Source organism: Mucilaginibacter sp. (assembly GCF_039207105.1).
Lineage (GTDB): Bacteria > Bacteroidota > Bacteroidia > Sphingobacteriales > Sphingobacteriaceae > Mucilaginibacter.
The window spans coordinates 1-57,671 of the sequence record NZ_JBCECK010000018.1 but is presented as its reverse complement, the minus strand read 5'-3'; the positions used below and the strand labels follow the sequence as shown (position 1 = coordinate 57,671).

Genomic DNA, 57,671 nt, shown 5'->3' with positions numbered 1-57,671 from the left:
GCATTTTTTGGCTTACGGGCATATCAACATGTACACGCCAACATCGCTGCGTTACCTGTTAAGTACCGAAGGTTTTGAATTGGAGAACGATCTGGTATCGCTCATTGATCCGGAAGTAACTAAATTTAACAGTTACGTAAATCAGAAGAAAAAGAAGAGTTTACTTACAAATTTACGTATCACTGCCGAGTTTAAAGTGAAGCAAAATTTGAGTAAAATCTTCGGAAAAAAAGTAAGTGAACAATTTGCGAACGCTTATACCGTTTTGTGTAAAAAAGCCAGTCAGCAACCCGAATTATTCTGAATTTTTTGATTACCCATGCAGCAACTTGCCCCTATTGCGTTATTTGTTTATAATCGGCCCGACCATACGCGCCGTACGCTGATCCATTTGCAAAAAAATGTACTTGCAGACGAGTCAAGATTATATATTTTTTGCGATGCCGCCAAAACCGATGCCGACCGCGAAAAGGTGGAGCAGGTAAGGCAGGTAGTTAGAGAATCATGGGCTTTTAAATCGGTAAAAATTATTGAGCGCAGCCAAAATCTGGGCCTGGCCGACTCAATCATCAGCGGGGTTACCCAACTGGTATATGAGTACGGCAAGGTGATCGTTTTTGAGGACGACCTGCTGTCATCGCCCTATACACTGGAGTATTTTAACGAGGCTTTAACCTATTATGCCAGCCAGGAAAAGGTGATGCACATAGGAGCGTACATGTATAACCTGAAGGATAAGGGCCTGCCCGAATCTTTCTTTTACCGTGCGGCCAGCAGTTGGGGCTGGGCAACCTGGGCACGTGCCTGGAACCATTTTGAACCCGATATTGATAAGTTGATAGCCAAGTTTGATACGATGGATATCATCCGCTTTTCTATCGAGGGGAAAATGAACTTCTGGCGACAGGTGCAGGAGTTTAAAGCCGGTAAAAACAATTCCTGGGCCATACGCTGGTATGCCTCTATATTTTTAAAAGGCGGCCTTACGCTAAACCCGTCACGTTCGCTCATCAACAATATCGGACATGATGGCACGGGTGTACACTCCAACCGCGAAAATATGTATGATGTACATATCTCCCAGCAACCCGTAAAAAAATTCCCCGATGTAATAGAAGAGGACGAAAGAGCCTACCTGGCCATCAAAAACTTCCTGGCCCACCGCAAAGGCAACCTGCTGAGGCGCATGGTACGCTATGTGAAGCAAAGGATGGGGTAAGGTAAAAATATTGCGCTCGTGATCTTGTGCTCGTTTATAACGAGTGCTTAAAATGGATTTACGTTTAAACGTAAACCTTTTTTATAAATTTTCTTTGCTACCGCAAGCGTCCCGCTTGTGGTTATCAGACTGGAATTCTACAGAGAGCCACAAGCGGGACGCTTGCGGTAGCAAGGGGGAGTGTAGAGGCTGCTTGCTATAGTTGGTGTGTTTTATAAACTCCCTGAATTTTTTTAAAAGTTGCTTATTAGCATATAGTTGATACCAATACATTGCCGGACCAAGCAATAAGAAAATATAACCGGCTTTTAATGTATCTGCTTTTACTGTAAGTCCGGAGTAATAGCAAATTAGTGCCAATAATCCTGCGCACAAGTAACCTATACTTAACATTCTTAAGTTGTTGTTAGCCTTAATGCTTAAATCTATAATAGAATATTGTTTATCCTGCTTAATAGTTCCATTTAGAATACTGAGCCAACTATTTCCCGGTAGTATAGTGATTTGCGAAACAGGATAAATTTTAAAAGATATTATTGAATGATTTGTAGTGTTAAACTCAGCTTGTTCATTAAAATATAATTTTATTTGTTCAATAAGATGTTCTGGTGTTTTAGAACTGTGATAACTCATCTCATTCCCGGATTGTATTTTTAATTTCTTTCTGCTTATGTTTTCGTAATAATTCTTCATTTACTTTTTCTAAGATAAACTAATATTTTATGTTTAAAACACTTGCTTGTCTGGTCCAATTATGAAGTTGGTTCTAAAGCGGAACGACTGCTTGTACCTTAAGGATTAATTCCGTATCTTTATACAAACAATAGCCCGGTACGCTGATAAAGGATGTACCGGGCTATTGTTTTAAAAAGCCGGAAACATCCGGAAGTAGCAGATATTTGTTCAGTGTGTTGATTATGAGTATTTTATAACTTTTTAAACCTCAAAAAACCATCTCAAAACAAGTGAAAATTGGTTAAAAAGCGCTAAAAACACTCAATTTTCATCAAAAAGTGACCGATTTTGTGAAATTTTAACGAGATAATGTGTTAAAATAAAATTTTAAAAAGTTTTAGTCGGGTAATATATCATCAAAAATCAGGACAAGTTTTTGCCCCGCAAATGTTCTTATGGTTATTGCGAATAAATGTATTTTTGGGCTATGTTAAAAGTAGTGCATCTGAACACTTATGATGGCAATGGCGGCGCGGGCCGGGCCTGTATGCGCCTGAACCGGGCACTGCTCAGCCAGGGTATCGACTCAAAAGTTATTGTTCATTATAAGTTCGGGAAAAATCCGCAGGTACTCACTTTTAATTCCAACCCGGTACAAAAAGCTTATACGGCAGCTACCATCATCCTGGAGCGACTAAGGGCCAAAAAATACCTGAAACCCTTATCGCGTACGCCGTTTTCCTTTACCTGGTTTGGCCGTTCGGTTATTCACAACCAGGAAGTTAAAAATGCCGATATTATACACCTGCACTGGGTTAATCACGGGTTTTTAGATCCCCGGCATATTGCTGAGATCGCCAAGCTAAACAAACCTGTAGTATGGACTTTCCATGACAGCAATGCCTTTACCGGCGGCTGCCACGTACGCTATACCTGCGATCATTACATGCGCCAGTGCGGCAATTGTCCGTTGTTGATCGAGGCTTTGGAAAATGATCTGTCGCACCGGATCTGGCAGCAAAAACATGAGGCTTATAAAGTGCTTGATTTTGCCATCGCGGCCCCCAGTTCGTGGATGAAACAATCGGTACTGACCAGCAGCCTGATGCGGGGTAAACTGGTAAAACAATTGCCCAACACACTTGAAACAGCTATTTTTAAACCAATAGATAAAGAACAAGCAAAACAACAGGCTGGCTTGCCTACAGACAAATTTATTTTTCTGAGTGGTTTTATGCCCTCACGTAAGGATCTGCATAAAGGCACCCAATACCTGCTGGAAAGCATGGAACTGCTGAAACAGCGTTTAGGTGCTGAAGCCGATCAGATAGAACTGGTTGTATTTGGTAACCGGGGTACAGAGGGGGTACCTGATTTTCCATTCAAGACCAGCTTTTTGGGTACTATTAATAACGATGAACAACTGGCGCTGCACTATGCCGCTGCTGATGCTTTCCTGATTCCGTCGCTGGAAGATAATCTGCCTTACACCGTGATGGAGAGCCTGGCCTGCGGAACGCCTGTAATAGCGTTTACAACGGGCGGTATACCCGATATGGTGAAGCATGAACACAATGGCTATCTTGCTACCTATCGTTCATCTGAGAGCTTTACAGATGGCATGGAGTGGGTTATCCGGCATCCGGACAGTGATAAACTGCAACAGCAAGCCCGGCAAACTGTAATGGATACTTTTTCGGAAGAAGTTATTGCCAAAAAACATATCGAGCTATACCAGGAGCTGTTGAAGCATAAGGGAGGCAGCCATGTTTAATCCAAAGCTTACGGTAATTACCATTGTGTACAATAATGTGCGCGATATTGAACGTACCATGCTTTCGGTTCTGGGGCAAACGTATGCCAATATTGAATATATCATTATAGATGGTCTTTCAAATGATGGCACTTTGGAGGTTATCAATAAATACGGGGATAGGATCAGTAAAATCATCAGCGAGAAGGATAAAGGCATTTACGATGCCATGAACAAAGGTCTGGCCATAGCCACCGGCGATTATATCATATTCATGAACTCGGGCGATGAATTTTATGATGCCGGTACCGTGGCTGCGGTCTTTGCCGCTGCAAATGATGCCGATATATATTATGGCGAAACAGAAATGATTGATGACGCCGGCCAAAGCCTGGGCCAGCGCAGGCATAAGGCCCCGGCTAAATTTACCTGGCGAGGTTTTAAATATGGCATGAGTATCAGTCATCAGGCTATATATATTAAACGGGCACTGACCGAACCTTATGACAGCAAATATCAGTTAAGTGCCGATATTGAATGGATAATCCGCGCGGCTAAAAAGGCTAAAACCATTGTGAATGTAAACCGGTACGTGGCCAAATACCTGGTAGGGGGTATGTCAAAAAAGAAACACCGCCAAAGCCTGGAAGAGCGTTTTGATATTATGAAACGCTATTACGGCTTGATCCCGACCGTATTTAACCATTTTGTGATCGCTTTTAACCTGGGCTGGTACTGGCTCAAAAACAGGCGCACCAACGATTAAATAGCCCACAAAAAAAGCGATGAGTTAACCCATCGCTTTTCTATATCTCTGCTTAAAAGCTTTATACCTTTTTAGCTGCCGGCTTTACTTCCGGTTTCTTTTTGTTTTCGGTATAAAGGGCGCCTCCAAGAGCTAATACCAATAATATAGATCCGGCTAATGAAATGTTTTCTCCGGCATAGTATGATGTTGGATGGAAGATAAATTCAATCTTGTGGTTACCAACAGGTATCTGCGCGGCACGCAAAAGGTAGTTGGCGCGGAAGTATGGTTTCTCTACACCGTCAATCAGCATTTTCCAGCCTTTGTCATAATAAATTTCTGAGAAAACAGCTATCTGTGAAGCGGTAGAGCCGCTTTCATACTCTAAATGATCAGGTGAATAATGAGTAAGGGTGATTTTTCCGGAAGGATCGTTCCCTAATTGTTTTTCATCAATAGCACTTTTGTACTGCTTGTCAACAATGGCTTCATCTTTAGGCGAAAAGCTGCTGATAGCCTGCATTTCCTGGTCAGCATTGTCGGCAAATTTAATACTCTTCACAAACCAGGCATGGCCACAAGCTGTTAGGTTAGCCTGCATCTTTAAATTTTGACTTTTAGGGTCGGCTGAAATAATATATTTAGTGTTCAGCATATCCAATACATCCTGGTTAACGCTTTTGGTAAACTGTTCATCAACAACTTCCTGGAAGCGTTTTAATCTGGCAGCCGAATACCCGCCGATTGATTTGTAGAAAAATGGAGTAATGCCATCGCCAGTTATAGACTGTGTAAGATCGATCACCCGGAAATCAGGGTCTTTATCTTTCAAAATGAACTGATCAACTTCACGGGGTTGTGGTGCATTGTTATCCTGCTTGGCAGCAAAGCTGTCTGAGTTCAGATAGCGTTTGTCAACCGTCCACATATCTACCAGGATCAGTGCTAAAAAGGCAACTGATAAAGTGGTGACATTGATTTTCTTTTTGATAAATGCCCATGCAATTCCAAAGGTTAAGGCTACAAAAATAAGTGACCGTACAGCATCGGCTTGTGCAATTGAAGCCCTGTCCTGAACCAAAGCCTGTGCTAATGAACCTGCAGTAGCGTTATCAATTTTTAGCATCTGCGATAGCTGGTCAATATAACCCTGCTGATTGCTTGTTTTAAATGATAATAATAAATCGGGTATTACAGCGATGATCAAAGTGATACCACCCGTAATGTAGAATGTGATTTTTAATTTCTTGAATAATTCAGCCTTGTTATCATTAACAATGGCCTCATTTACGGCCAGTAAAGCCAATATCGGGAAACATAAACCAGCTACAGCCAAAATTGATTCAACGGCCCTGAATTTATTATAAAGCGGGAAATAGTTAAAGAAAAGGTCAGAAACATAAGGCCAGTTTTTACCGAATGATAATAGCATGGTAAAAATCACAGCCCCCAGTAGCCACCATTTGATGCGGTTTTTTACAATGAACAAACCCCATACAAACAAGAAACAAATAACGGCGCCAAAGTAAAACGGACCTTCGGTAAATGGTTTTTCGCCCCAGTAAAGCGGCATGGCATTTTGTGATATGTATTGCGCCTGATCAGCAGGGGCTCCTTTTTCAACCAGAGCTTTTACAACATGCGAATCTTCATTAGCCGGACCTCTGTTGCTGCCACCGTAGGCATTGGGTATTAAAAACGTAATACACTCGCCAACGCCCTGGCTCCATTGATAAGCATAATCTTTAGGTAAGCCGTTACTTGGTTCGGTAGTATGCTGTGTTAAATTTGATTTTCCGCGAATAGTATCTTTACCATATTCATAAGTGCTCCATAGCATGGAGGCATTTACAGCAATTGCCAATAACACGGCAGCGCCTACATATCCCGCCGATTTAATAAATGCAGCTGTGGTTTTATTTTTAATGGCATGATATAATTCAATACCTAACAATATCAGTAATACGAGCAAAAGATAATAAGTCATTTGAACGTGGTTAGCCCTGATCTCTAAGGCTAAGGCCAATGCGGTTAAAGCAGCTCCGGTTAAATGTTTTCCCCTTAAAATAAGTAGTATACCCGCCAAAATAGGAGCAAAAAACGCTATGGCAAATGCCTGGTTAGCGTGCCCTGCAACAAGTAATATAATATTATACGATGAAAAGGTAAAAGCGACAGCACCAGCCGCAGCCAGCCAGGGATTTAGCTTTAATACACAAAACAGTAAATAAGTGCCCAGTAAAAATATTAGGATGGTACCTACCGGATTTGGGAACGAATAATTGATAGCGTTAATTACCCATGAAGTAATATTAGCTTTATATGGAGCCCAGATTTGGAAGGCTGGCATACCGCCATGAATCTGGTTGGTCCAGAGTATTGTAGTATCTTTAGCTTTGTAATCGTTAATTTCTTTTTGGGTTGATTGTGCTCTTGTAACATCATTTTGCCCAATTGTTTTTCCCTGAAACGCGGGGGTAAAGTAGATAAAGCATATCACTAAAAAAATTGCAGCTATTACAAAGTGAATGCTATTGCGCTTGAACCAGTTATTCATTTAAGTTTTTTGAAATGGATAATATATATTCCTCAAAAATAGAAATTTGAATGAGAATAGGAATTATTAGTTTGTAAAGGAATTGCTTAGCAGTTGAGGTCACGACTGCGCATCAGGAAGTATAGTAAAAGTAAACCGCCTATGCTTATAATGTATGCTATAGTCTGCGCTTTGCCGTAATCTTCACGGTATTTGCGGATGCTGAAAAAGTTGTAAATGGCCAGAGCGCCTAAAATCACCCAGAAGAAGGTATTGATCTTGGCGCAGGTAGCAAATAGCTGTATAGCAACTACAAATACAATGTAGTTGGTAACAATCAGGGTAATAGATTCAGGAGTGTTATTGTGATTGGGGCGTCGTTTATATAATTCTTCCGGTAGCATACGAATTATTTTATCTCTTCGTAATCAACAAATTCACCTTCAGAATCAGGAACGGTACTTTTTTTGCCCTGTGGGATATAATCAACCTTAATAGCGCCTTCCGGTCTTTTGGACTGGCGTTGCTGCTGCTGCTGATTTTGATTGTGTTGCTGTTGCGCCTTATTTACCACACTCTCAAAAAGTACAGGTAATAAGTACCTTGCCAGGCTGCGTATTATATATAATACACAAATGGATATGAGTAAAAAACGAATTAGAAGCATCTGATTAATTTTTTTAGCTTACAAATATAAGTTATATAACGTTAAAATTGTTTTATTAATATGCGGAAGGTGTTCAATGTGCAGATATGCAAATTTGCGGATGAAAAACGGATTTGCAGATATGCAAGTGTGCGGATGTGTAAATGAAATCCATGAATTAAATAATGTAGTTTTTCATTTGCACATCCGCATATTTATACATTCGCACATCTCCTTTTCATTCGCACATCTAAAACTTCTCCTCCATCATTTTTTCAAGCGCGAACATTTCATCGCGTAGTTTGGCGGCCAGTAAAAAGTCCATGTTTTTGGCGGCTGCCAGCATTTCTTTCTTGGTGTTGTCTATTGATTTTTTCAGATCAGCCTTAGTCATGTACTGCACTATTGGGTCGGCCGCCAGTGATACGGTGTCGGCCTCCACATAAGCTTGCTGTACGCCACCTTTAAAATCAACAACCGATGTTTGCTCCATGATCTCCTCACGGCTTTTACCCACTGTTGTTGGTACTATGCCATGTTGGGTATTATAATTAATCTGAATTTCACGGCGGCGATTGGTCTCGTCAATCGTGATCTGCATGGAATCGGTTATTTTATCAGCGTACATGATTACCCGGCCACGGTCATTACGGGCGGCGCGGCCGATGGTTTGTATCAATGATCTTTCCGAACGCAGGAAACCTTCCTTATCAGCATCCAGAATGGCTACCAATGATACTTCCGGTAGGTCAAGCCCTTCGCGCAGCAAGTTGATACCTATCAGTACATCAAACTCGCCCAGGCGCAAACCTCTTAAAATCTCCACCCTTTGCAGGGTTTTTACTTCTGAGTGTATATAACGACATTTGATGCCCAGCCTGTCCATGTACTTGGCCAGTTCTTCGGCCATGCGCTTGGTAAGAGTAGTAACTAAAACGCGGTCGCCCATTTTAATGGTTCTGTCTACCTCGTCAAGCAAGTCATCAACCTGGTTTATTACCGGGCGTATCTCAATAACCGGGTCAAGCAGACCGGTAGGGCGTATCACCTGCTCCACTACAACACCGCCCGATTTTTCCAGTTCAAAATCGCCGGGGGTCGCGCTTACATAAATGGTTTGGGGCGCTAGCTTTTCAAACTCCTGGAAGTTGAGCGGCCGGTTATCCAAAGCGGCAGGCAGGCGGAAACCATAATCAACCAAGGATATCTTGCGCGACCTGTCACCACCATACATCGCCCTGATCTGCGGAACGGTTACGTGGCTTTCATCAATAACCATCAGGTAATCATTCGGAAAATAATCCAGCAGGCAAAAGGGGCGCGCGCCGGGTTGGCGCCCGTCAAAAAAGCGCGAATAATTTTCAATGCCCGAGCAATAGCCCAGCTCGCGTATCATTTCCAGATCGTAGTTAACCCTTTCTTCCAGACGTTTGGCTTCCAGGAAGCGCCCATCATCAATAAATTGCTTTTTGCGGGTCTCCAATTCTTCCTGTATGGCCCAGATAGATTGCAGAAAGCGTTCACGCGGGGCTACGTACAGGTTGGCGGGATAAACCACCATATGCGTCATTTTTTCGAGGGTTTTGCCGGTGCTTATATCAAAGCTGCTGAGCTCTTCAATATCATCGCCAAAGAACGAAATCCGATAGGCGTAATCCAGGTAAGCCGGGAAAATATCAACCGTGTCGCCTTTTACCCGAAAGGTACCTCGTTTAAAATCGGCCGTGGTGCGTGCATATAAAATCTCTACCAACCGGTGTAAAAATGCATTGCGGCTTACGCGGGTACCTACAGCGAATTTAAAAACCGACTCGGCAAAATCATCAGGATTACCCATACCGTATATGCATGATATGGACGATACTACGATAACATCCCTGCGACCTGACATCAAAGCAGAGGTAGTGCGCAAACGAAGTTTTTCTATCTCTTCGTTTATCTGCAGATCTTTTTCAATATAAGTATTGGTTGTGGGGATAAATGCTTCGGGCTGGTAATAGTCATAGTATGACACAAAATAGTTCACCGCGTTTTCAGGGAAAAACTGTTTGAACTCGCCGTAAAGCTGTGCCGCCAGCGTTTTATTATGACTTAATATTAATGTTGGCTTTTGCGTGCGCTGTATGACGTTGGCAACCGAAAAAGTTTTACCCGATCCGGTAACGCCCAGCAGGGTTTGAAAAGGATCGCCATTATTTACACCTTCAACCAGTTGCCTGATGGCTTCGGGCTGATCGCCGGTGGGTGAGTATTGTGAAGTTAAATTAAAATCCATGTTACTATGTAAAAATACGAATAATCTGTCAATAGGTTTTTGACAGATCAAAATAAGTACATGATAATGACAACCGTATGGCAACAGTGCTTTGCCAAAATAAACCGATTATTTTCAAACACAGCATGCCTTATTGTGGTTTAAAAGAATTAAATTTAAGCATGATTTTTATCCTGAATAAAACAAACTCTGTGGCCAATCAATTTTTGGCCCAACTGCGGGATGCCGATATTCAGCAGGATAAAACACGGTTCAGGTATAACCAGGAAAAGCTTGGGCAAATATTGGCCTATGAGCTTAGTAAAACCCTGAAGTACGAGGCCAGAGAAGTACAAACATCACTGGGTACAGCTACCGTAAATACGCTTACTGACGAACCTGTGCTGGGAGTGATTATGCGGGCAGGCTTACCCTTTCAGGAGGGTTTTCTGAATTATTTTGACCAATCGCCCACTGCATTTATTACCGCTTACCGCAAGGTAAAACGCAACGGAAGTTTTATCATTCAGGTAGATCATATATCAACGCCAAACCTTGACGATAAGATATTTATTTTGTGCGATACCATGCTGGCCACCGGGCAAAGCATTGTAATGGTTTGTAAAGAACTGATGGCTCAGTATAAAATTAAAGAACTTCATATAGCCGCAGTTATTGCCAGTACCGAAGGTGTGGCCCATGTGCGTGCCAATTTACCTAAGGCTAAAATATGGGTTTGCGCCATTGATGAGGAAATGACCAGCAAGGCCTACATTGTACCCGGCCTGGGTGATGCCGGCGACCTTGCCTTTGGCGAAAAAGCCTGATAAATGTCAAATTTGGGATTTCGGATGTTCGATTTCTGATTTGGCTGAGGAATACTTTAGCTTTGGTTCAAAAATAACATTATCTATCTTCCTCTAATGAAAAAAATAATCCTTCTGCTGCTGCTTTTATCATCAAAAGCAGCTTTTTCGCAAGTCGATCAATCAATCGTAAAATTCAAGAATCCATCATCGGTAAATGCACCGAATGGATATTCGCATGTTGTTCAGGTTGATCTGGGCAATAGTACCATGCTCATTATATCCGGGCAAATAGCCTTAGATAATAAAGGTAACCTGGTTGGTAAAAATGATATGGCCAAACAAACCGAGCAGGCTTTTTTGAACATCAAAAGCATTGTTGAAGATGCCGGTGGCAATATGAACAATGTAGTTAAGCTGGGCTATTTTGTTACCGATATTTCGCAGATCAAGGCAGTGCGTCAGGTGCGGGATAAGTTTGTAAATGTTCAAACTCCGCCTGCAAGTACTACCGTACAGGTAAGTAAATTGGTTCGGGACGATCTGATGATTGAGCTGGAAGCAACCGCGATTATTCCCAATAAAAAATAAACAAGGGGTTTAATAGGTTATCTGTATTTTTGACGTTGAATAAGCAAGCCTCACCCAACCCTCTCCAAAGGAGAGGGCTTCAAAAGCTTTTACACTCTCCCCTTTTGGGGGAGATGCAGAGGGGCTTCGCGTAATAATAATGTACAGGTAAATATTTATGAATTCCGGAATAAAATCATACAAACACATCTTTTTTGACCTTGACCACACCATCTGGGATTTTGATAAAAATTCCGAGGAAACACTGCATGAGCTTTATCATGTTCATCAGTTGCATGCCATAGGTTTATCATCGGCCGATGTATTTATTGAAACGTATACCCGCCATAATCACCAGCTTTGGGCACAATATCATATTGGGAAGATCACCAAGGATGAATTACGCGAGGCAAGGTTTAAAAAAACATTTATAGAGCTGGGGCTTGATCCGGATGTTATTCCTGTTGATTTTGAGGATGCCTACGTGAAACTATGCCCAACCAAAACCAACTTGTTTCCGAATGTTCATGAAACTTTGCAATACCTGCAAGGCAAGTATACACTGCATTTAATATCAAATGGGTTTAAAGAATGTCAGCAGGTAAAAATCGCGGGCTCAAATTTGGCTGGTTATTTTCAACATATCATCGTATCTGAAGATGCCGGTGTAAACAAGCCCGATAAAGCCATATTTGAATATGCACTGAACCTGGCAGGTGCCAATAAGCACGAAAGCGTAATGATTGGCGATAGTTTAGAAGCCGATGTGTACGGCGCCCTTAATTTTGGTATGGATGCCATTTATTTTAATCCTTTTAATGCACCGCAACCCCAGGATGTGCCCGTGCAAATTACTCACTTAAAAGAGCTAACTTTAATGCTATGAACATAGCCCGGGAATACAGAGCCATTGAAGCGGCATTAAATATTTATCGCGAACAACTGGATGTTATCCCTGACGAAATATTTTCCGAAACTCCGGCCGATGGGAGCTGGTCGTTCTCCGAAGTTTACAGCCACATCATGAAAGCCTCTTTAGGTTCATTGATAGCGATGGAGCGTTGCTCAAACAGCAACTGCCCGCCAACCAACAAAGGGCTATCCTTACAGGGGCATTTTGTTTTAACGTTCGGCTGTTTCCCGCCTGTAGGTATCAAAGCTCCGGCTGGAACTGAGGGCAACAAGATCACGGAAGAAGAGGCCCGCAACCTGCTGATCAAATTCAGGCAGCGGATAGAAAAAGTGATGCCGATGGTAGCTAATTCACCGGCTAAGGTACGTTATGCTCATCCAAACCTGGGTATGCTTAATGCTAGGGAATGGTTTAAGTTTACCCGCATACATCTTGAACACCATTTGAAACAATTGGAGCGGATAAAAAAGAAATTTCACCTCCGGAAGTAACCTTTTACATTTAATAAAGTCTTAACAATTAGATAATTTAGTTTACCGACATTTGTTAAAATCATTATGTGATGAATTTTGAATACGCATATCTGGTTGTCATAGGATTGCTGCTATTGGTTGGCGCATTCTATATGAGCCCTTATGAACTAAATGTTAATGAAGACGAAGACGACGAGTAATCGTTTGTTAAGCATTTCAAATGATAAAGTTAAGCGGCAATATCTGCCGGATGAGCAATTAACCCCCCAATTTTAATGTCGAAACGTGAAGTTGATATCGTAGTAATATCTGACGTGCACCTTGGTACATATGGTTGCCATGCCAAAGAATTGCTTAAATATTTAAAGAGCATCAAGCCTAAAATGCTCATCCTGAACGGCGATATTATTGACATTTGGCAGTTCAGTAAATCGTACTGGCCAGAATCGCACATGAAGGTAGTACGCCGCATACTCAAATTTGTAACGGATGGTATCCCGGTACATTACCTGACTGGTAACCATGACGAGATGCTGCGCAAATTCACCGATTTTAACCTGGGCTCATTTCAGCTGCTTAATAAAATTGTATTAAATATTGATGGCAAAAAGGCCTGGATATTTCATGGCGATGTGTTTGACGTTACCATGCAACACTCCAAATGGCTGGCCAAGCTGGGTGCGGTAGGGTACGATTCGCTTATCCTGATCAATAGCTTGACCAATTGGTTTTTGACAGCCTTGGGTCGTCAAAAAATGAGCTTTTCACAAAAGGTGAAAGCTCGGTTTAAAGAAGCTGTAAAGTTTATTAACCAGTTTGAACAAACCGCCGCGGATCTTGCCGTTGATAAAAATTACCAGTATGTAGTTTGTGGCCATATTCACCACGCCGAGATTAGGACAATTGAAAATACTGACAAAACAGGTTCTGTATTGTACCTAAACTCAGGCGATTGGGTGGAGAGCCTCACTTCGCTTGAGTATATGAATGGTGAATGGAAAATTTTTAAATATAGCCCTGACGACTTTAATACCGATACCGACGAAGATGATAAAACAGATGCCGAAGATCTGGATGCCAAGCTTGATGTTAAATCCCTCCTTGAACGCTTTAAACAGGAACCTCATTAATGGTATCAAGTAGTTAGTATCAAGTATCACGACTTTAAAAGGCTATTAGCTGGTTACAAGAAATCCTGATACTTGATAATAACTACTTGATACTAATTTGTAACTTGACCACCGCAACTAAAACTATGAATCATCACGTTTAAAACTTTTGTGAAGAAAGCTTATTTGGCTGCATTACAATAGTTTAAAACACTGTTACTATCATGAAAATACTTTTTGCCATACAGGGAACCGGTAACGGACATATAAGCCGGGCTCGCGAAATTGTACCTTTACTACAGCAATATGGCGAGGTTGACCTGTTAATAAGCGGCACCGAGGCTGAGGTTTCGTTAACGCAGCCACTTAAATACAAATTTCATGGTTTTAGCTTTGTGTTTGGTAAAAAAGGAGGGGTTGATAACTGGGCCACGTTCAAGATCATGAACCTGCCCCAGCTTTGGCGCGATATGCACAGCCTGCCACTAAGCCATTACGATTTAATTATTAATGATTTTGAACCGGTAAGCGCCTGGGCCTGCCGACTGCAAAAAGTGCCATCGGTATCTTTAAGTCACCAGTGTTCCTTTGTATCGCCAAAAACACCACGCCCGGCCAAATGGAATTATGCAGAGTGGCTGTTTAAATATTATTCGCCAACTACTTACCATGTGGGTTTTCATTTTGACCGGTACGATGATTTTATAAATACCCCGGTGATCAGGAGTGGTATCCGTGAAATGGAAACGGCAAATCTGGGGCATTATACGGTTTATTTGCCAGCTTATGATGATAAAACGCTGCTTAAGCACCTAAGTCTGACTGATGCTAAATGGCAAATTTTTTCAAAACGACAAAAAACACCCTACAGGCAGGGCAACATTGAGATATTCCCGGTAAATAACGAGGCTTTTAATAAAAGTCTGGCCAATTGCGAGGGTCTGCTTACCGGTGGCGGTTTTGAGGGCCCGGCAGAAGCATTGTTTCTGAAAAAGAAAGTACTTATGATACCCATGAAAGGGCAGTATGAGCAACAGTGCAACGCGCTTGCGGCATCAAAAATGGGTGTGCCCGTTGTTAATGAGATCAATGACAAATTCGCCGGCCGCCTGAATAACTGGATACAGGACGATAAAAAAGTGATCGTCAATTTCCCCAATGATACGGCCCGTATAGTTGATGATTTGATAAAGCGTTATGCAAAGCCACAAAGCATTGTAGCTTAAAAGGTTTTTGTGCTAATTTTACCACCCGAAAAACAGCACGCCCTATATGATCAATATTTTCAGAAGCTTTAACCCGCTAAATGCTTTATGGCTAATCGTAGTATTGTTCTTATCGCGCGTGGGTTATTTATTTCATGTACCCGGCAAGCTGGAGTTTATTTTTGTTGAGCCTTTTGCCCGGCTACTGGTACCTATATCATACGAGTATGCGCTTTCGCCGGTTGTCAATATCCTGCTGGCTTCTGTATTTGTTTTTGCACAGGCGCTACTGCTCAATTACCTGATCAATTTTTATAACCTGTTAGGCAAGCCTACATTTTTACCGGCACTGATGTATGTTACGCTTTCGGGCTTGTTTGCACCTTTTTTGGTGCTAAGTGCTCCGCTAATCTGTAATTTCCTGTTGATATGGATGTTGTTTAAGCTATTTAGCCTGTATAAAGGAGATGATGCAAAATCTACCGTTTACGATTTGGGCATGATCGTGGCACTGGGCACACTGTTGTATTTTCCGTTCATTTATTTGTTTTTGGTGATCTGGATTGCACTGGTACTTTTTAAGCCCTTTAACTGGCGCGAGTGGGTTGCTGGCCTCATGGGCTATGGTACGGTGTTTTTCTTTTTGGCTGTATTATATTATCTGAACGACAGGCTTTCGGGCTTTTCAAACATCTGGCGACCTCTGGCCACCAAGTTTCCTGATCATATCCAAATTAACTCATACAACTATTTGTTGCTGGTGCCTGTAATTATGATCCTGGTGCTCTGTTTTTTCAAATTGCAGCAAAATTTCTTTAAAAGCTACGTGCAAATACGAAAATCTTTTCAGCTATTATTTTTTATTTTTTTTATCACCGCATTTTCATTTTACGTGAATGCCTCATTCCACTTAAATCACTTTTTGTTGTGTATAGCGCCTGTTGCGGTGTTTTTTGCCTATTTTTTTCTGTACGCCACCCGCAAATGGTTTTATGAAAGTCTGTTTTTATTGCTGCTAATCAGCATTATCTGTTTTCAGTTTAACAATTTTTAACTTTTACATTCGTTCAAATTTCAGCGGTTATATTAGTTTTGTAACATGAAATTTGGAGTAGTTATATTTCCCGGATCTAATTGTGATGAAGACATCATATATGTATTAGAAAAAATAATGGGTCAGCAGGTAGTAAGGTTATGGCATAAAGACCATGATTTACAGGGTGTTGACTTTGTTGTTTTACCAGGGGGCTTTTCTTTTGGCGATTATCTTCGCTCGGGTGCGATATCCCGTTTTTCACCAATTATGCAGGAGGTTATCCAGTTTGCAGCAAAAGGTGGCTATGTAATGGGTATCTGCAACGGTTTCCAGATACTAACTGAAGCCGGTTTGTTGGATGGCGCGTTATTGCATAATGAAAACCGTAAGTTTATTTGCCGCAATATTTATTTAAAGCCGCAAACAACTCAATCATTACTTACAGCTCAGTTGGTACAGGATCAGGCTTACAGAATCCCGATCGCTCATGGCGAGGGTAATTACTTTGCCGATGCCGATGTAGTGAAGAAGCTTAATGATAATGAGCAAATATTGTTCAGGTATTGTGATGAGGCCGGTAACATTGTTGCCGAAGCTAATCCTAACGGATCATTGCAAAACATTGCGGGTATCTGTAATGCAGGCAGGAACGTATTTGGTTTAATGCCGCACCCTGAACGTGCTTCTGACAGCCTGGTAGCTAATGAAGACGGACTGGCTATTTTTGAATCTATATTATCATTGGTGAAGGCCTGATGACCAATCTGGTTATCGATATTGGTAATACGTATACAAAAATCGCGGTTTTTAGGCTGGATGAATTACTGGTAGTTGATCAGTTTGAAACGGTTGACGCTACGGTGGTGGATAATTTTCTGAATAATTATAAAGTTGACAGGGCAATCGTATCGTCGGTTAAAAAACATACAGAGCCCTGGCAAATTAGTTTAGGCGAAAAAGTTCCGCTTACTCGTTTTAGTGCCCTGATTAAAACCCGTATACAAAACCATTATTTAACCCCTGAAACACTTGGTACAGATAGGTTAGCGGCCGTTATTGGCGCAAACCATATATATCCGGGCTTAAACAACCTGGTTATAGCCGGAGGTACGGCCATTACGTATGATTATATAGATGCCGGCGCAAATTATTTTGGCGGTAGCATATCGCCGGGTTTAAATATGCGTTATAAGGCTTTAAATTATTATACGGCAGGTTTGCCCTTGGTTAATACCGATGCAGACTTTAGTGCAGCCGATGGCGGTAATACCGAAACAGCCATACGGTCTGGTGTGCAAAACGGAATAAAATACGAATTGAGCGGGTTTATTGAAAGTTATAAAATTAATAACCCGCAACTAAATATTATACTAAGCGGCGGTGATAGCATTTTTTTTGATACTCTATTGAAAAATAGCATCTTTGCCCCCTATATTAAAATAGAACCTTATTTGGTTTTAAAAGGATTAAACGCAGCTATATAAAAGCATAATGATTAAATATACCAGGTTCTTAATAACATTTTTATTTGCTGTTATTGCATTTGCAGCACATTCACAATCAACCGCTACTTCAAGCTCGCCATACTCCAGGTTTGGTTTGGGGGATATCGACCCTCAGTTAATGCCTCAAAACGTGGCAATGGGCGGTATAGGCGTAGCAACAAACAAGATTGGTTATTTTAATAATATCAATGTTATTAACCCCGCCTCATACGGCGCGGTAAACCTTACAACCATTGATATAGGTATTTATGCTAACTTTTTAACCTTAAACCAAACCGGTTCGGCCAGCCAAAGCAATAGCAACTTCAGGCTTAGCCATGTGGCTTTCGCGATACCTGTAACCAAACGTTCGGCATTGAGCTTTGGTTTATTACCTTACAGCGAACGCGGTTATAATTATAAAAACTCAGTTAAAGGTTCAGGGGTATCATCACCAGCCGATACCAATGTTACCAATTATACTTACAGTGGTGATGGCGGTTTATCAAAAGCTTATTTCGGTTATGGTTTTGGTATAGGTAAGCACTTATTATTAGGTGGTAATGTATCATACATATTTGGTACCTTAAAAGATATAAGCACTACCGAGATCCCTAATCTTGGAGGAACCATCAATTCAAAAATTGAGCAAAGTAATTCAATAGGTGGTTTAAATTATGATTACGGTATTCAGTACTCGTTTGATTTTTCTGAAACAAAACACCTTGTTTTAGGCTACTCCGCATCGGCCAGCTCAAAGCTTAATTCAACAAGCAGTTTTATTGTGAGCCAATATACCAATGACGCAAGCGGTAACGAAGATATTCCGTTGGATAGTGTGATCAGCAAGCAGGATCCTAAATCAAAAATAAAACTGCCACAAACTAATCGTTTCGGTATATCATTTCAAAGCGATGGTAAATTCCTGGTGGGAGCCGATTATACGATGAGCAAATGGTCTAATCTGAGCATTGGTGGCGTAAACCAGGGCTTAACAGATAGTCGTACCATCAATGTGGGTGGTCAGTATACGCCAAACATAGCTACCTTGCGTAACTATCTTGCTTCTGTCGATTACCGTTTAGGTGGTATATATGATGAAACCTATATGGTGGTAAATAACACCCGGATCAAAAGATATGCGGTTACAGCCGGTTTAGGTTTGCCGTTGCGCCCTAATAATGGTAGTTTTTATAAAATAAATATTTCGACAGAGGTGGGCAGAAGAGGCTCCTTGGTGAATGGTTTAGTACGGGAGAATTATGTGAATATTCACCTGGGCTTTACCCTGAACGACAGGTGGTTCCAGAAATATAAATTTGATTAATCTGAATAGTGAGGCGTGAAATGCGGGATATGAGATATGGGATACAAACATTGTTTAGCCTCAAAGAGTTGAAATATAAACTATCACGCATCAGAGTATCTGTACCACGTATTATTTCAAATCTCAAATCTCAAATCTCAGGTCTCATATCTATAAATCTGCTGTTTTTGTTGTCCGTGTTGATGCTTTTTATATCATCTTGCGAGAATGACCTGAACAAGGTAAAAGAAATAGCCTCCAATGAGGTGGGTACCATAGTAGCACCAACTACCGGCGTTGATCTTATAATGAGCGATTCGGCAAAGGTTCAAATACACCTGACCGCGCCTTTAGTATTAGAGTATAACCCCGAAGATCCTAAAAAAAATTATAAAGTAGCACCTAAGGGAATCAAAGTGATTCATTATGACAAGGAAACCGGTAAGGAGGATGGTACTATTATTGCCGATACCGGCATTATTCACATCGGTGGTAAGCTTTATGAGTTCCGGAAAAACGTAGTAGCGACCAATGCCAAAGGTGAAACCTATAAGTCTGCGGAGCTTTTTTGGGATCAGTCAACCAAAAAAGTATACTCCCATAAAAATGTAGAGGTTACTATGCAAGGTGGAGATGTGATGAATGGTGACGATTTTGTGAGCGATGATAAGTTTTTGCATCCAAACTTAAGAAACAGTAAAGGCCTGTTTCATGTAGACGAAAACGCGACGCAATAACGATTTTTTATCAGGAAAATTTTGTGTTATAGAATTTTACTAAAAATTGTATCTTGCGCCCTCTTTTGAAGAATAGAAAAATAATTATAAAAAGTATATGGGGATAATGGGTTACATGCGCGAAAGAATGGGGACGATTGTTGCCGCATTCATAGGTTTCGCGCTTTTTGCTTTTATTGCAAGTGAAGTAATTAGCAAAGGCGGCTCTTTTTTTAGAGACGACAACAATGAACTGGCCGTAATAAACGGCGAAAAAGTACCTTATGATGAGTTTAACAAAAGGCTGGAGCAAAGCACAGCCCAGTTTAAACAGTCAGGTCAGGCTATTTCGCCTCAAATAACCAGCTATTTGCAGGAAACTACCTGGAACTCGTTCCTGTCTGAGCTATTGCTGAAAAAAGAGATCGAAAAAACAGGCATTGTGGTTGGTGATGATGAAAGCACTTCAATGGTGAGTGGTAATAACCCTGACCCTCAAATTGCGCGTCAGTTCTCTGATCCGCAAACCGGTCAGTTTGATAGAAACAAACTGGAGCAATTTAAGGCTTACTTAAATTCAGGTAAGGCAGATCCTGCTCAAAAACAAGCATGGTCTGATTTTTTAATGCAATTGTTTGAAGCAAAAAAGCAAGCTAAATACATGGCTTTGGTTACTTCTGGTTTATACGTAAACTCATTGGAGGCTAAAGATGATTACGAGGCTAAAAACAAACTGGTAAACTTTAAATACGCAACATTAGATTATTCATCTATCCCTGACGCTAAAGTTACTTTAACTGATGATGACTACAATACTTACTACAATGCGCACAAAGGCGAGTTCAAAAATCCGCAAGATGTACGTTCATTTGAGTATGTAAGCTTTAACGCGGCACCATCAAAAGAAGATTCAGTTGCACTGAAAGCCGATGTTGATAAAGTTGCTGAGAGCTTTAAAGCCAGCACAAATGATTCATTGTTTGTACAGATCAACTCAGAAACTAAAACTCCAATTGTTTTCCAGAAAAAAGGTGGATTAGAGCCTAAGTTAGATACCGTGATGTTTAACGCGGCTAAAGGCTTTGTATATGGCCCTTATGTATCAAACGGCAGCTACAAAATAGCTAAGTTAACCGATGTTAAAACAACTTTTGATTCTGTAAAAACCAGACATATATTATTTAACCCGGCTACCGAAGGTGGTGTAGAAAGAGCTATAGCCAGGGCCGATTCTGTTAAAAAATTAATTCAGGGTGGTAAATCGTTTGCCGAACTGGCAGCAACTTATTCAGTTGATAAAGGAAGCGGCAGCAAAGGCGGCGATATCCCTTCATTTGATGTAAATGGTGTGATGGGTGCCGGTGGCCAGATCACTCCTGAATATGCCAATGCAGCTTACAAAGCAAATAAAGGCGATTTGATTGTGGTTACTTCACAATTTGGCGTGCATTTAATCCAGGTTGAAGATCAAAAAGGTTCAGTGAAAGTAATTAAGGTTGCTATTGTTGATAAGCCTATACAGGCCAGCAGCAAAACGCAAACCATTGCTTACAGTGCTGCTCAGAAATTTTTGGGTGCTTTAACTAAAGACAACTTTGATGCTGAAGTTAAAAAAGAAGGCTTAAAGAAAAAAGATGCTGAAGACTTTACCGGTACAGCCGCGGGCCTGCCAGGTTTAGACAATGCAAGGGAAGTAGTTAGATGGGCTTATAAAGCCGAAAAAGGTGACATTACCGATAAAGTATTCACCGTAGGCGATCAATACATCATTACCCGTTTAACTGCAATTAAACCTAAAGGTATATTAACGCTTGACGCGGTTAAAAAACAAATTGAGCCTGCTGTACGTAACGACGTAAAAGCAAAACAACTGAGCGAAAAATTCCAGGCTGCTTTGAACGGATCGTCATCAATTGATCAGGTAGCTCAAAAAGCAGGTAGCAAAGTGGTGCCGGTACAAAATATCGTATTTGCTAACCCGGTTATTCCAGGTGCATCTTTAGAGTATAAAGTTATTGGTTCTATTTTTGGTTCACAGCCAAACAAACTGTCAAAACCGGTTAACGGTCAGCAAGGCGTTTACGTTTATGTTGTTGATGGGTTTACCAATCCACCAGCACTTGCTAACACCGTAAGAGAGAAACAACAGATAGCTCAGACATTATTACAGCGTTCACAAGGTCAAATATTAGAAGCCTTGAAAGATAACGCCAATGTAAAAGATAACAGAGCAAAATTGTTATAAGAGATTTTTAAAGTAATTTTGTATCCGGGAACAGCTTCATGTTGTTCCCGGATTTTTTTTATATAAACATTCTGATTTAGGAATTAGAAATCATTGCTCAGTATTTCAAACTTGGAATTTAGAGTTTCGGATTTAGTATTTAGCGTTTTAGAATTTAGTTTTTAGAGTTTAACATTTCGGATTTAGCCTTTACAAATATGGATATACAGGAAAATATAGTGAATAAAGTAGCTCAAAGCGGTCTGGTTACATTAGATCCTTCAGCATTTTATCCGGCAGGCGAACGTGTTATCTATGATATCAAAGAAAACCTGTTTCATGGGCTTATACTGCGCGAAAAAGATTTCAGGGAATTTGCAAAGGAGCATGATTGGTCACAATACCAGGATAAAAATGTAGGTATCACCTGCAGTGCCGATGCTATAGTACCTGCCTGGGCTTATATGCTGTTGGCTAATCGAATGGCTCCTTACGCTCGTGAAGTTGTGTTTGGTGATAAGGATGTTCTGGAAACCGTATTATTTGAAAAAGAAATGGCTAAGGCCGATTTGGAGCAATACCGCGATCAGCGTATTGTATTAAAAGGTTGCGGTGATGCCGATGTACCTGTTTCGGCCTATGTAGAACTAACCAAAAAGTTAACGCCCATAGTTAAAAGCCTCATGTTTGGCGAGCCTTGTTCAACCGTACCTATTTATAAGCGAAGAGATTAAGGTATTTCTGTTTAAATTAATAAGCTATTTATATGGCCATGCAATAAAAGTGGATTTAAACCATTTATAATTGCAGTTGTCATATCTTCAGTCTGGTAAATATCAGATGGCTGGCTTTATTAATTTAAATAATTTATGAGAAAATACCTTTTTTGTGTTATAGTCTTGCTTTTATGTTATGGCAATACATTTTCTCAGGAACTAAATAAAATAAGTGAGCCGGTTTTTAAGGTGGGCGAGAAGCTAAGCTATAAAATGAAATATGGCATTTTTACCGCCGCCGAAGCCAATATCAGGGTAGAGGGCAGCGATAAAAAGTTTGAAGGGCAACCGGCCTTTCATTTAATTGCCGAAGGTAAAACAGCCGGCTCGTTTGATGTTTTTTATAAGGTACGTAACAAGTATGAATCGTACGTGAATGAAAATACTCTGGAGCCTTATTTTTATACAGAGAACAGGCGCGAAGGTAAATGGAAACACAGCGATAATGTAACCTTTGATCATAAAGACAATAAGGTTACGGCCAATAAAGGGGTATATCAGTTCAAAGGGAAAACATTTGATTTTGTATCGGCCTATTATTTTGCCCGTACCATTGATGTTTCTAAAATGAAGGTGGGCGAAAAGTTTGAACTGCAGTACTTTCTGGAAGATGGTTTTCACTCAATGGGCATAACCTATGTGGGTACCGAAGTAGTAAGCTGCTCAATGGGTAAATTCAATTGTTTAAAGTTTAACCCAACCATTATTCCGGGCAGAATTTTCCGAAAGGATAGTAAATTGTACCTTTGGATAACGAATGATGGCAACAGGATACCTGTAAAGGCGCATGTAGAGGTTATATTAGGGAGTATAACAATGGATTTGCAAGGAGCCACAGGGTTAAAATATCCTTTAAACCCAATAAAAAATTAAAAGAAAATATGATAGAGGTTGGCAATGTACTGGTGCACGAAGATGTAGTGAAGGAAAACTTTGTTTGTAACCTGAACAAATGTAAAGGTGCCTGCTGTTTGGAGGGGGATTCGGGTGCGCCCTTAAATGCCGACGAACTTGATATATTAAAAGAAATATACCCTAAGGTAAAGCCTTACCTTACTGCTAAAGGTATTAAAACCATTGAAAAGGTTGGTACCTATGTTAAGGATTTTGAAGGCGACTATACTACCCCCTGCGTTGATGTAAATAAGGAATGTGCCTATGTAATATGGGAAAACGGCATCACTAAGTGTGGCATCGAAAAAGCTTATGAAGAAGGCGCTATCAGCTGGAAAAAGCCAATTTCCTGTCACTTATATCCAATTCGTATCACTGCTTACCCTGAATTTGATGTATTAAATTACGATCGCTGGAGTATTTGCAGCGATGCATGCACTTTTGGTAGTGAGCTTAAGGTGCGCGTACATGAGTTTTTAAAAGCCCCGCTTATACGCAAGTATGGCGCCGAATGGTATCAGGAACTGGAAAACGAAGTTTCAGGTATTTAATTTTCTTATTACTCGTTTCGTTTATAACTTCAGTAGGTATTTATACGTAATTTCACTTATTGTGCTGCGTAAAAATACCTTTATCAAATAGTTATGCGAGTTTATCAATTAATTTAGATAATATTGCATTGCCTAATTTTTACGGATTGATTAATGAAAGTAGCTTTAATAACTGGCATAACTGGTCAGGATGGTGCATATTTAGCCGAGTTTTTATTAAAAAAAGGGTATGAAGTACACGGTGTAAAGCGAAGATCGTCATTATTCAATACCGATCGTATAGATCACCTGTATCATGATCCGCATGAACCTAATGTAAAGTTTAAACTGCATTATGGTGATCTTACTGATTCAACCAATTTGATCAGGCTGATACAGGAAGTTCAACCCGACGAAATTTATAACCTGGCTGCCCAAAGCCATGTAAAGGTAAGTTTTGATACACCGGAATATACAGCTAATGCAGATGGCGTAGGCACCCTCCGTATATTGGAAGCTGTAAGATTATTAGGACTCATTCAAAAAACACGTGTGTACCAGGCATCAACCTCCGAACTGTATGGATTGGTTCAGGCTGTTCCGCAAAGTGAAACCACTCCGTTTTATCCCCGTTCGCCGTATGCGGTAGCTAAGTTATATGGCTATTGGATTATTGTAAATTATCGTGAGGCATATGGTATGTATGCTTGTAATGGTATTTTATTTAATCATGAAAGCCCCATCCGCGGGGAAACTTTTGTTACCCGTAAAATTACCCGGGCCGCCTCAAAAATTGCTTTGGGGTTGCAGGATTGCCTTTATGTGGGAAATCTTTCCGCACAACGGGATTGGGGACATGCAAAAGATTACATAGAAGCCATGTGGCTGATGTTGCAGCAGGATAAAGCCGAAGATTTTGTAATAGCAACCGGCGTTACTACCACCGTACGCGAATTTATAAAGATGGCATTCAATGAGTTAGGAATCGAGGTTGAATTTAGCGGTAAAGACCAGTACGAACGTGGCGTGATTATTGATATTGACCAGCAAAAAGCTGCTGCTCTTGGTTTAAATATGGATAACCTGAAGTTTGGGCAAACGGTTGTTAAGGTTGATGCTAAATACTTCAGGCCAACAGAAGTTGATTTGTTGATAGGGGATGCTTCCAAAGCCTTTGAAAAATTGGGGTGGAAACCTAAGTATGACCTCCAGGCCTTGGTAACCGATATGGTACAATCAGATCTGCACCTGGTTAAAAAAGATGAATACCTGAAAAAGGGCGGCTTTAACACATTAAATTATTTTGAATAATCTTTATTTATATTGTCAACTCTACCTATGAGGAAACTATTTACCAGCTTTATACTACTTGTTTTGGTAAGTGGAATTGCAAATGCCCAGTCTGTATACCAACCATATACCTACCAGTTTTATCAAAAACTTAACGCCGATGTTTATTCTACTAAAACACGTGTTCACAGCGCTATAAAGCCAACTTTCGTTGATGATTCCCTACTAAGGCATAGCTATGATTCTTTAATGAATTTAGGCGGACCTAAGGGGCGTTTTTTTAATGAGCATCAAATAGATGTTAAGGGCAGCAACTACACTTTTTATACAGATCTGTTACCCGATTTTAACCTTAGTCGGGATTTTGAGGGAAAACGGAATACTAATTTTGGTACACTTGGCCTGCAGGTTGGTGGTACAGTAGGCAGCAAATTTTACTATAATGTAAGCGCTTATGAAAACAGGGCCGTATTGCCTACTTACCTGGCAAACTATACCAATCAGGTAGGTATAGCCCCGGGGCAGGCTTATGCCGGTCTTTACGGTAACGAATACCGCTGGTCGTACATTACGGCTTTGGTATCGTTTACGCCAAATAAATATTTAAATATAACCGCGGGGCGCGATAAAACATTTATTGGTGATGGTTACCGTTCAGAGCTTTTGTCTGATTATGCTTCGCCGTATCCCTTTTTGAAATTAACTGCTACGCTGGGCAATGTGAAGTACATGGCCATGTGGGCATATTTTGATGATCCGCTGTCAATTAAAGTAGATGATGGCGACAGAAAGAAATATGGTGTATTCCATTATTTGGATTGGAATGTAAGCAACCGTTTATCGTTAGGTTTCTTTGATGCTGTTGTTTGGGCTGCCAAAGATGATCAGGGACACCCGCGAGGGTTTGATTTTACCTACGTAAACCCGATAACGTTTTTAAGGCCGCTTGAAGCGACCAATGGTTCGCCGGATAACGCATTGCTGGGCTTTACCGGTAAATACAAACTGAGCGATGGTATTACTGCCTACGGCCAGTTTGCACTGGACGAGTTTGAGGCTAAAAACTTTTTTTCAAGTACTGGCAGCTCGCGCAATAAGTACGGCTGGCAGCTTGGTTTAAGAGGGGCTAACTTGTTCAGTATACAAGGGTTAAATTACTTGGTTGAGACTAACAATGTAAAACCTTATACATACTCTGAGCGCAGCTCGGTGATCAACTATGCTGAAAACGGCGAGCCGCTGGCGCATCCCTGGGGCGCAAACTTTCGTGAAGGCGTTGCTTTATTGAATTATTCGCACAAAAGGTTTGATTACTCTTTTGAAGCCGACTACGGCCATTATGGTTTAGATACTGATTACCTGAACTTCGGAAAAGATCTGTTTCAGGGTTATATTGACCCGGCAAGGCAATATGGTAACTATACAGGTCAGGGCTTAACCACAAACATGGTCTATCTGGAAGGAAAGGTAGCTTACCTGATCAATCCTAAATATAACCTGCGTTTTGAACTGGGAGGCATTTACCGTTCTGAAAAGAACAGCCAGTTTAATGATAAAACCTCAATGATAACGTTGGGTATCCGCAGCTCGTTCCGTAACGTTTACAATGACCTGTCAAGCTATAAGGCTCATCATTAAGGATTAAGGAATAGATAGTGGTTGATTAAGTGAGTAGTTAAGTGGTTGCCGAAAGGGAACCAATCACCACTCACTTAATCAACCATTCTCTTTTTTTTGACTATGACGCTATAGTATGCGTATTTCGTTTTGCACCTAAGTTTTTAACCGCTACAGCAATGCCGTGGGCATCGTAACCGCATTCGGCCCAAAGTTCAGGTTGCTCACCGTGTTCTACCAATCTGTCGGGTATTCCCAATCGTTTAACCTGGGTTTTATGGTAACCGTTATCGGCCATAAATTCCAGTACCGCGCTGCCCATGCCGCCTTCAACACAGCCATCTTCAACGGTAATTACCTTATCAAATTTTTGGAATACATCATGTAATAAGGCTTCGTCAAGTGGTTTTACAAAGCGCAGATCATAATGTGCGGGATAGTAACCTTCGGCATTCAGGTCGGCGGTGGCTTTTACCACTTCGTTACCTATGGCGCCTATTGATAAAATAGCAACATCATCGCCATCGCATATTTTACGGCCCTTGCCAACAGGTATAGCCTTGAAAGGGCGCTGCCAATCAACCATTACACCGCTGCCACGTGGGTATCTTATCACAAAGGGTCCCATGTTTTCCTGTTGTGCGGTAAACATGAGGTTGCGAAGCTCTTCTTCATTCATTGGCGATGAAACCGTCATATTGGGTATACAACGCATAAAAGCCAGGTCATAAGCACCATGATGCGTTGGGCCATCGGCACCCACCACGCCAGCCCTGTCTAAACAAAAAACTACGTTTAGGTTTTGAATGGCCACATCATGAATTACCTGGTCATATGCCCTTTGCATAAAGCTTGAATATATGTTACAGAAAGGTGTTAAGCCTTGTGTAGCCAAGCCTGCTGAAAACGTTACCGCGTGCTGCTCGGCTATACCCACGTCAAAAGCACGCGTTGGCATAGCTTTCATCATGAGGTTAAGTGAGCAACCCGAAGGCATAGCCGGGGTAATACCCATAATTTTAGGGTTTTGCTCAGCAAGTTCAATAATGCTTAAGCCAAACACATCCTGAAATTTAGGTGGCTGCGGCTTATCATATTTGGTTTTCTTGATCTCGCCGGTAATTTTATCAAATAAACCGGGAGCATGCCATTTGGTCTGGTCTTTTTCTGCTAAAGCATAGCCTTTACCCTTGGTGGTGATGCAATGCAATAGTTTAGGACCCGGTATATCGCGCAGATCCTGCAACACCTTTACCAGATGATTGACATCGTGCCCGTCAATAGGGCCAAAATATCTGAATTTTAAAGCCTCAAAAAAGTTGCTGCGTTTAAGCAAGGTACCTTTTATACTCTTTTCTATCTTCTGAGCTATTTTAAAAGCATCGGGGCCAATGGCTGATATTTTTCCGAGTACATGCGCTATATCATCTCTGAAACGGTTGTAAGGCTTTGATGTGGTAATATCAGTAAGATATTCCTTTAAAGCGCCTACGTTAGGATCAATAGACATGTTATTGTCATTCAGGATCACCAAAAGGTTCGAGTTCTCAATACCTGCATGGTTAAGTGCTTCAAAAGCCATCCCGGCAGTCATGGCTCCATCGCCAATAACCGCTACGTGCTGCCTGTCTGTTTCGCCTTTGTATTGCGATGCAACAGCCATCCCTAATGCAACGGATATAGAGGTAGAGGAATGACCAACGCCAAAGGTGTCGTATTCACTTTCTGACCGTTTTGGGAAACCGCTTAAGCCTTTGTATACCCTGTTGGTATGAAAATCATCACGCCTACCGGTAAGTATTTTATGGCCGTATGCCTGGTGGCCTACGTCCCACACCAGCTGATCATAGGGTGTGTTAAGTACATATTGAAGTGCAACTGTTAGCTCTACTACGCCTAAACTGGCGGCAAAGTGACCACCGTTTACTGATACCACATCAATGATATACTGGCGAAGTTCCTGGCAAACTTTTTCAAGTTCATTTTCGCTAAGTTGCTTTAAGTCAGATGGGTAATTTATGTTTTTTAATAAATCTCCGGCTGGTACCTGCATTGACATGTGTAAGAATATTTAACTTACAAAGTAAGTTATTTTATTTAAATAAACCCGCCATATAAATGTATTTATTGTTTAGTAGTATCAAGTATCAAGTATCAAGTATCAAGTATCAAGTATCAAGTATCAAGATGTTTTAAAGGCTTTTAAAGAAATACAGAGGTCTTGATACCTGATACTAACTATTTGATACTAAAAAAATCTTATTTTTGGGCGGATTTATGACCGATGACAGCTTTGCTATAAGATTACCGCAATTTGAAGGCCCCTTTGATCTGCTGCTTTTTTTTATTGAAAGGGATGAGCTGGATATCCATGACATACCTATAGCCCGCATTGCTGACGACTTTTTAAACTACATACATCAAATGACCAGCCTGAACATGGAGCTGGCCAGCGAGTTTATTTTCGTAGCGGCTACCCTGATGCGTATAAAAGCCAAAATGCTGCTGCCCCGCTACGAAGCGGAAGAGGCAGGAGATGAAGCCGATACCAAAGAAAACCTGATCAGGAAACTGATAGAGTACAAGAAGTTCAAGGAGCTATGCGATGAGTTGCGCCCTTTTGAAGATGAACGCTTTAAGCAGGAAAAGCGCGGCAATATTAAGCAGGACCTGGAACAGGTTGAAAAAGTTACCCAGCCTGGCGAAGAACTGTCTGAACTGAGTTTATATAAGCTGATGATGGTTCATGAACGCTTGATGCGTAATTACCTGAACCGGAGCGAAGAAGTAAAGCACACCGTAGTACAGTATCCATACACCATTGAAAAACAGAAAAAGGCCGTAGCCGATTTACTGAAGATCAATAAAATGCTTGATTTTAAAGCTATTGCCGGGCACTCAGAAAATAAGGTGCATTTTGTTTATAATTTTTTGGCTGTTTTAGAAATGTTGCAACAGGAGCTTATAGATATACAAATAGGGCTCGGTTACAATAATTTCCGGATATCAGCTAAAGAGATTTGAGATCTAAAATATAAGATTTGAGATAACCATAAATGTTTGTTATTCATTTATAATTGGTTACAAATAACCATTCTGTAATTTTTTTAATCTCACATCTCAATCTCACCTCCCAAATCTAATTTTATAGCTAACTTAGGGCCGTTTTAAACATAGTGCCGTTTTTAATTATATATAATGAAAAGAGACAAATTAATTTTTAAGTTATTGGATGAAGAGCAGCAACGCCAGGAAGAAGGCATTGAGCTGATAGCGTCTGAGAATTTTGTAAGCCGTCAGGTTATGGAAGCGGCAGGTTCTGTTGCTACCAATAAATATGCAGAGGGCTTACCGGGCAAACGTTATTATGGCGGCTGCCAGGTAGTTGACGAAATTGAAACCATCGCTATTGAAAGAGCTAAACAGTTATTCAATGCGGAGTGGGTTAACGTTCAGCCACATTCAGGCGCGCAGGCAAATGCAGCGGTTATGCTGGCCGTTCTTCAGCCCGGCGATAAAATATTAGGATTTGATCTTTCACATGGCGGTCACTTAACGCATGGCTCTCCGGTTAACTTTTCGGGTAAATTATACGAGCCTCACTTTTATGGTGTAGTTAAAGAAACCGGCCTTATTGATTACGAGCAGTTAGAGAGAGTTGCACTTGCAGAAAAACCAAAACTGATCATTTGCGGTGCTTCGGCTTACTCACGCGATTGGGATTATGAATTTATCCGTAAGGTAGCCGATAAAGTAGGCGCTTTGGTATTGGCAGATATATCGCACCCTGCCGGTTTAATTGCAAGGGGATTATTAACCGATCCGCTGCCACATTGCCATATTGTTACCACAACCACACACAAAACCTTACGCGGCCCGCGCGGTGGCCTGATCATGTTAGGTAAAGATTTTGAAAACCCATTCGGTATCAAAACACCTAAAGGCGAAGTAAGGATGATGTCGTCATTGCTGGATATGGCTGTTTTCCCTGGTACGCAAGGTGGCCCGTTAGAGCATATTATAGCTGCTAAGGCCGTTGCTTTTGGCGAAGCCCTGAGCGATAGCTATATGAAATACATTGTACAGGTTAAAAAGAACGCTGCGGCTATGGCCGAAGCTTTTGTTAAGCGTGGCTATGAGATTATCTCAGGTGGTACCGATAATCATTTAATGCTGATAGACCTGCGTAATAAGAATATCACCGGCAAGGCTGCTGAGAACGCATTGGTAAATGCCGATATCACCGTAAACAAAAACATGGTTCCTTTTGATGATAAGTCACCGTTTGTTACTTCGGGCATACGTGTGGGTACTGCAGCTATTACTACCCGCGGTATGAAAGAGAAACAAATGGATCATATTGTTGAATTGATAGACGCTGTAATTAGCAATCCGGAAAATGAACCTTCTTTGAAAAAGGTACGTAAAAAGGTTCACAAGCTGATGTACGATTTTCCATTGTACAGAGAGAACGGCTCGGACTAAATTAATGATAATCAGGCAGCAGGAAAATTCAACAATAGAAAGAGAGCGTTTAACAGCCCTGCGGTCGTATCATGTATTAGATACATTGCCCGAAAAGGAGTACGATGCCATAACAAGGCTTGCTTCTTATATATGTAATGTTCCTGTAGCACTCATCACTTTAATTGATGCCGACAGGCAATGGTTTAAGTCAGAATATGGCGCCGATATAGGGGAAACTCCCCGTGTCGGCGCTTTTTGTAATCATACCATCCAAAGCGACCATCTTCTGGAAGTGGACGATACCCTGCTGGATGAAACCTTTAAGGATAATATTTACGTTTCGAGCCAAAATATAAGATTTTATGCCGGGGCTCCTTTAATTGATCCGGACGGATACCGCCTGGGCTCCCTTTGTGTTATAGACACCAACCCTCACAAACTTACAGCAGAACAACGGGATGCCTTGCAGATATTGGCCAACGAGGTAATGTCGCACTTTGTTTTGCGCAAACAAAAGCTTCATCTTGAAGAAAGCCTGGCCCTGCATAAAGAATTTCATGATCTTTTTGACAGCTCTCCAGATATCCATTGCATACTTGACCGTGATTTTAAAATTGAACGGATGAACCGTGCTGTTAAAACTGTATTGGGTTATGAAGTTGAGGAGGTGATCGGGAAACCAATATGGGATTTCTTCAGAGAAAAGGAACGCGACCTATTTCTGAATAAACTAAAGGATGGTTTAAGCGGGCAGAATAAATTTGAATTTGAAACGCCCATTTGTACACCCGATCATTCAGTTAAATGGCTAAGCTGGGCAGCAACCTTTAATAATGAAAAGTGGTTTGCCAGTGGCAGGGATGTAACTTACCAGAAACAGGTTGTAAAAGAACTTAAACTATTATCATTAGTAGCCAGCAAGGTTGGTAATGGTGTAGTGATCAGCAATGCAGCTGATGAAGTGGTTTGGGTGAACGATGCGTTTGAGGATATTACAGGCTACACTCTTGCCGATGTTGAAATCAAATACATAGCAGCAGTACTAAAAGGTAAACCGGTTGATAACGCAGCGATTGAAAAATTAGAAGCATCTATCAAAAAGAAAGAATCATACGAGGTTGAGCTTTTAATAAACCGTAAGGATGGGCCGGCTATATGGATATCTGTTATCAATTCGGTGATCCGTAACAGTGAGGGCGAGATAGATAAATTTATACGGGTTATTATTGATATTACTACCCGCAAAAAAATTGAACACGATCTGGAGATCCTGTCTTTCGCGGCCCGTAAATCGCCCAGTGGTATTTTTATAAGAGATACCGAGGGTAAGATACTATGGCTTAACGAGGCGCTTGAAAATATTATAGGATACACCTTTGCCGAGCTGGAAGGCAAAATTATGGGTAAAACGCTTATTGGCGAAGATACCGACCTGGCTGTATTTGAAAGTGCCGTAAAAGCGGTTAAGGAGAACAAGCCATACGAAATAGAGATCAAGCTATATAAAAAGGATGGCACCCCGCGCTGGGTATTTTTATCAAACAGCCCTTTATTTAATGAGGCTGGTAAAGTTAACCGGCAAATTGGCGTAATGGTTGATATTACCGAACGTAAAAAAAGCGAGGAAGAGCTTACCAAGCTTTCACTGGTAGCCAGCAACACCACCAGCGGAGTCATTATCAATAACAGCGAGGGTAAGGTTGAATGGGTAAATAAAGCTTTTGAAAATATTACCGGTTATACTATTGATGATGTACGCTATAATCACCTGGGTGATGTGCTCAAGGGCGAACTTACTGATGTTGCCAGTATCCAGAAAGCGCGTGAACTATCGCGCAATAAGCAATCATTTGAAGTTGACCTGTTAATTTACCGAAAAGATGGGCAGCCCTTGTGGATATCAGTCATCAACTCGGTGATATTGGATAGCCACGGCGAGGTAGATAAATACATTGAGGTAATTATTGATATAACGGCTAAAAAGAAAGCTGAAATTGAACTGATCAGGGCAAAAGAGGAGGCTTTACAATTAAGCCGGGCCAAGGATATGTTCATATCGGTGATGAGTCATGAAATACGCACACCGCTTAACGCGGTTATAGCCATATCGCACTTATTGCAGGAAGATAACCCCTTAGAGCTGCAAAAAGAGAACCTGGATATTTTGAAATTTTCGGCAGAGAATTTAATGACGCTCATTAACGATGTATTGGATTTCACCAAGATAGAAACCGGTAATGTGGAGTTGGAAAAAGCCAATGTTGATGTTCGGGAACTTATTCAAAGTATCATCACCTCTATGCGGTATAAGGTAGATGAAAAAAATATTTATCTTAGCCAAAGTATTGATAGCTCCATACCTGAAATTGTAATAGGCGACCGGACACGTTTGTGCCAGATATTGCTAAATCTGGTTAGCAATGCCGTGAAATTTACGGAAGAGGGAGGTATCAATATCGATCTGAAGGTTATTCAGCAAAGTGAAAAGGATGTACGTATACGGTTCTCCGTTTCAGACACCGGGATTGGCATAGCAGCTGATAAGCTGAATACCATATTTGAACAATTTAAGCAAGCTGAAGTTGATACCACGCGTAAATACGGAGGTACCGGTTTAGGTTTGGCTATTAGTAAAAGACTGATAGAGCTGCATGATTCAAGAATAAATGTTGATAGTGTGCAGGGGCAAGGCTCTACGTTTTGGTTTACTATTACTTTTAATAAAGCCGATAATTATTTAGGCAGTAATAATAATAACGTGGATACTGGACTTAAGATAAATGTTTTAGTGGTTGACGATAATCAGATTAACAGGTTATTGATTAATAAGATCCTGAAAAAATGGGGTGCCGATGCTGATTTTGCCGAGAATGGTATGGAGGCCATTCATAAAATTGAATCAAACCGTGGTTACAACGTGGTATTGATGGATATTCACATGCCAGAAATGGGCGGATTGGAAGCCACGCAGATCATTCGCTCAAAACAAGAACCTTATTTTCAACAGTTACCCATAATAGCCTTAACCGCATCGTTGCTGAATAATCAAATGGGCGAGATCGGCAAAGCCGGTATGAACGATTTTGTACTGAAACCATTTGATCCCAAAACGCTTTATGATAAATTAAGCCGCTACCAACACCAATAGGTATTTGGGAATTAGGATGTTCGATTTCGGATTTTGAAATCGTTTTTTTAGAATTTAGAATTTAGAATTTAGAATTTAGAATTTAGAATTTAGAATTTAGAATTTTCTTCCCTTACTGTGCATAGGCAATAGTGGCTATACTTAGTTTAAGTCCGGGTATTTTGAGCAGTTCAATGCCACATGCTTCTAATGTGGAACCTGTAGTTACAATATCATCAACCAGCAGCACATGTTTATTAACTAACCTTTCGGGCTGTTTAACTACAAATACATCCTGCATGTTCTCAAACCGGGCAAAACGCGATTTATGGGTTTGTGTGGCCGTAGCTACCACGCGTTGCAAATTATTATCTTCAACCACCGCAGCTAATTTTTGCGCCAAACCGTTGGCAAAACAGGTACTCTGATTATAGCCCCGCTCCTTAAGGCGGCTTTTATGCAGCGGCACAGGTATGATCAGATCAACCGTATTAAAAACCGGGCTTTCCGTTAACTGCGTGCCTGCCATATTGCCCAATAAATTGCCTATCTGTCGCATGCCCATATATTTAAAATGATGCATGAGGCTTTGTACCTTGCCTCCTTTAGTAAAATAGTAAAGGGCATAGGCTGCTTCTACATTAATTTTGCCGTAAAATTGCTGGGCAACAATGTTGTCGGCCTTTAAATGAAAGTTGGTGTAGGGTAAATTATAAGTGCAGTCCGAACAAATGATACGCTCGTTGGCTACCAAACTGGCTTGGCAAGCCGGGCAAAGCTCAGGAAAAAGCAGGGCAATAAAATCGGCCAGGTAAGCACGAAGCAACTTCATGCCATGAATTTAAGGCAGAAATTTTAAACTTCGGCAGTTTTTGATTTTTCTTTAATAGCTAATTGTCCGCAAGCGGCATCAATATCTTTACCACGACTGCGGCGCAGGTGTGTGTTAATGCCTTGTTTTTGCAGGTAAGCGGCAAAGGCTTCTACTTTATCTTCGCCGGCATTAATGTAGCTGGCAAAGGCAATGGGGTTATATTCAATGATGTTTACCTTGCAGGGCAGGTGCTTACAAAATTTAGCCAGCTCCATTGCATCCTCAATATTATCGTTAACACCATCAAAAATAATGTATTCGTAAGTTACCGGATTTTTGGTTTTAGCGTAGTAGTATTTTAAAGCTTCGGCCAATGCCTTTAATGAGTTTTGTTCATTAATAGGCATAATGGTGTTGCGTTTTTCGTCGTTGGCAGCGTGTAATGACAGGGCAAGGTTAAATTTAACCTGGTCATCGCCCAGTTTTTTGATCATTTTGGCAATGCCAGCGGTTGATACGGTAATTCTTTTTGCCGACATATTCAAGCCATCTTCCGCAGTAATGCGCTCAACAGATTTCATCATGTTGGCATAATTCAACAAAGGCTCACCCATACCCATGTACACGATATTTGATAGCGGTACACCGTAATTTTCACGGGCTTGCTTATCAATCAGCACTACCTGATCATAAATTTCATCGGGGTTAAGGTTTCTTTTACGCTCCATATATCCTGTTGCACAAAACTTACAAGTAAGGCTGCAACCCACCTGCGATGATACACATGCCGTCATGCGGCCGGGGGTCGGAATTAAAACACCCTCAATTAAATGGGTATCATGTAAAATAAAAGAATTTTTTATAGTTTTATCAGCACTAATTTGCGACGAGTTTATCTTAACATTATTAATAACAAAATTCTCGTCGAGTTTAGTGCGCAGTTCTTTTGAAATATTGCTCATCTCGTTAAAAGAGAAGCATGATTTTTTCCAAAGCCATTCATAAACCTGTTTAGCCCTGAAACTTTTTTCCTCCATACGGATAAAATGCTCCTGCAAGGCTTCCAGGCTGAGGCTGCGGATATCTATTTTACCTTTTGCATTATTCACGATGCAAAAGTACTTAAATTTAAAAAAATCTGTCTTGTTTTAAAGTCATTCTTTTTGAGTGATTAAAAATAGTAACTAAAAGTTAATTGTGTTAATTTTGTGGGATTGTTTTGATGAAAAACGTTTTGAGTTAGATTATAAGTTTAATAGTTAATGAAAAGTTTTAGAGCCGATTACGTTTTTCCCGTTTATGCCGATCCTATTAAAAATGGAATTGTTACTGTTGATGACCAGGGTAGGGTCATCTCCGTTACAGACCATACCAACCCTCCAGAAGGCCCAGTTGAGCAGCTAAGCGGTATTATTTGCCCCGGGTTTGTAAATACCCACTGCCATGTTGAGCTATCGCACCTTAAAGACAAGATACAACCCCACCGCGGATTAGTAAGCTTTATTAAAGATGTACAGGCTTTCAGAAACGCTGATAAAGGAGAAGTACTCGAAGCTATTCAAAAAGCCGACGAGGAGATGTACGCAAACGGAATTGTGGCCGTTGGCGATATTTCCAATAGTAATTCAAGTATCCCGGTTAAAGCCGCCAGCAAACTATACTACCATACTTTTGTTGAAACTTTTGGTTTTTTACCCCAAAATGCTGATGAGGTGTTTAACAAAGCCGTAGAGTTGCTTAATGAGTTTAAACCCCAATCATGCTCTATTACACCGCATGCACCTTATTCGGTATCAAAAGAGCTATTTAAACTGATTAGGAAACATAGTGATCTGGGTAATAACCTGATCAGCATACATAACCAGGAGTGTGAAGACGAAAATAAGTTTTACCGGTACAAACTGGGCGGTTTTATTGAGCTTTATGAACACTTTGGTATGGATATAGGGCATTTCAAGCCTCAGGCTCGTAACTCGCTGCAATCTATTATACCTTTACTAACCAACAAACAAAAGATATTGCTGGTGCATAATACCTGCACCAATTTAAAAGACATTTACTTTATTAAACGTTTTGACCGTAAAATAAACTGGTGTTTTTGCCCTAACGCCAATTTGTATATCGAAAATTATCTGCCCAAAATTCAGCTCTTTATTGATCAGGGCTTTAATATCACCCTGGGAACCGATAGTCTGGCATCAAACACCGGGTTAAGTATATTGAGCGAAATGGTTACCATTCAAAAAAAGTTCCCGGCCATAAGTACTCAAAAGCTAATGGAGTGGGGCACTATAAATGGAGCCGAGTTTTTAGGTATAGATGATGAAAAGGGTACCCTTGAGCCTGGTAAAACGCCGGGGCTCAATTTGATTACCGGTTTAGACGGACTTACCCTAACGCCCGAAAGCAAGGTACGTAAGTTAGTTTAACAGCCAATTAGGTTGATTGGGTAGTATTGAGTTACTTTGCAAAACATTTAACCTAATTTACTCAATCAACATACTTAGCTAAAAAATGATCAGGCATCTCGATATTATAGTAAAAGGAAAAGTTCAGGGCGTTTTTTACCGTAAATCTACCAAAGCGGTTGCCGATCAGTTAGGGGTACGTGGCTTTGTGAAAAATGAGCCTAATGGTGATGTTTTCATTGCTGCCGAAGCTGATGATACTACGCTTGAAATGTTTATGGAATGGTGCAATGAAGGCCCCGAAGATGCCGAGGTAACTTCTGTTGAAACCAATGAGGGCGATTTAAAAAACTATCGTAATTTTGAAGTTGTAAAAAGGAGCCTGTAATTTTTACAGGTTTTATTGTTTAAATTACCCCATACATCAACATTGTCAACCGCTAAAAAATTCGCCGGGCAAACGGCCATCTACGGGTTAAGTACTATCATCTCCCGGATGATATATTTTGTACTAACACCAATTTATACAAGAACACTTCCTGTAGGAGCTAACGGCATTTTTACCGCCATGTATGGCAATGCTTCCATTATTAATGCGGTACTGGCTTTTGGAATGGAAACAACCTATTTCCGTTATCTACAAAAAAGAAGCGACAATAAGCAACAAGTATATAATAATGCCTTTGGAGTAGTTATAGTTGTTTCTATACTGTTTTTAGCGTTTTGTTTACTTTTCCTGGATAGTATTATTAATTACTTGCAGGCCGGCTCTGTTAAAGACCATGCTGACTATGCTTTCTACGTAAAAAGCTTTCTGATAATTTTAGTGCTCGACGCTTTTTGTATTATACCATTTGCCAAAATCCGTGCAGATGGCAGGCCCATGAAATATTCCATAATTAAGTGCGCTAATATTGCATTCGTGCTATCAATTAACCTGTTTTTCCTTTTTGGTGTTCCATTTATTATTGCCCATAATTTGCCGGGTGGAAGCTGGATGGCCGGTTGGTACAGGCCGCATTGGGTGGGTTATGTGTTTTTGGCAAATGCCATAGCAAGTGTATTTACGATATTTTTACTATTGCCCGAAATATTGCAGCTTAAGTTGAAGTTCGATAACGCTATGTTTAAAGATATGTTTGTGTATAGCTGGCCTGTACTTATAGCAAACATCTCTTTTATCATCAACGAATCTTTGGATAAAGGGATGCTGAAACACATGCTACCACAAGCTACCAGTGATCAGCAAGTTGGTATTTATGGCCAGTGTGCCAAAATAGCCCTGTTTTTGAGTGTATTTGTACAAGCATTCAGGCTGGGGGCCGAGCCCTTCTTTTTCAGTCATGCTAAAAATAAAAATGCCGGCGATACCTATGCCCGTATCATGACCTACTTTGTGATTACCGTATCGGTAATATGCGTAGCGCTTGCAGCCAATATAAACATATTGGCTTACATTATTGTTGGTGCGGAGACGCGTGTGATAGCTAAACATGTGGTACATAACGTATACTGGACCGGGTTAGGCGTAATACCTCCGCTTTTATTTGGATACCTAAGTTTGGGTATTTACATGAATTTATCGGTATGGTATAAGCTATCTGATCAAACAAAATATGGCTTGTATATATCTGGTATCGGTGCTATCGTTACTATAGTGTGTAATTTGATCTTTATTCCTGCTTACAGCTATATGGCATCCGCGTGGACTTCGTTTGCAGCTTACGCGGTTATGATGGTACTATCTTACATCTGGGGACAAAAAAATTATCCAATACCCTATAATCTAAATAAAAACCTGGCGTACATTATTACATCGGCTGTATTGGTGTTTTTATCATTTACGGTATTTAAAAGAAATATTATAATTGGTAACGTACTATTGCTGTTATTTGCATCCGCCGCTTTTTATTTTGAACGGAACCAATTAAAAGCGATATTTAAACGATGACCATCCGCATAATTAATAAATCAAACAATAGCTTACCGGCTTATGAAACAGCGCATGCTGCCGGCATGGATCTGCGTGCGAATACAACAGAAACCATTGTATTAAAACCAATGGAGCGCAAGCTGATCCCTACAGGTTTGTTCATTGAACTGCCGGAGGGTTTTGAGGCGCAGATCAGGCCCAGGAGCGGACTTGCTTTTAAACACGGTATAGGTATTGTTAACTCGCCGGGAACTATTGATGCCGATTACAGGGGAGAGATCAAAGTACTGCTGATCAATTTTTCGGCCGATGATTTTGAGATCAACCACGGCGACCGCATTGCCCAGATGGTAGTGGCCCGGCACGAAAAAGTAAATTGGGATGAGGTTGAGATACTAAATGAAACTACCCGTGGTGAAGGTGGGTTTGGCCACACTGCAGTGAAGTAGAGATTTAAAAGAAGAGATGTTATGCAGGATTTAGCGTTATATAGGAAAAAAAGAATCAAGGCGGGCAATGTTGTAGCTGTCCTGTTTCTTATTTCTTGTTTCCTGAGTCATGATGTAAATGCTCAAAAACAGACTGTCGCTACCAAGCCCTTAGCTCCCGTTGATAGCATGATGGTGAAGCAGCTTTTTTTCTCGGCCATACGCGAAAAGACCATTGAAAATACCAAGCACGCTGCCGAAATGTTTGAGCGGATCTTACAAACCGATCCGTCAAACGATGCCTCCATGTTTGAATTGGCCAATATCAAAAAATCGCATAATGATTATATCGGCGCGCAACCATTGCTGGAGAAAGCGGTAGTTATTAATCCCAATAATGAATGGTATTGGGTGGCGCTGGCTGATAGTTACGAAAAAAGTAACAACATCAATAAACTTGAAAACGTTTTTAACCAGCTTATCAGGATAAGCCCTGAAAAACCTGATTATTACTTTGATAAAGCCAACGCCTACCTTATTTTAAAAAGGTATGACGACGCGCTTAAGGTATATGACCAATTGGAGGCTATCACCGGCATCAATGATGATATTTTAGCCAGTCGCCAAAAAATTTATCTAAAACAGGGTAAGGTTGATCAGGCAGCGGCCGAAATTGAAAAAGCCATCGATAACAATCCTGGACAAATGCGGTATTATTTACTGCTGGCCGAAATTTATAACTCCAATGGCTTGGCCGATAAGGCACTCAAGGTTTTGCTGCAGGCAGAAAAACTTGATAGCAATAATGGCATGGTGCATTTGGCATTGGCCGATATTTATCGCGACAAAAAAGATAATGATGCATCGTTTAATCAATTGGTGTTAGCGTTTTCAAATCCAGATATTAGAATTGATCAAAAAGTGCGCATCATTAGCGGGTATTTTCCGAAATTTCCGGAGACCAGCGCAAAATCCAGCGCGCTTGAACTAAGTCGTGTATTAACCGTAGCCCATCCGGCCGATGCCAAAGCTTATGCGCTTTATGGCGATATGCTGCTGCAAAATACCAAGTTGAAAGAAGCTAAAGCTGCATACAAAAAATCAATTGAGTTGAATAATCAGGTGTACGCGGTGCATGAGCAACTGGTGCGGATAGAGTTAAGTGAAAACGATATGGAGGCCACTATTAAAGATGGCGAAAACGCACTGTCGTTATTTCCAAACCAGGGATGGATGAATTACATGGTTGGTGTGGCCTGGGCGCAGAAAAAACAGTATAAAAAAGCCCTGGGATATGTTACCAATGCAACTTCATTAGAACTTCAGGATAAGGATTTACTTTCGTTAAGTTTTTCATTACTGGGAGATTGTTATCATTCTTTGAATGATAACAAGAGTTCTGATGCGGCTTATGAAAAGGCTTTAAGTTATAATCCTGACAATGCGTATACGTTAAACAATTATGCCTACTATCTATCGTTAAGAGGAGAAGCACTGGATAAGGCCGCGCAAATGTCAGCCCGGTCAAACGAGCTTCAACCCAATACACCATCTTTTGAAGATACCTATGCATGGGTATTGTTCAAACAGAAAAAGTATGCGGATGCAAAGGTGTGGATGGAAAAGGCGTTGGCGCATGATAAAGAAAATAGTTCGGGCAAGTATGAGCATTATGGCGATATTTTGTTTTACCTTGGTAACACAGATGCCGCGGTAGCTAATTGGAAAAAGGCAAAAAGCTACGGTGATCAATCGCCGGTATTAGAGCGTAAGATAAATGAAAAAAAGTACATTGAATAGATTGTTAATAGCCTGCTGTTTGCTCACGCTGGTAAGTTGCGCGGCAAAAAAGCATGTATTGGTAGCCCGCAAGGCCGATTCGGCAGCCAAACCGCTTGATAATAAAAAAAGCAGCAAACTGGAAGCTATAAGGGCCAAACAGGTAAATTTTAATACGTTTGCCGGCAAAGCCAAAACCAAATTAAGCATTGGTAATAACAGTAATGATGTAACCCTGAATATCCGCATTGAGCATGATAAGAAGATATGGGTTTCTATCACTGCTATTTTAGGTGTTGAGGCTGCCCGCGCGTTGATTACCCCTGATAGTATTTTGTTGATTAACCGGTTACAGGGGGTATATTTAAGGAAACCCTTTAGCTATGTATATAAATTTGCAAGCCCCGAAGTAAATTACAAGACGCTTGAATCATTATTGATTGGTAACGCCATACCGGAGTTGTTAACCGAAAATGCCGATTTTGCTGATACCAATGGAAGCACAGCCATCAGCGGTAATCTTCATGAGCTGTTATATAAGCTTTTAATCGGGGCGGATTTTAAGGTTACGCAAACCAATTTATCAAATGAAAGCCAGGGGCAATCATTACAGGTAGTTAATAATACCTTTATACAGGCAACAAACAGGGTGATGCCATCGCAAATTGATATTGCATCTGTAGTAAAAGATAAAAAAATACAAGTTAATTTGCATTATACAAAAGCCGACTTTGATGTACAGCAGGAATATCCATTCAGTATTCCATCTGGTTACGAACCCGGCAAATAATTAGTTATGTTTGTTTAATGAAATTTTTAAAAATAGTATTTTTTATAATAGCGGTATTTGTTGCGGTTGATGTGCATGCACAAAGCAGTGCCGAATTAAAACGGAGGCGGGATAAATTATCTGAAGAGCTGGAGCAGTTAAATAAGGATTACCAGGAAACCTCTCAAAATAAAAGAGCTACTTTAAAACAACTGAGCTTATTAAAAGCGCAGATAAACCTAAGGGAAGAGAAAATAAATATTATTAACTCAGAAGTACGGAATCTGGATAACCAGATCTCTGAAAGCAATAATACCGTACATAGTTTACAAAAGCAGCTTGACCAGCTAAAAAAAGAATACGCGGCTATGGTACTTTTTGCCTACCGCAACCAAAGCGCTTATAATAAACTGATGTTTATTTTTGCAGCTAAGGATTTTAACCAGGCCTACAAACGATTAAAATATTTACAGCAGTTTGGTACCTATCGGGAGCGCCAGGCAGGTTACATACAAGGTACTCAAAAAGACCTGCATGTAAAAATAAATGAGCTTGATAAAAACAAGCAGGAAAAAAACAACTTGCTGGCCGATCAGCAAAAGGAAAAAGAAACCCTGGGTAAAGAAAAAAATAACCAGGTAAAGGTAGTTAGCGATCTGTCGCAGCACGAAGGGCAGTTGAAGAAACAGCAGCGTGACTTGCAGGCAAAAATAGCTAAAACCAATAAAGAGATCGGCGCTGCCATCCGCAGGGAAATTGAAGAAGCAAGGCGCAAGGCCGAAGAAGAAGCACGGGAAGCGGCACGTATAGCGGCGGCAAAAGCCAAGGCCGAAAATAAAACACCGCCACCGGTGGCTGCCAAGCCGGTTGTGCGCAGTACTTCAAGTATATTGAATGCTACGCCGGAGGCTGCTAAATTATCAAACGACTTTTTGGGTAACCGCGGTCGTTTACCCTGGCCGGTTGCTAACGGAGGCATAACACAAGGCTTTGGTGTTTACACCACGCCAGAGGGTATTAAAAGTGAAAGTACAGGTGTTGATATCCGTACAACCCCGGGCGGCAACGTGAGGGCGGTATTTGATGGGGATGTGATCAAGGTAGTTGACGTAAGTGGTACCTACCTGGTGATGATCAGGCATGGGGAGTACTTTACTGTATACGCCAATTTGCGGTCGGTTAGTGTGGCCAGAGGGCAAAAGGTAACAACCAAACAAGTTTTAGGAACGGTGGCAACTGATCCATCTACCGGCGAAACGGAAGCACACTTTGAGGTGTATAAAGGCGTATCGGCGGTGAACCCTAAAATATGGTTAGCACCTAACTAATTAGTTATGAACTTTATGAAATTATAATTGTATATATTTGTAACCTTAAAAAAAATGCTATGTTAAGTTCAGTTTTTTTATTTTTAAATATTGGTACAAGTGAGATGGTACTGATACTTTTTGCAGCATTGATGCTATTCGGAGGTGAAAAGCTGCCCGAGCTTGCACGTGGCTTAGGCAAAGGCATTCGTGATTTTAAAGATGCATCTGAAGATGTGAAGCGTGAGATCAATAACCAGATCAACAATTACGAGGATAAAAAACCCGAACCCAAAATTGAGGAAAGCACTCCGTTGATTGAAAATACCACCGCTCAGGAAACAGAGCATAGTGCAGAAGCTTCACCGGAGCATACTACACCGTATTCAAGCCCTGTGCCCAATACAATCCCAATTTCGGATACTTACGTAAGTACAGCAGAGGAACCGGCTACCGAAACTCATATCGACCTTACTAAGAAAACAGCAGAAGAGCCTGCTAAAACAGAACACGAAGAATTCAAGTCATAAATAATATTTACATAACATAAAACTTAAAAATCATGGGTGGATTAGGCGCACCAGAAATCATTCTGATCATCATTGCAATACTTTTATTGTTTGGCGGTAAAAAAATACCTGAACTAATGAGAGGTTTAGGAAAAGGCGTTAAAGAATTTAAAGACGCGCAAAACGGCGAAGGCAATACATCAACTTCTGAAGAAAAACCAAAAGCTTAGTTTTAAGTATCAAGTAATTAGTATCAAGTATCGAGATTTTAAGAGCTTATAAAAAAAAATGTAGCTGTCTTGATACTTGATACTAATTACTTGATACTCCATTATATTGAATTATTTCTTATTTCAACAGATAAGTTTTTTATTTTAGCCGCATGGCTAAATTTTATTCCTCTTTAAGTGAAATAAGGAGCGGGTTGCAACGTGCGGAAATTACGGTAGAACAACTGGTAAGGAATTACCTTGATCAAATTAAAAAGAATGCGCATTTAAATGCTTTTAACGAGGTATTTGAAGAAGAAGCATTAACCAGCGCAAAAAACGTTGACAACCGTATAAAAAACGGTACCGCCGGTAAACTGGCCGGTATGGTTATCGCCATAAAAGATAACATCTGCTACAAGGGACACCAGGTAAGTGCCTCATCTAAGATATTAAAAGATTTCACCTCCATTTATTCCTCAACCATTGTTGAGCGGCTGCTGGCCGAAGATGTGGTTATTATTGGCCGCTGCAATTGCGATGAGTTTGCTATGGGCGGTGCCAACGAAACCTCCTACTTTGGTCCGGTAAAAAATCAGGCTGATGAAACCAGGGTTTCTGGCGGCTCTTCTGGCGGCTCGGCTGTTGCTGTGCAGGCCAATATGTGCCATGCGGCCATCGGTACGGATACCGGAGGTTCAGTAAGGCAGCCAGCATCATTTTGTGGGGTAATAGGATTTAAGCCTACGTATGGTCGCATATCAAGGCATGGTATTATTGCTTTTGCATCATCATTTGACCAGGTTGGGCCAATTACCCGCTCGGTTGAAGACGCGGCCCTTTTGCTGGAAGTAATGGCTGGCCCCGATGAATATGATAGCACCCTTGCTCAAAAAGAGGTACCCGCGTTTTCGAGCCATATAGAAACACCGGGCAAAAAAAAGATCGCCTATTTGCAGGAAGCACTTTCCAGCCCGGGTGTTGATACAGAGATCAAAGACAAGCTTGTAAAAGCTATTGATAAACTGCGTGCAGAAGGGCATACCGTAACCCCAATAGCTTTTGAACAATTGGATTACCTGGTGCCTGCATACTACATTTTAGCAATGGCCGAAGCATCGTCTAATCTGGCCAGGTTTGATGGGGTGCATTATGGTTACCGCAGCCCGGCGGCTACCGATCTGCAGTCTACTTATAAACTTTCCCGCTCAGAAGGTTTTGGCAAAGAAGTAAAACGCCGTATTATGCTGGGCACATTTGTACTCAGCGCGGGCTATTATGATGCATACTATGCCAAAGCTCAAAAAGTACGCAGACTGATACAAGAAAAAACCGACCAGATATTGAAAGAGTACGATTTTATACTGGTACCAACAGCGCCCGAACCCGCGTTTAAAATAGGTACGCAAGAAAAAGATCCTATCGTAATGTATCTTTCTGACATCTTTACCGTACAAGCTTCTCTAACCGGTGTTCCGGCGATATCGCTCCCTGTGGGCAATAATAGCCAGGGTTTGCCGTTAGGTTTACAATTGCTAACTAAACATTTTAACGAACAGGAATTGCTGAATTTTTCAAAATATTTCCTTGAACTTAAAGAAAATTGATAAATTAGTAAAATTCGCCCTTGTCGGCTTGCGCTTCTTTAATTAAAACCCTAAAGAATGAAGAGATTATTTACGCTTACCATCTGCCTTGTATTATTGCAAATAGTTCACGCTAAACCGCTTTCTTCAGCAAAATTTAATTTTCAATGGATACCCGGCTTCCGGGATACCACAATATTACAAAGGCAAGCCATTAACCAGCCTGCCGCACCGGCTCCATTAAGGGGTATTTATGAACGTCGCTTAGATTCTATCAGTAAAGACATTCCGCTGGAATATAATGAGTATGTACAAAATTATATTGACCTGTACATGCAAAACCGCGATGAGATGGGCCAGGTAGTTGGGCTATCCAAATACTACTTCCCTATTTACGAAAAAGCCTTCCGCGACGCGGGCATCCCCGAAGAAATAAAATTTTTATCCATAGTAGAGTCTAAACTTGATCCTAACGCGGTTTCAAGGGTTGGGGCAACCGGCCCGTGGCAATTTATGTACACCACTGGCAAATTGTACGGTTTAAATATTGATAGTTATATTGATGAGCGCCGCGACCCTATACAGGCTACTTATGCTGCTGCTGCTTACTTAAAAGATGCATATCAGGAATTTGGCGACTGGCTGCTGGCCATCGCGTCATACAATTGCGGTAAAAGCAATGTAGAGCGTGCTGTGGAAAAAGCCGGAGCCAATGATTTTTGGAGTGCCCGCCAATATTTACCCACCGAAACCCGGGGCTATGTACCCGCTTTTATAGCCATGAACTATGTAATGCACTACTTTGATAAACATAACATAGTGGCGCAAGCTTGTAATTTTTCTATCAAAACAGACACGGTTATGGTGAAAAAGTATGTTTCGCTAAGTAATGTATCACAGGCCTTAAAGGTAGATATTCACGAACTGGCTATATTAAATCCTTGCTATCGCAGGTTAATTGTTAATGGAAGCACTACCACGCCGCGCAGGCTAATATTACCGCAAACAGCTAAAGAAAATTATGCTGCTCTGTACAATGTGCTGAACGAGCCGGGCGAACCGGTACAAGCTGAGCCAAAGGTAACTTATGCTTCATATACCGAAAATAAACCCGAGCGCCGCATGCCAACGCACCATAAAGTGAAGCGTGGCGAAACACTGGCCGCTATTGCTGATAAATATGGGGTTGAGGTGCAGGATCTGAAAGTTTGGAACCATCTGAAAAGTAACAAAGCTCCTGTTGGGGTAACCATCAGGGTAGCCAGCGGCGATGAGGCTTCCACAAGCGCATCGGTTAAGCAAAGGAGTAAAAAAGTGATATAAGCTGGTTGTGAAATTGCAGCTACTATGCTAACCATAACTAAAAATATAAATAAAGCTTAAAGGCCTGAATATGAATAACCCGGTTTTGATATGTTTCAAAGCCGGGTTTTTTTATACAGGTTACCATAAAAAGAATTGTAATTTTGAGCGCTTGAATTTTTGAGAAATGAACAAGAATAATAATCGTAAGCAGGACGCCTTAAACTACCACGCACAAGGTCGCCCCGGAAAAATACAGGTAGTTCCTACTAAACCTACCAATTCACAACGTGATTTAACTATGGCTTATTCACCGGGTGTGGCTGAGCCTTGTTTGCGCATTGCCGATAATGTAGAGGATGTATACAAGTATACCGCCAAGGGTAATCTGGTGGCTGTTATCAGCAATGGTACCGCCGTATTGGGCTTAGGCAACATTGGTCCGGAGGCCAGCAAACCGGTGATGGAAGGTAAGGGTCTGCTGTTTAAGATTTATGCAGATATTGATGTTTTTGATCTTGAGGTAAATGCTAAAAACGTTGATGAGTTTGTAACCATTGTAAAAGCGCTTGAACCCACTTTTGGTGGTGTTAACCTGGAAGATATATCGGCCCCAACCTGTTTCGAGATAGAACGCAGGCTTAAAGCCGAAATGAATATCCCTGTAATGCACGATGATCAGCACGGAACGGCCATTATATCCGGGGCCGCTTTGATGAATGCATGTGAGATACAGGGAAAAAAGCTTGATAAAATAAAAATGGTAGTGAATGGTGCAGGCGCTGCCGCGGTATCTTGCTCAAAAATGTACCTGTCGCTGGGTGTTAAAAAAGAAAACCTGGTGATGTTTGATATCAACGGATTGCTAACTCCTGACCGTACGGATCTGGATGATATCAGGCTGGAGTTTGCTACCTCCCGTACCGATATTAAAACACTGGCCGATGCCATGAAAAATGCCGACGTTTTTGTTGGCCTTTCTGCTGGCAATGTAGTTACGCCGGATATGATGAAGGCGATGGCTAAAAAACCGATCGTTTTCGCGATGGCCAATCCTGAGCCGGAGATCACTTATGATCTGGCTATTAAAACCCGTGATGACATTATTATGGCTACTGGCCGTTCTGATTTTCCTAACCAGGTAAACAACGTTTTGGGTTTCCCTTATATATTCAGGGGGGCGCTGGATGTTCGGGCTACTGCCATTAATGAAGAAATGAAGATAGCCGCTACGCATGCTATTGCAGAGATGGCTAAAAAGCCGGTTCCGGAAGCGGTTAACCTGGCTTATAATACCACCAGTTTAAAATTTGGTAAAGATTATATAATCCCTAAACCAATGGATCAAAGGCTGATCGTGGAGGTATCTTCTGCGGTTGCCAAGGCGGCCATTGATTCAGGTGTGGCCCGTAAGGTTATCACCGATTGGGAAGCTTATCACGAAGAGTTAAGATTGAGGTTAGGCACCAATGATAAATTGCTGCGTAATTTAACCAACAAGGCAAAACAAAATCCTAAACGGGTAGTATTTGCCGAGGCGGATAATTACAAAATTTTAAGATCGGCTCAGATCGTAAAAGAGGAGGGTATAGCCACGCCTATTTTGCTGGGTAACATTGAACGCATCAGGCGTATCATGCACGAAAATGATCTCGATCTGGGCGATGTGCAGATCATTGATCCCCGTGAAGGTTGTGAGAATATGGAAGAGTATGCGGAGTTTTTATATAAAAAACGCCAGCGTCGTGGTATTACCCTGTTTGAAGCCAGAAAGCTGCTTATTGACCGTAACTATTACGGTGCTTGTATGGTTCAGTTTGGCCGTGCCGATGCGCTGATATCGGGCTTAACTAAAAACTATGTTACCACCATTAAGCCTGCGCTGCAAATTATAGGTACCGAAATTGGTGTAAACCGTGTGGCGGGTATGTACATGATGATAACCGAAAAGGGGCCTGTATTTTTTGGTGATACTACTGTAAATGAAAACCCAACGGTTGAGGAACTGGTGGATATTACCGTGCTGGTGGAACGCTCGGTTAAACAGTTTAATGTAAACCCAAGGGTAGGTGTACTTTCATACTCCAACTTTGGTTCAAACGAAGGACCGGTACCTGAAAAAACAAGGGAAACCGTGCGTTTGCTGCATAAACGCTACCCTGATATGGTAGTTGATGGTGATATGCAAGCCAACTTCGCACTTAACTCAGATTTGCTTGCCGATAACTTTCCTTTTTCCACCCTGAACGGAAAGCCGGCCAATACGCTGATATTCCCTAACCTGGAATCGGGCAATATTGCCTATAAATTATTACAGGAAATAGGCGGGGCGGAAGCTGTGGGCCCAATATTACTGGGCTTGAAAAAGCCGGTGCATGTATTGCAACTGGGCAGTTCTGTTCGTGAAATTGTAAATATGGTAACAATTGCCGTAGTTGATGCACAGGCCAAAGCGGAGGCTGCAAAACCTACAGGTATTTTTAGTAAACTTACAGGGAAATAAATATTTTTTAGTATCAAGTAGTTAGTATCAGGTATCAAGATTTATGAAATCCCTATACTTAAAACAATTGCAGCAGTCTTGATACTTGATACTAACTACTTGATGCTATATCTATAAAAAATAAATATTATGTACGATTATATTAGTGGTAAATTAGTATTCAAAAGCCCGTCATATGTAGTTATAGACGCGGGCGGTATAGGCTATCACATTAATATATCGTTAAATACATATTCCAGGCTGGATGAAGCAGAATTTTGCAAACTATTTATCTGGCAGTACGTAAAAGAGGATGCGCTTACCTTGTATGGTTTTGCCGACGATGGCGAGCGCCGCTTGTTCTTACACCTGGTATCCATATCTGGCATTGGGCCAAATACGGGGCGAATGATGTTATCATCAATAACCCCAGCCGAAATACAGGCAGCTATTGTTAGCGGCAATGTTGCTTTAATACAAAGAATTAAAGGGATAGGACCTAAATCTGCCCAGCGCATAATTCTGGAGCTGCAGGACAAACTGCGCAAAGAAGGTCCGGACACTCTAACTGTTGTGCCTGTAAGCAAAACAGTTAAGGACGAAGCCCTTTCTGCATTGGTTATGCTTGGGTTTGCGAAGAATGCGGCCGAGAAGGTATTGGATCAGGAATTGAATAAAAATAATGGAGATTTAACCGTTGAACAGCTTATAAAGTTCGCCTTAAAAACTCTATAATTACGTACAAATTTCTAACTTGACCTTTGATAAAAATATTTACTTATAATATTATTATAAGTGTGTTGTTTATTTTGGCATTTAGTGGGCTGGGTGGTAGTGTGTATGCACAGCAACGAGTTCCGGGTGTTAAAAGAGATACGACGCAATCAGGCGCACCCGTAAATTTAACCCAACCTAAAAACGTGAGGCTTAGGGAAGGTATTTTCGATCCCGATCCGCCTAACATGGTGCGTACAATCGAGTACGATCCGGCAACAAACATGTATATCCTGTATGAGCGTGTGGGTAACTTATTATACCGGCCGCCGCAGTACCTCACCTTTGCACAGTATTTAAAGCTAAAAGGAAAAGTAGACCAGCGATTGCATTACCAGCAACTGGCCGATACTTATGCTTACGATTCACAGCAGCCGGGATTTATACCATCAATAAAAGTACGCAGCCGAACCTTTGAGCAAATATTTGGAGGCCAGAATATTGATATCAGACCCCAGGGCTCGGCCGAAATGATATTAGCCGGACAGTTAAACCAAAACCAAAACCCTTTATTCACAACACGTCAACGCAACCAGTTCAACTTTAATTTCGATCAAAAAATACAGCTCAACGTAACAGGTAATATTGGTGATAAATTAAAAATAACCACTAATTATAATACCGACGCCCAGTTTCAGTTTGATAACCAGATAAAGCTTGATTATACAGGCTCCCCGGATGAAATTATTCAAAAGGTGGAGGCCGGTACGGTGAGCATGCCCTTGAATACTTCGTTAATAACAGGTACTCAGGCGCTTTTTGGTGTGAAAACGAAACTGAAGTTTGGTAGGCTCGATGTAACCAGTATTTTGTCGCAACAACGATCGGAGTCAAAAACCATTACCATAACCAATGGTTCGCAACAGGGCGAGTTCAGGTTGACCCCGGCAGATTATGAGGCCAACAAGCACTTCTTTTTATCACAGTACTTCCGTAATAATTATAACCGGGCGCTGGCTAATATTCCCATCATCAGCTCTAATATAAATATTACCAAAATTGAGGTCTGGACAACCAACCGTACCAACGTAACTACGGATTCGCGCGATATCGTAGCGTTTTTGGATCTGGGCGAAAATAACCCGTATAACAAAACACGTATACAGGGCGGGCCGGGCTTTAGCGCTTTACCTGCCGGTTTTAAAGGTCCTGGTTTTAATCAGCAGTCTAACTCATTATTGGCTAATCTGCCTGCTGATGCACGTTTAACTAACTCTAACTCTGTAACCAGTTATTTCCAAACAACAGGTAATACAGATAACTATTCCAAGTTAACTTATGCCCGTAAGCTTACCGATAAGGAGTTTACACTTCATCCGCAATTAGGGTATATATCGCTCAATTATCCCTTAAATAATGATGAGGTATTGGCGGTAGCCTATCAGTATACTGTAAACGGCGTTCAATACCAGGTGGGTGAATTTAGCAGTGATGTGGCGGTTGATCCAGCTGCACCTAAAGTGCTGTTTGTGAAATTGTTGAAAAACGAACTGTTGAAAACCAACCTGCCAAGCTGGGATCTGATGATGAAAAACATCTACTCGCTGGGGGCTTTCCAGGTGAGTAATACAGATTTTAAACTGACCGTTACCCGGCTTGATGATAAATCAGGTATCGAGAAAACGGTTATGGAAGATGGGCAAACGACCAAAGGAAAACTTTGGCTGCAAATAGCCGGTCTGGATAACCTCAACCAGCAAAATGCCAAACAGCCCGATGGCTATTTTGACTTTTTGGAAGGTGTAACTATCGATTCGCAAAACGGGCGCATCTCCTTCCCGGTGCTGGAACCTTTTGGGTCTGACCTGGCCGCCAAGTTTAACCCCGGCGAGCAGGACCTGATCAAACGGTATGTATATCAGCCTTTGTATGATTCAACCAAAACCATCGCTCAGCAATATTTTCCTAATTTAAACAGGTATGTGATAAAGGGTACTTATACGGCTACGGGTGGTTCTGAGTATCAGTTGAATGCAGTGAATATTCCGCAGGGTTCGGTAAATGTAACCGCGGGTTCTTTAAAACTGCAGGAGGGAACTGATTATACGGTTGACTATAATGCCGGCCGTATCCGGGTACTGAACCAGGCTTTGCTTTCATCTGGCCAGCCAATCACCGTAAAGTTGGAGAATAATGAGTTGTTCGGCGTTCAGCAAAAATCATTGTATGGTTCAAGGTTTGATTATCATTTGAACGATAAACTGAACTTAGGCGCTACCGTAATGCACCTGACAGAACAGCCAATAACCCAAAACGAGGTTGCCGGCGACGAATCGATATCAAATACTATTTGGGGTTTTGATGCCAATTACAGTTCAGAATCGAGATTGCTCACCAGACTGGTAGATAAAATTCCAGGCATACACACCAAGGTACCATCTTCGATAAACTTTTCGGGCGAGTTTGCGCAACTGTTACCGGGAAGCCCAGGGGCATTGAATTTCGCAGGCTCCAAAAACGGGACTTCATATCTTGACGATTTTGAGAACAGCCAATCTATCATTGACATCAAAAGCGCCAATACCTGGCAAATATCCGGTACACCGCAGCTCTTCCCTGAATCATTTGCTATTAATGATCTGAGTTATGGTTACAACCGGGCCCGGCTTGCATTTTATAACATCGACCCTATATTTTATACCAATGTAGGCAGTATCCCAATTTCCAGATCAGAGCTTTCTAACCATTATGTGAGGCAGGTGATTGAGCAGGAGGTTTTTCCTTATAAACAATCGTCAACCGGGCAGCAATTAAGTCTGGCTACACTGAATATGGCCTTTTATCCAACCGTGCGCGGGCCTTATAACTACGTAACCACTGGTATCAACTCCGATGGTACGTTGCAAAATCCTAAAGCGCGCTGGGGGGGGATGTTCAGGAAAATGGAAACCAATGATTTTGAATCATTGAATGTAGCCTATATTGAATTTTGGGTGCTTGACCCTTTTATCTACAAACCCAATTCAGCCGGTGGTGACCTATATTTTAACCTCGGTAGTTTATCTGAAGATATATTAAAAGACGGCCGTAAAAGTTTGGAAAATAGCTTGCCTGTAAACGGCGATTTGTCGCAGGTTGATGAAACTAATTGGGGGCGTGTTTCAAAACTGCAGCCTGTAATAAATGCTTTTGATAACAATCCCGATTCGCGCAAGTTGCAGGACGTTGGTTTGGATGGTTTGAATGACAATGATGAGAAAACGAAGTTCGCTCCAATAGTAAATCAGATCAAAGGTCAGTTAAACGCGCAAGCTGCTAACGCTATCAGCAATGACCCATCATCGGATGATTATCAATATTATCAGGGCCGCGAGCTTGACCAGGCAAGGGCCGGCATTTTAGACCGTTACAGTAAATACAATGGTACCGAGGGTAACTCGAAAACCGCAGAGCAATCACAAGCCGAGTTGGGTATACAAAACTCGGCATCTACCTCACTGCCAGATGGCGAGGATATTAACCGTGATAATAACATGAGCCAGGAAGATTCATACTTTCAATATAAAGTATCTATCCGCCCGGGTGATATGATCGTTGGTCAAAACAACATCAGCGATAAAATTACAGCATCAGTGAAACTGGCTAATGGTACAACGCAAATGGTTAACTGGTACCAGTTTCGCATACCAATTACTGCCTACCAAAGCCAAGTGGGTAACATTCAGGATTTTAAAGCCATACGTTTTATGCGTATGTTCATGACCAACTTTGCGGATACTACCATATTACGTTTTGCTACCCTGCAACTGGTACGCGGCGAATGGCGTACGTTTAATACCGAAAGAAACCCGCTGAACGTAATTGCCGATCCGGTGATACAAAACCCGCCGCTTGATAACTCAACCCTTGATGTGCAGGCGGTAAATATTGAGCAAAATGGTAACCGTACACCCATACCTTATGTAGTACCACCAGGTATTAATCGTCAGCGTAATTATAATAACCTGCAAACAGACACCAAGCTGAATGAGCAATCATTGTCGTTAACGGTTAAAGGCTTACGCGATGGCTATGCAAGGGCGGCCTTTAAAACTTTTTACAATGACCTGCGCTCATACAAACGTTTGCAAATGTTTGTGCATGCCGAGGGTGAGCAGTTAAAAGACAATGACCTAAGCGCTTTTGTACGTTTAGGTGTTGACTACCAGGATAACTATTATGAGTACCAGGTGCCGTTAAAGGTTACTACACCAGGTACCCGCGACCCGGACGCGATATGGCCTACAGCCAACGCCATTGACCTGGAGCTTGACCTGTTAACCCGGGCCAAGCTAAAACGTAATCACTCTAACGTACCTTACACCGATGTGTTTAAATATGTAGAGGGTAATCAGGTAGTTTATATAAAAGGGCAGCCGGATTTGAGTCGCCTGCGTACCATTATGCTCGGCGTGCGCAACCCGTATAAAGGTGATGCTCCAGCTAATGCTGATGATGGCCTTGATAAATCAGGTATTGTTTGGTTTGATGAAATGCGCCTAACCGATTTTGACCAGCGCGGTGGTTGGGCTGCAACGGCCCGGTTTGACGCCAAGCTTGCCGATTTTGCCGATATTACCGTAGCCGGTTCTAAAACTACCATTGGCTTTGGTACGCTTGACTCCAGGTTGAACGACCGCAGCCGTAGCGATGATCAAACTTATGATGTATCGGCAAATATGGAACTTGGTAAGTTTTTTCCAGATAAAAGTGGCATTCATATACCTGCTTATGTAAACGTATCAAAACAAACCAGCATGCCGCAGTATGATCCGGGCTCGCCGGATATTGAGTTGAAGGCATCCCTTGCCGCGGCTACCAGCAGCCAGGAGCGCGACTCGATCAGGAACGCGGCTGTTGATTATACATTACGCAGGAGTATCAATTTTACCAACGTACATAAAGCTAAAACTGATCCTAACTCGCCCAGCCATATTTGGGATGTGGAAAATCTGAACGCTTCGTACGCTTTTACCCAGTACACCCACCACGATTTTGTAACGCAGAGTGATCTCGAGAAAACATACAATTTTACGCTGGCCTATAACTATACCAATCAGCCTAAATATATTAGTCCGTTTGCCAAGATCATTAAAAGCAACTTGCTGTCACTGTTCCGCGATATTAACTTCAGTCTGCTGCCGTCAAGGTTAAACTTTAGTATCAACTTTGATCGTTTTTACTCAGAAAATACCCTGCGGGATAACGATCCTAATAACTTTATCCCGGTACCCACTACAACTTTTAATAAGTATTTTAACATTACCAGGGTGTATGGTATCGGCTGGAATTTGTCGAAATCATTACAGATGGATATCGACGCTACTAACCTTTCGGTAGTTGATGAGCCTGCGGGTCGCCTTAACGGGTTAAAACGCGATACACTTTGGGATAACCTTAAAAAGCTGGGGCGTACTACCAACTATAACCATACTATCAATTTTAATTATACAGTACCGCTTAACAAAATTCCGGGTATGGATTGGGCTGCGGTAGTGGCCCGGTACAGCGCGCATTTTAACTGGCAAACTCAGCCGCTTTTCGCGATAGATGATCCATCGTATGATGTGGGTAATAGCATACAAAACTCAAGGGCCATACAAATAAACCCAACGTTGAATATGGTATCGCTTTATAATAAGTTTCCGTTTATACGTAAGGCAAATAATCCTAATTCAAAGGATAGTAAGTTTTGGCTGAACTTATTAACCAGTATTAAAAACTTAAGCGGAACATACACCCGCACGCAGGGTATATTTTTACCGGGATATTTACCGCAGTCGGGCTTTTTTGGGTCCGATGCCAATTATGGTGCCCCAGGTTTAGGATTTTTATTAGGCAGCCAGGCAGATATACGTGCTAAGGCAGTAACCAACGGTTGGATCACGCGCGATACCCTGCAAAATCAATTGTATGTAACCACGCTCAATGAGGATATGCACTTTAGAGGGATCATTGAACCTTTTAAAGACCTCCGGATCGAGCTTATTGCTTTCAAAACGCAAGACCGTAACTACCAGGCCAACTTTAAATACCTGCCATCAACTAATAATATCGAAACGCTGAGCCCGGTAACTACTGGTAACTATAGTATATCTTTTTTAACGCTTAAAACAGCATTCAAAAAAAGTGTAGGAGTAAATAATACCTCGCCGGTTTACCAGCAGCTTTTAGATAACCGTACCATTATATCGCAAAGGTTAGGCGCGCAAAATCCAAATTCATCAGGTAGTACAGATGGCTATGCCGATGGTTACGGGCCAAATTCACAGAATGTGCTGGTGCCCGCTTTCCTGGCTGCTTATACCGGTAAAAAAGCATCAAGCAGTAACTTGAGCCAATTCCCAACTATACCGATACCCAATTGGCAGATCACCTACAATGGGTTAAGTAAAATTCCGTTCTTCCAGGATATTTTTGATTCTTTTGACCTGAGCCATGGGTACCGGTCATCCTATAACGTGAGTGGGTTTACCACGCTGCTGCAATACCAGGAAGCCAATGGAGCGGCCAGTTCACGGGATTTGAACAACGACTTTTTGCCGCTGTATCAGTTTTCGCAGGTTACTATTTTTGAACAGTTTGTGCCTCTGCTGGGTGCCAGTATCAGGTTTAAGAACAGTATGACCACCAATTTAGAGTACAGGCAGAGCCGTGCATTAAGTTTGAGTATGTTGAACAGCCAGCTGGCACAGCAAAACGAGCGCATAATTGTTTTTGGGTTTGGTTATCATACTAAAAACTTCCATTTCCCTTTTGGCTGGTTTCAAGGGGCTGGTAAAGACAATGATGTTAATTTTAAACTTGATTTTGCGCTGCGAGATAACAAGACGTTAATTTACCGTGCCGACGTGGAGGATGCAGAAATATCATCAGGCGCGCAAAATATTACCGTACGGCCATCAATTGATTACGTAATTAATCAGCGTTTTAATTTGAATTTGTTTTATGATTCAAACTTAACAAGACCTTATACCTCGCAAACATATAAAAAGGCCATTAACAATTTTTGTATCAA

General features: G+C 41.3%; 46 protein-coding genes (1 of these 46 running past the window's edge). 38 read left to right on the top strand and 8 right to left on the bottom strand.

The window, feature by feature from the left end:
- Window positions 1-304, top strand: partial view of a class I SAM-dependent methyltransferase gene (locus tag AAGC65_RS06055; protein WP_343111523.1) — the 3' portion only. It extends 470 nt beyond the left edge of the window; 304 of the gene's 774 nt are visible here — the last part of the coding sequence; the start codon falls outside the window, past its left edge; the stop codon is at window positions 302-304.
- A 15-nt stretch (window positions 305-319) separates the two neighbouring features.
- Entirely contained in the window at window positions 320-1,219 is a 900-nt protein-coding gene (locus tag AAGC65_RS06050) for a sugar transferase (RefSeq protein WP_343111522.1), read from the top strand.
- An 81-nt stretch (window positions 1,220-1,300) separates the two neighbouring features.
- On the opposite strand, the gene AAGC65_RS06045 is transcribed toward AAGC65_RS06050, so the two are convergent.
- Entirely contained in the window at window positions 1,301-1,912 is a 612-nt protein-coding gene (locus tag AAGC65_RS06045; protein ID WP_343111521.1) for a hypothetical protein, read from the bottom strand.
- Window positions 1,913-2,381: 469 nt separating this feature from the next.
- Here AAGC65_RS06045 and AAGC65_RS06040 point away from each other — a divergent pair, with 469 nt between their 5' ends.
- Both AAGC65_RS06040 and AAGC65_RS06035 read left to right on the top strand, forming a co-directional pair.
- A complete protein-coding gene (locus AAGC65_RS06040; RefSeq protein ID WP_343111520.1) occupies window positions 2,382-3,668 on the top strand; it encodes a glycosyltransferase in 1,287 nt (428 codons plus the stop codon).
- The gene (locus AAGC65_RS06035) at window positions 3,661-4,413 is read left to right on the top strand and encodes a glycosyltransferase family 2 protein (protein WP_343111519.1); all 753 of its coding nucleotides are present in this window, start codon (window positions 3,661-3,663) and stop codon (window positions 4,411-4,413) included. Before AAGC65_RS06040 ends, AAGC65_RS06035 begins: the two co-directional genes overlap by 8 nt.
- 61 nt (window positions 4,414-4,474) lie before the next feature.
- Here the strand turns inward: AAGC65_RS06035 and AAGC65_RS06030 are convergent, their stop codons facing one another.
- The 4 genes from AAGC65_RS06030 to uvrB form a co-directional block, all read right to left on the bottom strand.
- Window positions 4,475-6,952 (bottom strand): YfhO family protein, encoded by a 2,478-nt coding sequence (locus AAGC65_RS06030; protein WP_343111518.1) that lies wholly within the window; start codon window positions 6,950-6,952, stop codon window positions 4,475-4,477.
- 86 nt (window positions 6,953-7,038) lie between these two features.
- Window positions 7,039-7,335, bottom strand: a complete 297-nt coding sequence (locus AAGC65_RS06025) for a hypothetical protein (protein ID WP_343111517.1) — start codon at window positions 7,333-7,335, stop codon at window positions 7,039-7,041.
- Between the two features lie 5 nt (window positions 7,336-7,340).
- Window positions 7,341-7,598 (bottom strand): DUF4834 family protein, encoded by a 258-nt coding sequence (locus tag AAGC65_RS06020; RefSeq protein ID WP_343111516.1) that lies wholly within the window; start codon window positions 7,596-7,598, stop codon window positions 7,341-7,343.
- 229 nt (window positions 7,599-7,827) lie between these two features.
- Window positions 7,828-9,852, bottom strand: coding sequence for an excinuclease ABC subunit UvrB (gene uvrB / locus AAGC65_RS06015; protein WP_343111515.1), 2,025 nt, complete (start codon window positions 9,850-9,852; stop codon window positions 7,828-7,830).
- Between the two features lie 161 nt (window positions 9,853-10,013).
- Here uvrB and upp point away from each other — a divergent pair, with 161 nt between their 5' ends.
- From upp to AAGC65_RS05930, 17 genes are all read left to right on the top strand, one after another.
- Window positions 10,014-10,658, top strand: coding sequence for a uracil phosphoribosyltransferase (gene upp / locus AAGC65_RS06010; protein ID WP_343111514.1), 645 nt, complete (start codon window positions 10,014-10,016; stop codon window positions 10,656-10,658).
- 96 nt (window positions 10,659-10,754) lie between these two features.
- A complete protein-coding gene (locus tag AAGC65_RS06005; RefSeq protein ID WP_343111513.1) occupies window positions 10,755-11,228 on the top strand; it encodes a RidA family protein in 474 nt (157 codons plus the stop codon).
- Window positions 11,229-11,385: 157 nt separating this feature from the next.
- A complete protein-coding gene (locus AAGC65_RS06000) occupies window positions 11,386-12,093 on the top strand; it encodes a YjjG family noncanonical pyrimidine nucleotidase (RefSeq protein ID WP_343111512.1) in 708 nt (235 codons plus the stop codon).
- Window positions 12,090-12,611 (top strand): DinB family protein, encoded by a 522-nt coding sequence (locus tag AAGC65_RS05995; RefSeq protein ID WP_343111511.1) that lies wholly within the window; start codon window positions 12,090-12,092, stop codon window positions 12,609-12,611. The genes AAGC65_RS06000 and AAGC65_RS05995 overlap by 4 nt, the downstream gene beginning before the upstream one ends.
- Window positions 12,612-12,868: 257 nt before the next feature.
- Window positions 12,869-13,723: a UDP-2,3-diacylglucosamine diphosphatase gene (locus AAGC65_RS05990; protein WP_343111510.1), complete on the top strand. Its 855-nt coding sequence runs from the start codon at window positions 12,869-12,871 to the stop codon at window positions 13,721-13,723.
- 203 nt (window positions 13,724-13,926) lie between these two features.
- The gene (locus AAGC65_RS05985) at window positions 13,927-14,928 is read left to right on the top strand and encodes a glycosyltransferase family protein (protein ID WP_343111509.1); all 1,002 of its coding nucleotides are present in this window, start codon (window positions 13,927-13,929) and stop codon (window positions 14,926-14,928) included.
- Window positions 14,929-14,974: 46 nt separating this feature from the next.
- Window positions 14,975-15,961: a DUF6427 family protein gene (locus AAGC65_RS05980; protein WP_343111508.1), complete on the top strand. Its 987-nt coding sequence runs from the start codon at window positions 14,975-14,977 to the stop codon at window positions 15,959-15,961.
- A gap of 45 nt (window positions 15,962-16,006) precedes the next feature.
- Entirely contained in the window at window positions 16,007-16,699 is a 693-nt protein-coding gene (gene purQ, locus AAGC65_RS05975; protein ID WP_343111507.1) for a phosphoribosylformylglycinamidine synthase subunit PurQ, read from the top strand.
- Entirely contained in the window at window positions 16,699-17,427 is a 729-nt protein-coding gene (locus AAGC65_RS05970; RefSeq protein ID WP_343111506.1) for a type III pantothenate kinase, read from the top strand. The genes purQ and AAGC65_RS05970 overlap by 1 nt, the downstream gene beginning before the upstream one ends.
- A 7-nt stretch (window positions 17,428-17,434) precedes the next feature.
- Window positions 17,435-18,754 carry a hypothetical protein gene (locus AAGC65_RS05965; protein WP_343111505.1) on the top strand — a complete coding sequence of 440 codons (1,320 nt, stop codon included), beginning with the start codon at window positions 17,435-17,437 and terminating at the stop codon, window positions 18,752-18,754.
- A 182-nt stretch (window positions 18,755-18,936) separates the two neighbouring features.
- Complete coding sequence (lptC, locus tag AAGC65_RS05960; protein WP_343111504.1) at window positions 18,937-19,470, top strand: LPS export ABC transporter periplasmic protein LptC; 534 nt, start codon at window positions 18,937-18,939, stop codon at window positions 19,468-19,470.
- A 97-nt stretch (window positions 19,471-19,567) separates the two neighbouring features.
- Window positions 19,568-21,694: a SurA N-terminal domain-containing protein gene (locus AAGC65_RS05955; RefSeq protein WP_343111503.1), complete on the top strand. Its 2,127-nt coding sequence runs from the start codon at window positions 19,568-19,570 to the stop codon at window positions 21,692-21,694.
- 197 nt (window positions 21,695-21,891) lie between these two features.
- Window positions 21,892-22,407 (top strand): DUF2480 family protein, encoded by a 516-nt coding sequence (locus AAGC65_RS05950; protein ID WP_343111502.1) that lies wholly within the window; start codon window positions 21,892-21,894, stop codon window positions 22,405-22,407.
- Between the two features lie 135 nt (window positions 22,408-22,542).
- On the top strand, window positions 22,543-23,322 hold the full coding sequence (locus tag AAGC65_RS05945; protein WP_343111501.1) for a DUF3108 domain-containing protein: 780 nt from the start codon (window positions 22,543-22,545) through the stop codon (window positions 23,320-23,322).
- A gap of 8 nt (window positions 23,323-23,330) precedes the next feature.
- Complete coding sequence (locus AAGC65_RS05940) at window positions 23,331-23,894, top strand: DUF3109 family protein (protein WP_343111500.1); 564 nt, start codon at window positions 23,331-23,333, stop codon at window positions 23,892-23,894.
- 153 nt (window positions 23,895-24,047) lie between these two features.
- The gene (gene gmd / locus AAGC65_RS05935; RefSeq protein ID WP_343111499.1) at window positions 24,048-25,184 is read left to right on the top strand and encodes a GDP-mannose 4,6-dehydratase; all 1,137 of its coding nucleotides are present in this window, start codon (window positions 24,048-24,050) and stop codon (window positions 25,182-25,184) included.
- A 27-nt stretch (window positions 25,185-25,211) separates the two neighbouring features.
- Window positions 25,212-26,801, top strand: coding sequence for a gliding motility protein RemB (locus AAGC65_RS05930; protein WP_343111498.1), 1,590 nt, complete (start codon window positions 25,212-25,214; stop codon window positions 26,799-26,801).
- Window positions 26,802-26,901: 100 nt separating this feature from the next.
- On the opposite strand, the gene dxs is transcribed toward AAGC65_RS05930, so the two are convergent.
- A complete protein-coding gene (dxs, locus tag AAGC65_RS05925; RefSeq protein ID WP_343111525.1) occupies window positions 26,902-28,833 on the bottom strand; it encodes a 1-deoxy-D-xylulose-5-phosphate synthase in 1,932 nt (643 codons plus the stop codon).
- A gap of 224 nt (window positions 28,834-29,057) precedes the next feature.
- Here dxs and AAGC65_RS05920 point away from each other — a divergent pair, with 224 nt between their 5' ends.
- From AAGC65_RS05920 to AAGC65_RS05910, 3 genes are all read left to right on the top strand, one after another.
- The gene (locus AAGC65_RS05920) at window positions 29,058-29,804 is read left to right on the top strand and encodes a segregation/condensation protein A (protein ID WP_343111497.1); all 747 of its coding nucleotides are present in this window, start codon (window positions 29,058-29,060) and stop codon (window positions 29,802-29,804) included.
- Between the two features lie 174 nt (window positions 29,805-29,978).
- A complete protein-coding gene (gene glyA / locus AAGC65_RS05915) occupies window positions 29,979-31,265 on the top strand; it encodes a serine hydroxymethyltransferase (RefSeq protein ID WP_343111496.1) in 1,287 nt (428 codons plus the stop codon).
- A 4-nt stretch (window positions 31,266-31,269) separates the two neighbouring features.
- Window positions 31,270-34,395, top strand: a complete 3,126-nt coding sequence (locus tag AAGC65_RS05910) for a PAS domain S-box protein (RefSeq protein WP_343111495.1) — start codon at window positions 31,270-31,272, stop codon at window positions 34,393-34,395.
- Window positions 34,396-34,507: 112 nt separating this feature from the next.
- Here the strand turns inward: AAGC65_RS05910 and AAGC65_RS05905 are convergent, their stop codons facing one another.
- Window positions 34,508-35,206 carry a phosphoribosyltransferase family protein gene (locus AAGC65_RS05905; protein WP_343111494.1) on the bottom strand — a complete coding sequence of 233 codons (699 nt, stop codon included), beginning with the start codon at window positions 35,204-35,206 and terminating at the stop codon, window positions 34,508-34,510.
- A gap of 23 nt (window positions 35,207-35,229) precedes the next feature.
- Entirely contained in the window at window positions 35,230-36,297 is a 1,068-nt protein-coding gene (rlmN, locus tag AAGC65_RS05900) for a 23S rRNA (adenine(2503)-C(2))-methyltransferase RlmN (protein ID WP_343111493.1), read from the bottom strand.
- A gap of 153 nt (window positions 36,298-36,450) precedes the next feature.
- Here rlmN and AAGC65_RS05895 point away from each other — a divergent pair, with 153 nt between their 5' ends.
- The 14 genes from AAGC65_RS05895 to sprA form a co-directional block, all read left to right on the top strand.
- The gene (locus tag AAGC65_RS05895; RefSeq protein WP_343111492.1) at window positions 36,451-37,617 is read left to right on the top strand and encodes an amidohydrolase family protein; all 1,167 of its coding nucleotides are present in this window, start codon (window positions 36,451-36,453) and stop codon (window positions 37,615-37,617) included.
- Between the two features lie 85 nt (window positions 37,618-37,702).
- On the top strand, window positions 37,703-37,984 hold the full coding sequence (locus tag AAGC65_RS05890) for an acylphosphatase (RefSeq protein ID WP_343111491.1): 282 nt from the start codon (window positions 37,703-37,705) through the stop codon (window positions 37,982-37,984).
- Window positions 37,985-38,026: 42 nt separating this feature from the next.
- Window positions 38,027-39,547, top strand: coding sequence for a polysaccharide biosynthesis C-terminal domain-containing protein (locus AAGC65_RS05885; RefSeq protein WP_343111490.1), 1,521 nt, complete (start codon window positions 38,027-38,029; stop codon window positions 39,545-39,547).
- Window positions 39,544-39,978, top strand: a complete 435-nt coding sequence (gene dut, locus AAGC65_RS05880; protein WP_343111489.1) for a dUTP diphosphatase — start codon at window positions 39,544-39,546, stop codon at window positions 39,976-39,978. The genes AAGC65_RS05885 and dut overlap by 4 nt, the downstream gene beginning before the upstream one ends.
- A 21-nt stretch (window positions 39,979-39,999) precedes the next feature.
- A complete protein-coding gene (locus AAGC65_RS05875) occupies window positions 40,000-41,757 on the top strand; it encodes a tetratricopeptide repeat protein (RefSeq protein WP_343111488.1) in 1,758 nt (585 codons plus the stop codon).
- Window positions 41,735-42,526, top strand: a complete 792-nt coding sequence (locus AAGC65_RS05870; RefSeq protein WP_343111487.1) for a DUF4292 domain-containing protein — start codon at window positions 41,735-41,737, stop codon at window positions 42,524-42,526. Before AAGC65_RS05875 ends, AAGC65_RS05870 begins: the two co-directional genes overlap by 23 nt.
- Before the next feature lie 17 nt (window positions 42,527-42,543).
- Window positions 42,544-43,833 carry a peptidoglycan DD-metalloendopeptidase family protein gene (locus AAGC65_RS05865; protein ID WP_343111486.1) on the top strand — a complete coding sequence of 430 codons (1,290 nt, stop codon included), beginning with the start codon at window positions 42,544-42,546 and terminating at the stop codon, window positions 43,831-43,833.
- A 59-nt stretch (window positions 43,834-43,892) separates the two neighbouring features.
- Window positions 43,893-44,342: a twin-arginine translocase TatA/TatE family subunit gene (locus AAGC65_RS05860; protein ID WP_343111485.1), complete on the top strand. Its 450-nt coding sequence runs from the start codon at window positions 43,893-43,895 to the stop codon at window positions 44,340-44,342.
- A 32-nt stretch (window positions 44,343-44,374) separates the two neighbouring features.
- The gene (tatA, locus tag AAGC65_RS05855; RefSeq protein WP_343111484.1) at window positions 44,375-44,551 is read left to right on the top strand and encodes a twin-arginine translocase TatA/TatE family subunit; all 177 of its coding nucleotides are present in this window, start codon (window positions 44,375-44,377) and stop codon (window positions 44,549-44,551) included.
- A 152-nt stretch (window positions 44,552-44,703) separates the two neighbouring features.
- Window positions 44,704-46,137 (top strand): Asp-tRNA(Asn)/Glu-tRNA(Gln) amidotransferase subunit GatA, encoded by a 1,434-nt coding sequence (gene gatA, locus AAGC65_RS05850; RefSeq protein WP_343111483.1) that lies wholly within the window; start codon window positions 44,704-44,706, stop codon window positions 46,135-46,137.
- A 57-nt stretch (window positions 46,138-46,194) separates the two neighbouring features.
- Window positions 46,195-47,439, top strand: a complete 1,245-nt coding sequence (locus AAGC65_RS05845) for a transglycosylase SLT domain-containing protein (protein ID WP_343111482.1) — start codon at window positions 46,195-46,197, stop codon at window positions 47,437-47,439.
- Window positions 47,440-47,605: 166 nt separating this feature from the next.
- Entirely contained in the window at window positions 47,606-49,921 is a 2,316-nt protein-coding gene (locus AAGC65_RS05840) for an NADP-dependent malic enzyme (protein ID WP_343111481.1), read from the top strand.
- 129 nt (window positions 49,922-50,050) lie between these two features.
- Window positions 50,051-50,635, top strand: a complete 585-nt coding sequence (ruvA, locus tag AAGC65_RS05835) for a Holliday junction branch migration protein RuvA (protein ID WP_343111480.1) — start codon at window positions 50,051-50,053, stop codon at window positions 50,633-50,635.
- Between the two features lie 26 nt (window positions 50,636-50,661).
- Window positions 50,662-57,671: cell surface protein SprA (gene sprA, locus AAGC65_RS05830; RefSeq protein ID WP_343111479.1), on the top strand; the 7,010-nt coding region annotated here is incomplete at its 3' end.

Coding starts and splice junctions, on each gene's coding strand:
- AAGC65_RS05910 (WP_343111495.1), top strand. CDS start 31,270: ATGATAATCAGGCAGCAGGAAAATTCAACAATAGAAAGAGAGCGTTTA.
- AAGC65_RS05955 (WP_343111503.1), top strand. CDS start 19,568: ATGGGGATAATGGGTTACATGCGCGAAAGAATGGGGACGATTGTTGCC.
- AAGC65_RS05895 (WP_343111492.1), top strand. CDS start 36,451: ATGAAAAGTTTTAGAGCCGATTACGTTTTTCCCGTTTATGCCGATCCT.
- AAGC65_RS05985 (WP_343111509.1), top strand. CDS start 13,927: ATGAAAATACTTTTTGCCATACAGGGAACCGGTAACGGACATATAAGC.
- AAGC65_RS05950 (WP_343111502.1), top strand. CDS start 21,892: ATGGATATACAGGAAAATATAGTGAATAAAGTAGCTCAAAGCGGTCTG.
- AAGC65_RS05920 (WP_343111497.1), top strand. CDS start 29,058: ATGACCGATGACAGCTTTGCTATAAGATTACCGCAATTTGAAGGCCCC.
- AAGC65_RS06050 (WP_343111522.1), top strand. CDS start 320: ATGCAGCAACTTGCCCCTATTGCGTTATTTGTTTATAATCGGCCCGAC.
- AAGC65_RS06005 (WP_343111513.1), top strand. CDS start 10,755: ATGAAAAAAATAATCCTTCTGCTGCTGCTTTTATCATCAAAAGCAGCT.
- AAGC65_RS06030 (WP_343111518.1), bottom strand. CDS start 6,952: ATGAATAACTGGTTCAAGCGCAATAGCATTCACTTTGTAATAGCTGCA.
- AAGC65_RS05840 (WP_343111481.1), top strand. CDS start 47,606: ATGAACAAGAATAATAATCGTAAGCAGGACGCCTTAAACTACCACGCA.
- AAGC65_RS05965 (WP_343111505.1), top strand. CDS start 17,435: ATGATTAAATATACCAGGTTCTTAATAACATTTTTATTTGCTGTTATT.
- gmd (WP_343111499.1), top strand. CDS start 24,048: ATGAAAGTAGCTTTAATAACTGGCATAACTGGTCAGGATGGTGCATAT.
- glyA (WP_343111496.1), top strand. CDS start 29,979: ATGAAAAGAGACAAATTAATTTTTAAGTTATTGGATGAAGAGCAGCAA.
- dut (WP_343111489.1), top strand. CDS start 39,544: ATGACCATCCGCATAATTAATAAATCAAACAATAGCTTACCGGCTTAT.
- AAGC65_RS05995 (WP_343111511.1), top strand. CDS start 12,090: ATGAACATAGCCCGGGAATACAGAGCCATTGAAGCGGCATTAAATATT.
- AAGC65_RS05905 (WP_343111494.1), bottom strand. CDS start 35,206: ATGAAGTTGCTTCGTGCTTACCTGGCCGATTTTATTGCCCTGCTTTTT.
- AAGC65_RS06020 (WP_343111516.1), bottom strand. CDS start 7,598: ATGCTTCTAATTCGTTTTTTACTCATATCCATTTGTGTATTATATATA.
- AAGC65_RS05865 (WP_343111486.1), top strand. CDS start 42,544: ATGAAATTTTTAAAAATAGTATTTTTTATAATAGCGGTATTTGTTGCG.
- gatA (WP_343111483.1), top strand. CDS start 44,704: ATGGCTAAATTTTATTCCTCTTTAAGTGAAATAAGGAGCGGGTTGCAA.
- purQ (WP_343111507.1), top strand. CDS start 16,007: ATGAAATTTGGAGTAGTTATATTTCCCGGATCTAATTGTGATGAAGAC.
- AAGC65_RS05890 (WP_343111491.1), top strand. CDS start 37,703: ATGATCAGGCATCTCGATATTATAGTAAAAGGAAAAGTTCAGGGCGTT.
- AAGC65_RS05860 (WP_343111485.1), top strand. CDS start 43,893: ATGTTAAGTTCAGTTTTTTTATTTTTAAATATTGGTACAAGTGAGATG.
- dxs (WP_343111525.1), bottom strand. CDS start 28,833: ATGCAGGTACCAGCCGGAGATTTATTAAAAAACATAAATTACCCATCT.
- uvrB (WP_343111515.1), bottom strand. CDS start 9,852: ATGGATTTTAATTTAACTTCACAATACTCACCCACCGGCGATCAGCCC.
- AAGC65_RS05990 (WP_343111510.1), top strand. CDS start 12,869: ATGTCGAAACGTGAAGTTGATATCGTAGTAATATCTGACGTGCACCTT.
- ruvA (WP_343111480.1), top strand. CDS start 50,051: ATGTACGATTATATTAGTGGTAAATTAGTATTCAAAAGCCCGTCATAT.
- AAGC65_RS05980 (WP_343111508.1), top strand. CDS start 14,975: ATGATCAATATTTTCAGAAGCTTTAACCCGCTAAATGCTTTATGGCTA.
- AAGC65_RS05875 (WP_343111488.1), top strand. CDS start 40,000: ATGCAGGATTTAGCGTTATATAGGAAAAAAAGAATCAAGGCGGGCAAT.
- AAGC65_RS06040 (WP_343111520.1), top strand. CDS start 2,382: ATGTTAAAAGTAGTGCATCTGAACACTTATGATGGCAATGGCGGCGCG.
- AAGC65_RS06045 (WP_343111521.1), bottom strand. CDS start 1,912: ATGAAGAATTATTACGAAAACATAAGCAGAAAGAAATTAAAAATACAA.
- lptC (WP_343111504.1), top strand. CDS start 18,937: ATGCTTTTTATATCATCTTGCGAGAATGACCTGAACAAGGTAAAAGAA.
- AAGC65_RS05945 (WP_343111501.1), top strand. CDS start 22,543: ATGAGAAAATACCTTTTTTGTGTTATAGTCTTGCTTTTATGTTATGGC.
- upp (WP_343111514.1), top strand. CDS start 10,014: ATGATTTTTATCCTGAATAAAACAAACTCTGTGGCCAATCAATTTTTG.
- AAGC65_RS05870 (WP_343111487.1), top strand. CDS start 41,735: ATGAAAAAAAGTACATTGAATAGATTGTTAATAGCCTGCTGTTTGCTC.
- AAGC65_RS05930 (WP_343111498.1), top strand. CDS start 25,212: ATGAGGAAACTATTTACCAGCTTTATACTACTTGTTTTGGTAAGTGGA.
- AAGC65_RS05970 (WP_343111506.1), top strand. CDS start 16,699: ATGACCAATCTGGTTATCGATATTGGTAATACGTATACAAAAATCGCG.
- AAGC65_RS06035 (WP_343111519.1), top strand. CDS start 3,661: ATGTTTAATCCAAAGCTTACGGTAATTACCATTGTGTACAATAATGTG.
- AAGC65_RS05940 (WP_343111500.1), top strand. CDS start 23,331: ATGATAGAGGTTGGCAATGTACTGGTGCACGAAGATGTAGTGAAGGAA.
- AAGC65_RS05845 (WP_343111482.1), top strand. CDS start 46,195: ATGAAGAGATTATTTACGCTTACCATCTGCCTTGTATTATTGCAAATA.
- AAGC65_RS06000 (WP_343111512.1), top strand. CDS start 11,386: ATGAATTCCGGAATAAAATCATACAAACACATCTTTTTTGACCTTGAC.
- tatA (WP_343111484.1), top strand. CDS start 44,375: ATGGGTGGATTAGGCGCACCAGAAATCATTCTGATCATCATTGCAATA.
- AAGC65_RS06025 (WP_343111517.1), bottom strand. CDS start 7,335: ATGCTACCGGAAGAATTATATAAACGACGCCCCAATCACAATAACACT.